Annotated in this window: 57 protein-coding genes (2 of these 57 only partly in view); 24 read left to right on the forward strand and 33 right to left on the reverse strand. The window is 65.9% G+C overall.

Annotation, left to right across the window (positions count from 1 at the left end; all coding sequences use genetic code 11):
• The 3 genes from LDO14_RS20160 to LDO14_RS20170 form a co-directional block, all read right to left on the reverse strand.
• Nucleotides 1-138 carry the beginning of a MoaD/ThiS family protein gene (locus tag LDO14_RS20160; RefSeq protein WP_026265850.1) on the reverse strand. Its footprint begins 150 nt before the window's first position, so only the first 138 of its 288 coding nucleotides appear in the window; it begins with the start codon at nt 136-138; its stop codon lies beyond the left edge, outside the window.
• On the reverse strand, nt 131-1240 hold the full coding sequence (locus LDO14_RS20165; protein ID WP_223993138.1) for a glycoside hydrolase: 1110 nt from the start codon (nt 1238-1240) through the stop codon (nt 131-133). The genes LDO14_RS20160 and LDO14_RS20165 overlap by 8 nt, the downstream gene beginning before the upstream one ends.
• Nucleotides 1241-1308: 68 nt before the next feature.
• Nucleotides 1309-1509, reverse strand: a complete 201-nt coding sequence (locus LDO14_RS20170; RefSeq protein ID WP_018769813.1) for a hypothetical protein — start codon at nt 1507-1509, stop codon at nt 1309-1311.
• 277 nt (nt 1510-1786) lie between these two features.
• On the opposite strand from LDO14_RS20170, the gene LDO14_RS20175 reads away from it, so the two are divergent.
• The 6 genes from LDO14_RS20175 to LDO14_RS20200 all read left to right on the forward strand — a co-directional run bounded on the left by LDO14_RS20175 (nt 1787) and on the right by LDO14_RS20200 (nt 7576).
• The gene (locus tag LDO14_RS20175) at nt 1787-2791 is read left to right on the forward strand and encodes a hypothetical protein (protein WP_223993142.1); all 1005 of its coding nucleotides are present in this window, start codon (nt 1787-1789) and stop codon (nt 2789-2791) included.
• 102 nt (nt 2792-2893) lie between these two features.
• Nucleotides 2894-3679 carry a class F sortase gene (locus LDO14_RS20180; protein WP_026265852.1) on the forward strand — a complete coding sequence of 262 codons (786 nt, stop codon included), beginning with the start codon at nt 2894-2896 and terminating at the stop codon, nt 3677-3679.
• Nucleotides 3680-3758: 79 nt separating this feature from the next.
• Nucleotides 3759-4271 carry a universal stress protein gene (locus LDO14_RS20185; protein ID WP_026265853.1) on the forward strand — a complete coding sequence of 171 codons (513 nt, stop codon included), beginning with the start codon at nt 3759-3761 and terminating at the stop codon, nt 4269-4271.
• Nucleotides 4272-4569: 298 nt separating this feature from the next.
• Nucleotides 4570-4953: a metal-sensitive transcriptional regulator gene (locus LDO14_RS20190; protein WP_018769816.1), complete on the forward strand. Its 384-nt coding sequence runs from the start codon at nt 4570-4572 to the stop codon at nt 4951-4953.
• Between the two features lie 56 nt (nt 4954-5009).
• The gene (locus LDO14_RS20195; protein WP_018769817.1) at nt 5010-5249 is read left to right on the forward strand and encodes a heavy metal-associated domain-containing protein; all 240 of its coding nucleotides are present in this window, start codon (nt 5010-5012) and stop codon (nt 5247-5249) included.
• Nucleotides 5250-5275: 26 nt separating this feature from the next.
• Entirely contained in the window at nt 5276-7576 is a 2301-nt protein-coding gene (locus LDO14_RS20200) for a heavy metal translocating P-type ATPase (RefSeq protein WP_223993144.1), read from the forward strand.
• Nucleotides 7577-7586: 10 nt separating this feature from the next.
• Here the strand turns inward: LDO14_RS20200 and LDO14_RS20205 are convergent, their stop codons facing one another.
• A complete protein-coding gene (locus tag LDO14_RS20205) occupies nt 7587-7859 on the reverse strand; it encodes a DUF2277 domain-containing protein (protein WP_018769819.1) in 273 nt (90 codons plus the stop codon).
• Between the two features lie 210 nt (nt 7860-8069).
• Here LDO14_RS20205 and LDO14_RS20210 point away from each other — a divergent pair, with 210 nt between their 5' ends.
• Nucleotides 8070-8333: a WXG100 family type VII secretion target gene (locus LDO14_RS20210; RefSeq protein WP_018769820.1), complete on the forward strand. Its 264-nt coding sequence runs from the start codon at nt 8070-8072 to the stop codon at nt 8331-8333.
• Nucleotides 8334-8435: 102 nt separating this feature from the next.
• On the opposite strand, the gene LDO14_RS20215 is transcribed toward LDO14_RS20210, so the two are convergent.
• The gene (locus tag LDO14_RS20215; RefSeq protein WP_043425035.1) at nt 8436-9446 is read right to left on the reverse strand and encodes an EamA family transporter; all 1011 of its coding nucleotides are present in this window, start codon (nt 9444-9446) and stop codon (nt 8436-8438) included.
• Nucleotides 9447-9553: 107 nt separating this feature from the next.
• On the opposite strand from LDO14_RS20215, the gene LDO14_RS20220 reads away from it, so the two are divergent.
• Complete coding sequence (locus tag LDO14_RS20220) at nt 9554-10099, forward strand: CGNR zinc finger domain-containing protein (protein WP_018769822.1); 546 nt, start codon at nt 9554-9556, stop codon at nt 10097-10099.
• A gap of 39 nt (nt 10100-10138) precedes the next feature.
• On the opposite strand, the gene LDO14_RS20225 is transcribed toward LDO14_RS20220, so the two are convergent.
• The 3 genes from LDO14_RS20225 to LDO14_RS20235 all read right to left on the reverse strand — a co-directional run bounded on the left by LDO14_RS20225 (nt 10139) and on the right by LDO14_RS20235 (nt 12604).
• Complete coding sequence (locus tag LDO14_RS20225; protein ID WP_018769823.1) at nt 10139-10516, reverse strand: hypothetical protein; 378 nt, start codon at nt 10514-10516, stop codon at nt 10139-10141.
• A 99-nt stretch (nt 10517-10615) separates the two neighbouring features.
• Nucleotides 10616-11206: a hypothetical protein gene (locus LDO14_RS20230; RefSeq protein WP_018769824.1), complete on the reverse strand. Its 591-nt coding sequence runs from the start codon at nt 11204-11206 to the stop codon at nt 10616-10618.
• 45 nt (nt 11207-11251) lie between these two features.
• On the reverse strand, nt 11252-12604 hold the full coding sequence (locus tag LDO14_RS20235) for an MATE family efflux transporter (RefSeq protein ID WP_223993146.1): 1353 nt from the start codon (nt 12602-12604) through the stop codon (nt 11252-11254).
• Between the two features lie 109 nt (nt 12605-12713).
• On the opposite strand from LDO14_RS20235, the gene LDO14_RS20240 reads away from it, so the two are divergent.
• Nucleotides 12714-13148, forward strand: a complete 435-nt coding sequence (locus tag LDO14_RS20240) for a DoxX family protein (RefSeq protein ID WP_026265854.1) — start codon at nt 12714-12716, stop codon at nt 13146-13148.
• Between the two features lie 142 nt (nt 13149-13290).
• The gene (locus LDO14_RS20245; protein ID WP_018769827.1) at nt 13291-14301 is read left to right on the forward strand and encodes an acyl-CoA thioesterase; all 1011 of its coding nucleotides are present in this window, start codon (nt 13291-13293) and stop codon (nt 14299-14301) included.
• Here the strand turns inward: LDO14_RS20245 and dnaB are convergent.
• On the reverse strand, nt 14298-15677 hold the full coding sequence (gene dnaB, locus LDO14_RS20250) for a replicative DNA helicase (protein ID WP_018769828.1): 1380 nt from the start codon (nt 15675-15677) through the stop codon (nt 14298-14300). The genes LDO14_RS20245 and dnaB overlap by 4 nt on opposite strands.
• A gap of 642 nt (nt 15678-16319) precedes the next feature.
• Between dnaB and LDO14_RS20255 the strand changes: the two genes are divergently transcribed.
• Both LDO14_RS20255 and LDO14_RS20260 read left to right on the forward strand, forming a co-directional pair.
• Nucleotides 16320-16625 (forward strand): hypothetical protein, encoded by a 306-nt coding sequence (locus tag LDO14_RS20255; RefSeq protein ID WP_018769829.1) that lies wholly within the window; start codon nt 16320-16322, stop codon nt 16623-16625.
• Nucleotides 16626-16639: 14 nt separating this feature from the next.
• Nucleotides 16640-17206, forward strand: a complete 567-nt coding sequence (locus LDO14_RS20260; protein ID WP_018769830.1) for a hypothetical protein — start codon at nt 16640-16642, stop codon at nt 17204-17206.
• Nucleotides 17207-17324: 118 nt separating this feature from the next.
• Here LDO14_RS20260 and LDO14_RS20265 read toward each other — a convergent pair whose 3' ends face one another.
• The 7 genes from LDO14_RS20265 to rpsF all read right to left on the reverse strand — a co-directional run bounded on the left by LDO14_RS20265 (nt 17325) and on the right by rpsF (nt 22343).
• Nucleotides 17325-18626: a hypothetical protein gene (locus tag LDO14_RS20265; protein WP_018769831.1), complete on the reverse strand. Its 1302-nt coding sequence runs from the start codon at nt 18624-18626 to the stop codon at nt 17325-17327.
• A gap of 262 nt (nt 18627-18888) precedes the next feature.
• Nucleotides 18889-19515 (reverse strand): FMN reductase, encoded by a 627-nt coding sequence (locus LDO14_RS20270; RefSeq protein ID WP_018769832.1) that lies wholly within the window; start codon nt 19513-19515, stop codon nt 18889-18891.
• A gap of 108 nt (nt 19516-19623) precedes the next feature.
• Nucleotides 19624-20472, reverse strand: a complete 849-nt coding sequence (locus LDO14_RS20275) for a PhzF family phenazine biosynthesis protein (RefSeq protein WP_026265855.1) — start codon at nt 20470-20472, stop codon at nt 19624-19626.
• A gap of 79 nt (nt 20473-20551) precedes the next feature.
• Nucleotides 20552-21004, reverse strand: coding sequence for a 50S ribosomal protein L9 (gene rplI, locus LDO14_RS20280; RefSeq protein ID WP_018769834.1), 453 nt, complete (start codon nt 21002-21004; stop codon nt 20552-20554).
• Nucleotides 21005-21021: 17 nt separating this feature from the next.
• Complete coding sequence (rpsR, locus tag LDO14_RS20285) at nt 21022-21261, reverse strand: 30S ribosomal protein S18 (RefSeq protein WP_003800144.1); 240 nt, start codon at nt 21259-21261, stop codon at nt 21022-21024.
• Between the two features lie 126 nt (nt 21262-21387).
• Nucleotides 21388-21963, reverse strand: coding sequence for a single-stranded DNA-binding protein (locus LDO14_RS20290; RefSeq protein WP_018769835.1), 576 nt, complete (start codon nt 21961-21963; stop codon nt 21388-21390).
• A gap of 74 nt (nt 21964-22037) precedes the next feature.
• On the reverse strand, nt 22038-22343 hold the full coding sequence (rpsF, locus tag LDO14_RS20295) for a 30S ribosomal protein S6 (RefSeq protein WP_013602900.1): 306 nt from the start codon (nt 22341-22343) through the stop codon (nt 22038-22040).
• A gap of 266 nt (nt 22344-22609) precedes the next feature.
• Between rpsF and LDO14_RS20300 the strand changes: the two genes are divergently transcribed.
• The 8 genes from LDO14_RS20300 to LDO14_RS20335 all read left to right on the forward strand — a co-directional run bounded on the left by LDO14_RS20300 (nt 22610) and on the right by LDO14_RS20335 (nt 30255).
• Nucleotides 22610-23356 (forward strand): glycoside hydrolase family 16 protein, encoded by a 747-nt coding sequence (locus LDO14_RS20300; protein WP_026265856.1) that lies wholly within the window; start codon nt 22610-22612, stop codon nt 23354-23356.
• A gap of 273 nt (nt 23357-23629) precedes the next feature.
• Nucleotides 23630-24724, forward strand: a complete 1095-nt coding sequence (locus tag LDO14_RS20305; protein ID WP_018769838.1) for a hypothetical protein — start codon at nt 23630-23632, stop codon at nt 24722-24724.
• Nucleotides 24725-24735: 11 nt separating this feature from the next.
• Nucleotides 24736-25554, forward strand: coding sequence for a glycosyltransferase (locus LDO14_RS20310; RefSeq protein WP_018769839.1), 819 nt, complete (start codon nt 24736-24738; stop codon nt 25552-25554).
• A complete protein-coding gene (locus LDO14_RS20315) occupies nt 25544-26833 on the forward strand; it encodes a hypothetical protein (RefSeq protein WP_018769840.1) in 1290 nt (429 codons plus the stop codon). The genes LDO14_RS20310 and LDO14_RS20315 overlap by 11 nt, the downstream gene beginning before the upstream one ends.
• A complete protein-coding gene (locus LDO14_RS20320; protein ID WP_018769841.1) occupies nt 26830-28611 on the forward strand; it encodes a hypothetical protein in 1782 nt (593 codons plus the stop codon). The genes LDO14_RS20315 and LDO14_RS20320 overlap by 4 nt, the downstream gene beginning before the upstream one ends.
• Nucleotides 28608-28949 carry a hypothetical protein gene (locus LDO14_RS20325; protein ID WP_223993147.1) on the forward strand — a complete coding sequence of 114 codons (342 nt, stop codon included), beginning with the start codon at nt 28608-28610 and terminating at the stop codon, nt 28947-28949. Before LDO14_RS20320 ends, LDO14_RS20325 begins: the two co-directional genes overlap by 4 nt.
• Nucleotides 28946-29200, forward strand: coding sequence for a hypothetical protein (locus LDO14_RS20330; protein WP_223993150.1), 255 nt, complete (start codon nt 28946-28948; stop codon nt 29198-29200). Before LDO14_RS20325 ends, LDO14_RS20330 begins: the two co-directional genes overlap by 4 nt.
• Nucleotides 29197-30255: a hypothetical protein gene (locus LDO14_RS20335; protein WP_223993152.1), complete on the forward strand. Its 1059-nt coding sequence runs from the start codon at nt 29197-29199 to the stop codon at nt 30253-30255. Before LDO14_RS20330 ends, LDO14_RS20335 begins: the two co-directional genes overlap by 4 nt.
• A gap of 160 nt (nt 30256-30415) precedes the next feature.
• On the opposite strand, the gene LDO14_RS20340 is transcribed toward LDO14_RS20335, so the two are convergent.
• Together LDO14_RS20340 and LDO14_RS20345 are read right to left on the reverse strand one after the other, a co-directional pair.
• Nucleotides 30416-31414, reverse strand: a complete 999-nt coding sequence (locus tag LDO14_RS20340) for a glycosyltransferase family 2 protein (protein WP_223993153.1) — start codon at nt 31412-31414, stop codon at nt 30416-30418.
• 1 nt (nt 31415) lies between these two features.
• Nucleotides 31416-32231, reverse strand: a complete 816-nt coding sequence (locus LDO14_RS20345; RefSeq protein ID WP_018769846.1) for a glycosyltransferase family 2 protein — start codon at nt 32229-32231, stop codon at nt 31416-31418.
• Between the two features lie 627 nt (nt 32232-32858).
• Here LDO14_RS20345 and LDO14_RS20350 point away from each other — a divergent pair.
• The gene (locus tag LDO14_RS20350) at nt 32859-35549 is read left to right on the forward strand and encodes a LuxR C-terminal-related transcriptional regulator (RefSeq protein WP_223995323.1); all 2691 of its coding nucleotides are present in this window, start codon (nt 32859-32861) and stop codon (nt 35547-35549) included.
• A 187-nt stretch (nt 35550-35736) separates the two neighbouring features.
• Nucleotides 35737-36396 carry an acetyltransferase gene (locus LDO14_RS20355; RefSeq protein WP_223993155.1) on the forward strand — a complete coding sequence of 220 codons (660 nt, stop codon included), beginning with the start codon at nt 35737-35739 and terminating at the stop codon, nt 36394-36396.
• On the opposite strand, the gene LDO14_RS20360 is transcribed toward LDO14_RS20355, so the two are convergent.
• From LDO14_RS20360 to LDO14_RS20420, 15 genes are all read right to left on the reverse strand, one after another.
• Nucleotides 36393-37715 carry a M18 family aminopeptidase gene (locus tag LDO14_RS20360; protein WP_223993157.1) on the reverse strand — a complete coding sequence of 441 codons (1323 nt, stop codon included), beginning with the start codon at nt 37713-37715 and terminating at the stop codon, nt 36393-36395. The genes LDO14_RS20355 and LDO14_RS20360 overlap by 4 nt on opposite strands.
• Before the next feature lie 22 nt (nt 37716-37737).
• Entirely contained in the window at nt 37738-39144 is a 1407-nt protein-coding gene (locus LDO14_RS20365; RefSeq protein ID WP_018769850.1) for an amino acid permease, read from the reverse strand.
• A gap of 275 nt (nt 39145-39419) precedes the next feature.
• Nucleotides 39420-40313, reverse strand: coding sequence for an ABC transporter permease (locus tag LDO14_RS20370; protein WP_200953185.1), 894 nt, complete (start codon nt 40311-40313; stop codon nt 39420-39422).
• The gene (locus LDO14_RS20375) at nt 40313-41236 is read right to left on the reverse strand and encodes an ABC transporter ATP-binding protein (protein WP_018769852.1); all 924 of its coding nucleotides are present in this window, start codon (nt 41234-41236) and stop codon (nt 40313-40315) included. Before LDO14_RS20375 ends, LDO14_RS20370 begins: the two co-directional genes overlap by 1 nt.
• 149 nt (nt 41237-41385) lie before the next feature.
• The gene (locus tag LDO14_RS20380; RefSeq protein ID WP_223993159.1) at nt 41386-42882 is read right to left on the reverse strand and encodes a bifunctional phosphatase PAP2/diacylglycerol kinase family protein; all 1497 of its coding nucleotides are present in this window, start codon (nt 42880-42882) and stop codon (nt 41386-41388) included.
• A gap of 21 nt (nt 42883-42903) precedes the next feature.
• The gene (locus LDO14_RS20385; RefSeq protein WP_051081376.1) at nt 42904-44133 is read right to left on the reverse strand and encodes an MFS transporter; all 1230 of its coding nucleotides are present in this window, start codon (nt 44131-44133) and stop codon (nt 42904-42906) included.
• A complete protein-coding gene (locus LDO14_RS20390) occupies nt 44130-44903 on the reverse strand; it encodes a DeoR/GlpR family DNA-binding transcription regulator (protein ID WP_018769855.1) in 774 nt (257 codons plus the stop codon). The genes LDO14_RS20385 and LDO14_RS20390 overlap by 4 nt, the downstream gene beginning before the upstream one ends.
• Nucleotides 44904-44955: 52 nt before the next feature.
• Entirely contained in the window at nt 44956-46638 is a 1683-nt protein-coding gene (locus LDO14_RS20395; protein ID WP_056392351.1) for an ATP-binding cassette domain-containing protein, read from the reverse strand.
• A gap of 43 nt (nt 46639-46681) precedes the next feature.
• Nucleotides 46682-48670 carry a penicillin-binding transpeptidase domain-containing protein gene (locus tag LDO14_RS20400; protein WP_018769857.1) on the reverse strand — a complete coding sequence of 663 codons (1989 nt, stop codon included), beginning with the start codon at nt 48668-48670 and terminating at the stop codon, nt 46682-46684.
• A gap of 66 nt (nt 48671-48736) precedes the next feature.
• On the reverse strand, nt 48737-50179 hold the full coding sequence (locus tag LDO14_RS20405; RefSeq protein WP_018769858.1) for an NAD(P)/FAD-dependent oxidoreductase: 1443 nt from the start codon (nt 50177-50179) through the stop codon (nt 48737-48739).
• Nucleotides 50172-51626: a glycosyltransferase 87 family protein gene (locus LDO14_RS20410; RefSeq protein ID WP_223993161.1), complete on the reverse strand. Its 1455-nt coding sequence runs from the start codon at nt 51624-51626 to the stop codon at nt 50172-50174. Before LDO14_RS20410 ends, LDO14_RS20405 begins: the two co-directional genes overlap by 8 nt.
• A gap of 50 nt (nt 51627-51676) precedes the next feature.
• Entirely contained in the window at nt 51677-51808 is a 132-nt protein-coding gene (locus tag LDO14_RS21620; protein ID WP_261377430.1) for a hypothetical protein, read from the reverse strand.
• Nucleotides 51809-52170: 362 nt separating this feature from the next.
• The gene (locus LDO14_RS21625) at nt 52171-52305 is read right to left on the reverse strand and encodes a hypothetical protein (RefSeq protein ID WP_018769862.1); all 135 of its coding nucleotides are present in this window, start codon (nt 52303-52305) and stop codon (nt 52171-52173) included.
• Between the two features lie 155 nt (nt 52306-52460).
• Entirely contained in the window at nt 52461-53045 is a 585-nt protein-coding gene (locus LDO14_RS20415; RefSeq protein WP_018769863.1) for a histidine phosphatase family protein, read from the reverse strand.
• Nucleotides 53042-54550: a CCA tRNA nucleotidyltransferase gene (locus LDO14_RS20420; protein ID WP_018769864.1), complete on the reverse strand. Its 1509-nt coding sequence runs from the start codon at nt 54548-54550 to the stop codon at nt 53042-53044. The genes LDO14_RS20415 and LDO14_RS20420 overlap by 4 nt, the downstream gene beginning before the upstream one ends.
• Before the next feature lie 207 nt (nt 54551-54757).
• Between LDO14_RS20420 and LDO14_RS20425 the strand changes: the two genes are divergently transcribed.
• A complete protein-coding gene (locus LDO14_RS20425) occupies nt 54758-55258 on the forward strand; it encodes an NUDIX hydrolase (RefSeq protein WP_018769865.1) in 501 nt (166 codons plus the stop codon).
• A 60-nt stretch (nt 55259-55318) separates the two neighbouring features.
• On the forward strand, nt 55319-56713 hold the 5' portion of the coding sequence (murJ, locus tag LDO14_RS20430) for a murein biosynthesis integral membrane protein MurJ (protein WP_223993162.1). Its footprint extends 747 nt past the window's final position; 1395 of the gene's 2142 nt are visible here — the first part of the coding sequence; its start codon is at nt 55319-55321; its stop codon lies beyond the right edge, outside the window.

Raw genomic sequence — 56713 nt, forward strand, 5'->3', positions numbered from 1 at the left:
CAGCACCGGGTAGTCGGAGGCCACCGCATCAAGCAGGCTTTCCACCGTCACCGGCCCGTCCGCGGGCGCAGTCAGTACGGACTGCCCGCCGGCCAGGGGCTGCAGGACGCTGGGCAGCAGCAAAGAAATCTCAGGCACCTGCCACCACGGCCGCCCTGACACACAGGACATCAGGCAGGTGGGAGGCCACCTCCCTGAATGTCTCCCCTTCATCCGCACTCGCATAGACCGTCCCGCCCCGCGTACCGAAGTACACGCCGGCGGGATCTGCAGTGTCCACGGACGCCGCGTCCCTGAGCACGCTGTTGTATTCGTGCTCAGGGAGCCCGGTGCTGAGCCGCTTCCAGGTGTTCCCGGCGTCGTCGGTGCGGTGGACGGCAAGCTTTCCGTCGGGCGGGATGCGTTCGCCGTCGGCCTTCAACGGAATAACCCAGGCGGTGCCCTCCCTGCGGGGATGCGTGAGCATGACGAAGCCGAAATCGGCAGGCAGGCCTTCGGCGATGGAGGTCCAGCTGTCCGCATTGTCGTCCGTCCGGTACACCCCATGGTGGTTCTGGGCATAGAGGCGCCCTTCCACGGCGGCATCGGCGGCGATCTTGTGCACGCACTGGCCGAACTCGGGATTGGGGTCCGGCATGAAGTAGGCCGAGATGCCCTTGTTGCGCGCCTCCCAGGAGGTGCCGCCGTCCAGCGAGCGGTAAACGCCGCCGGTACTCATGGCAACGTGCACCGTTTCCCCGGCCGGCTGGACCACGATCGAATGCGCAGCCGCCCCGCCATAGCCCGCTCCCCATTCGCTGCGGTGCGGGTGGTCCCACAAGCCGCGGTTCAGCTCGAAGTGCTCCCCGCCGTCCGTGGATTTCCAGACGGAGATGGGTTCGGCTCCGGCCCATACCACTCCGGGGCGGGACCCGGCGTCCGGATAGATCTGCCAGACCCGCTCCAATGCTGCCCCGGTGTCCTCTGGGAACTTGATGGCGCCCTGTTCCGGCTCGGTCCAGGTGGTGCCGAAGTCGTCGGAGTGGGCAACCGTTGGTCCCCAGTGCGGACTGCGGACACCCACCAGGATGCGCGTGCGGCCTTCCCTGGTATCGATCCCGATGCTGGGGATCTCCGCCATGAGGAAGTGCGGCCCGGTGAAGGACCACTCCTGCCGGTCCCGGCTCGTGGCAAGCCACAGCCCTTTCTTGGTCCCGATTGCCAGGACAAATGATTCTGCGGCCGTTGCCATGCGGACCATGCAACCACCGGATCAGTCACCGCGCAACGTTTCCAGGTGCGCAGGCTCCACATTCACAGAGGCAGGAGTCAGTCCACGAACTCCGACTGCGTCTGGATGAAGTCCCAGTCGGCGACGGTCAGCACGGCGGCGGGATTTCCGGGGTGCGGGCCGCCCGCCTCAGCGATGCCCTGGAGCACCGGAAGGGGCAGTTCCTCCGCATAAAGGTTTTCCCGCAGCCACTCTTTGCTGGCGAGGTCCAGGTCCAGCCACCACATAAAGATTTCCACGAAACCCCTCCTTGCGTCGCTTTAAACGTTAGGCGCGGCCCCTCCGGGGGACAAGGTGCTGCGGCCGGAAGCAGGTGTGTCCGGCCGGGTTTCAAGTACTGGCAGGTAACTTTCCCGGCCAACCCCGTTGAAAGACGAGTATCCCCTACTGGCGACTGCGCAAGGCGGCGCTCCTAGCCTGAAATCTCAAGCAAGCTGACCGTGCTGCTGGGGCATACGGCGTCACCGCTGGCCTTTCCTCGCCATGGTCCGTTTCACACATATATGGGGAGACAAAATGAAACGCACCTTAGCAACAATGGGGGTGATGGGGCTTGGCCTTATCAGCCTCACAGCGCCCGCCATCGCGGCTTCCGACCAGGTGGTGGTCGCCCGCTCAAACGGAAGCGCCCTGATACCGCTGGAGATCAATACCAACGGCGGCACTAACAACGGCGGTGGCAACAACACCGGTGACACCAACAACGGCGGCGGCAACAACATCGGTGGCGGCAACGGCGGCGGCGGCACCAACAACGGTGGCGGCAACGGCGGCGGCGGCACCAACAACGGTGGCGGCAACGGCGGCGGCGGCACCAACAACGGTGGCGGCAACGGCGGCGGCGGCACCAACAACGGTGGCGGCAACGGCGGTGGCGGCACCAACGGCGGCGGCACCGGCGGCACCAACAACGGCGGCGGCAACGGCGGTGGCGGCACCAACGGCGGCGGCACCGGCGGCACCAACAACGGCGGCGGCGGCAACAACGGCGGTGGCGGCACCAACAACGGTGGCGGCAACGGTGGCGGCAACGGCAACGGTGGCGGCAACGGCAACGGCGGCGGCAACAACGGTGGCGGCAACGGCAACGGCGGCGGCAACAACGGTGGCGGCAACGGCGGCGGTGGCGACAATACCGGCGGCGACAATACCGGCGGCAACACCGGCGGCGACAATACCGGCGGCGGCGATACCGGCGGCGACAATACCGGCGGCGACAATACCGGCGGCAACACCGGCGGCGACACAACCGGTGGAACTGCTCCGGCCGCTGTGGCGGCTGTGGCCCCTGCTGCCGCACCCGCGCAGCCGGCGCCCGCCAAGCAGGCTGTTGCCACACCCAAGGCCGCCCCTGCCGCGGCACCCGTCAGCGTTGGCACGAACCAGGGCTACAACGCACAGACGGCTGTGGGAGCACCGGATGGCTTGCCAGGCTGGCTGGTAGGCCTGGGAGCGCTTGCTGCCGCGGGCACCGTGGTGGCAGTACGGCGCCAGTCGCGTCCGCTGCACACTGCCGGCTAGCCGGAACACCGCCACCACCAGTGGCCCCCTGACAAGGAAGGCGTCCTGCCAGTGCCCGGCAGGACGCCTTCCTTCCACCCCCGCCAACCCGTGAGGAGCGCCATGCGGCAGGATCGAAGCCGGCACGCAGCCCCCAGCCGCGGGATGTGGCGGCGCATATGGCGCCGGTGGAACGCCGGTGACCTGGCAATCCTGTGCTGTGGCGTCCTCGCCTTCGTGTCATTCACCCTCGGCGCTCCCCTGTTCCACCCGGCACCGCCACTGGCAATCGGAAATGCCCCCGCTTCGGTTGCCCTCGTTCGTGGCGGCATTCCATCCGCCGCTGGGGCGGCTCCCATTGCGGAGACCGGCCTGCCGGACGCCGCAGCGGCACCCGACCAGGCAGCGGCAGCCCAGGCTCCTGGCGAAACAGCAACGGAAGCGCCTGCGGGACCGGAGCTTCCGGCGGCGTCCCAGCCGGTCCGCATCCGCTACCCGTCGGCCGCCTTCGATGTGCCCGTCCACCCGCTGGACCTGGACAGTGGGGCCCAATACAGCCGGACCATTGAACCTCCCGCCACCAAGGACGGCTACTGGCTCACGCCCTTCGGGGTTCCGGGCAAGGGCTCCGGCAACACCACCTACGTGATTGGCCACAGTTGGGACGGCGCGGATGCTCCCTTCAACCACCTCAGTTCGGCGGCGGCCGTTGGCGACCGCCTGGAGGTGGAAACAGTGGCGGGAACCATCAGCTACCGGGTGGACAGCGTCACGACCTACCTGAAGTCCAGCCTCAAGGACAGCCCCGTCTGGGACATGGTGCCCAACCGGCTGGTCCTCATCAGCTGCTACACCGAGGATCCGTGGGGCAAGAACGTGGTGGTCACGGCATATCCCAGCCTTCCCTAGGCCTCCGGGCCCGCACTCCGGAAGTTTGACGGGCCGAACGAACCTGTTCATGCAGCCGGTGCGGGCGGACAATTGCAGCATGACATGGGAAAACTTCGACGGCGCTCCGCTGCTGACGGGAATCATGCCCAAACAGCACCCGGAGGTACTCCAGACCGCAGCCTCCCTGGCAGCCCGGTTGTCGGCGCCATTGGTCTGCGCGTACGTGGACGAAGCCAGCTACCTGGTGGAATGGGACCCGGCCCGCTCCGCCCACCGGCTTTCCCTGCACCCGGACGCAGATGACGACATGCTGGCGCTGACAACGGAGTTGAAGGCACAGGTCCAGGCTGCGGCGGACAAGGTGCCTTCCGACGGCGGGCCCCTGCAGTGGTCCTTCCGCACCCTTTCAGGCGATCCCGCACGGGCGCTGGCGCAACTGGCCGCCGAACTGGATGCCCCGGTCATCATCGTGGGCACCTCCGAGCGCGGCTTCACGCACCGGCTCTCGGAGGCACTCAACGGATCGGTCGGGCAGTGGCTAAGCCACCACCAAAGCCGCCCCGTGCTTGTGGTTCCATACCGGATGCCGGCCCATGAGGACAGGCCCTGAGCGGCGGATACCGGGGAAAATACGCCTGGAAATGGCGGGCTTAAAGTAAAGCGAAAGTACTTATTCGTGGTGCTGGCGCGCTGCCCGTACCTGCCAGTAAGCTGATTCAAGCAAGGCCGATCCACACGAGTGGAAGCCGGATTTGCCCAAAAGCTGCTCCGGAGTGCGTATCCCCCAATAACGCACTCCGGAGCTTTTTTTGTGCCCGGGATAATGTCCCACGGACGGGTGGGAAGAGTTCCCGGATACCCCTAGGGGGTACTTGCGCTCATACCCCCAAGGGGTATAGGTTGGCTTCATGAACGCTATCGAAGAAGCCGTTGCGGCGGTAGCAGCCGCACCACCGGCCGCGGAGTCCGGCGTTGCAGCCCAACACGGTTACGCAGCCCAGCACGGTTACACGGAAAACAAGGACGCGTACCTTCGCCGCCTGAAGCGCATTGAGGGGCAGGTCCGGGGCATTGCCCGGATGGTGGATGAGGACAAGTACTGCATCGATATCCTCACGCAGGTTGCCGCCGTCACCAAGGCCCTGCACGCCGTCAGCCTGGGGCTGGTTGAGGAACACATCGGCCACTGCGTGGTGGGTGCAGCCTCCGAGCCGGACCCGGCAGCACGCGCTGAAGCCATCGATGCCAAAGTCAAGGAAGCCGCCGACGCCATCGGCCGACTGCTTCGCTGACACCCACCAACACACCCGGAACCCGGCCACCGCCGGCCCAACTGAAGGAGCAAGCCATGAGCACCACCTCCCCCACCACCACGACCATCAGCGTCTCCGGCATGACCTGCGGGCACTGCGTGTCGGCCGTCAGTGAAGAACTTGAAGCCCTCGAAGGCGTTGAAGAGGTCACCGTCGACCTGAACGCCGGCGGGGTCTCCACCGTGACCATCACCTCAAGCAAGGAACTCCCACCCTCCGACATCGGGGAGGCCGTCGCTGAGGCGGGCTACCTGGTAGTCGCCAACGAGGCCTAGAAACCCCTACACCGCGGAAAGCCGACATGAGCCACCAGGAACTGCTCCACCCACCGGGTACCCGGATCGTCGAACTGGACATCGAGGGGATGACCTGCGCGTCCTGCGTCAACCGGGTGGAGAAGAAGCTCGGCAAGCTCGACGGTGTGGCGGCCACCGTCAACCTGCCGCTGGAGTCGGCCTACGTGACGGTCCCCGAGGGCATCACCGACGAACAGCTCACGTCAACGGTCGAGGCAGCCGGGTACAAGGCGAGGGTCCGCCACCGCAGCACTACTGGTGCGGGGGCGCGGCCGGTGGACCCGTCTGCTGAGGTCCACGCTTCGAGTCTCCGCCCGCGCCTGGCCGCCGCTGCGGTGCTGACAGTCCCGGTGTTTTTGGTCAGCATGGTTCCGGCGTTCCAGTTCCCGCACTGGGGCTGGGTGGCAGCGGTCCTGGCGCTGCCGGTGGTCACGTGGGCGGCGTGGCCCTTCCACCAGGCCGCAGCAGTCAATGCCCGCCATCTCGCCTCCACCATGGACACCCTGGTGTCGCTCGGCGTGGCCGCCGCCTACTCCTTCTCCGCCTGGCAGCTGCTGGCGGACCCGCGCATGACGGAGCATCCCAGCATGGAAGGCATGTCCGGCGGCCTGTACTTCGAGGTGGCCGCGGTGGTCACCACCTTCCTTCTCCTGGGCCGGTACCTGGAGGCCAATGCCAAGCAAAAGGCCGGCGACGCCCTCCAGGCCCTGCTGAACCTGGGCGCCAAGGACGCCACCGTCCTGCGCGGCGGCCGGGAAGAGAAAATTCCCGCGGACGGTCTGCAGGTGGGCGACGTCCTGGTGGTAAGGCCGGGTGAAAAGATCGCCACCGACGGTGTGGTGGTGGACGGCGCCTCCGCGGTGGACGCCTCCCTGGTCACGGGTGAGTCCGTCCCCGTCGAGGTGGGGCCGGACAGCCGCGTTACGGGTGCCACCATCAACACCTCCGGCCGCCTGCTGGTCAGGGCAACCCGGGTCGGCTCCGAAACCACACTGGCCCAGATGGCGCGCCTGGTGTCGCAGGCCCAGACCGGCAAGGCCCCCATCGCGCGGCTCGCCGACCGCATCAGCGCCGTCTTCGTACCGGTGGTCCTGGCCATCGCCGCCCTGACGTTCGTGCTCTGGCTCCTCGTCGCAGGCCCGGGCGCCGACGGCAGCCACCTGCGGCAGGCGTTCACGGCCGCCGTCGCAGTGCTGGTGATCGCCTGCCCCTGCGCGCTGGGCCTGGCCACTCCGGTGGGCCTGCTGACCGGAACCGGACGCGGCGCACAGCTGGGCATCCTGATCAAGGGCCCCCAGGTCCTGGAGGACACCCGCACCGTGGACACCATCCTGCTGGACAAGACGGGGACGGTCACCACCGGCGCCCTGGCCGTGGATGCCACGGCCGCGTTCCCCGGCTTCCAGGACCGGGATGTCCTCCGGCTGGCCGGAGCCGTTGAGGCCGCCAGCGAGCACCCGGTTGCGCACGCCATTGCGGCAGCAGCAGTTTCCGCCGCACGCCTGGCGCCCGCAGGGGACGACGGCGGCACCTCGCCTTCAGTGCACCTGCCGCCAGTCCAGGGGTTCAGTTCCGCCCCGGGTGGCGGAGTGTCGGGCACCGTCGAAGGCAGCCACGTGATGGCCGGGCGGAGCAGCTGGCTGCAGCAGAACGGCATTGCCCTGGACGGCGGCCAGCAGGCGCAGTTGGCTGCTGCAGAGGAAGGCGGCGCCACGGCCATCTGCGTGGCAGTGGATGGCACGCCCGCCGGCATCATCAGCCTCAGGGACAGCGTCAAGGAAGGGTCCGCCGCAGCGGTCGCCCGGCTTAAGGCGCTGGGCCTGCGGCCCATCCTGCTGACCGGCGACAATGCCGCCGTCGCCGCCCAGGTGGCTGCCGCCGTCGGCATCGCCGCGGATGACGTCCATGCAGGCGTCCTGCCGGAAGGGAAGGTGGCAGCAGTCCGGGAGCTCCAGGCGGACGGGGCCACGGTGGCCATGGCCGGGGACGGCGTCAATGATGCCGCGGCGCTTGCGCAGGCGGATCTCGGGATTGCGATGGGCTCAGGGACCGATGTGGCCATCGAAGCCGCGGACCTGACGGTGATGGGGAACGACCTCGCCCAGGTGGCCCAGGCCATCGAACTGTCCCGGAAGACCCTGGGCACCATCAAGACCAACCTGTTCTGGGCGTTCTTCTACAACGCCGTGGGGATCCCGGTGGCCGCCCTGGGGCTGCTCAACCCCATGATCGCAGGAGCTGCCATGGCTGCCAGCTCGGTGCTGGTGGTGGCCAACTCTCTGCGGCTGCGCAGCTTCGGCAAGTAGCAGCGCAGGCTCAGGCCGCGCCGTAACGGACCGCGGCGCGCGCCCTGGCCTTGGCCGCTTCGGCCTCCCGGTCCTTCGGCGGCGCCTGCGTCACCAGGGAATCCAGCAGGTGCTGCGTGATGTGGGCTATCTGGTGCACGGCCTCATCAAAGGCCTCCTGGTTGGCCTTGGACGGTTTGGTGCTGCCGCTGACTTTGCGGACATACTGCAGCGCCGCCGCGTGCACTTCCTCGGAGGTGGCGTGCGGCTCAAAGTTGTGAAGGGTTCGGATATTCCGGCACATACCGCCATGCTAGGCTCTTCCAACGCCTGGGATCGACCCCTTTTCATGGTCCCTACCCGGCGTCCATGGGGAGCCCGGCATGGGCAGGGCTGCCCATCGACACTGTTTTGGGGGCCGGGATAGGTTTGAGGCAATGGATCTTCCGGATGAGCCGGGGGGCCACTGGGGAGCCGATCTGGTTCGGATCCACGACCTAACAAGGAGAAACTGATGGCTATTTGGGGTGCAGACGTTGAGCAGCTTCGCCAGCTCGGCAGCAAGCTTCAGGCAGGGGCGTCCGAGATCGAGACGCAGAAGTCCACTCTCACCAAGGTCCTGAGCGGCACTGACTGGAAGGGCCCGGACGCTGATAAGTTCCGCCAGGAGTGGTCCGGAACCCACACCACCATGCTTACCAAGGTTGCCGAGGCGCTGAAGGAAGCCGGCGCGCAGGCCAAGCGCAACGCCGAGCAGCAGAGCCAGGCATCGAACTAGGCTTATCGCCGCATTCCGGCAAGGGGCAGGGACACCAGGTGGTGTCCCTGCCCTTTTGTGTTGGCGTGCGACGCCGGTGCCCGGCTTACGGGACCTGCGCTCCTAAGGGACAGGCTCGACGTCGTTCGCGTGCTCAAGCGGTGACGCCGGCACCTGGGTGCCCTTTCCGCCGTCGTAAGGAGCAATGGTGGCGGGGGAACGCAGCTCGTCGAGCCTTACCAGGATGACCCCGCCGACGATCAGCACCCCGCCCAGGAGTTGGATGGTGCCCGGCAGTTCCCCAAGCAGCAGCCACGCCCAGACCACGGCGAAGAGGACCTCGGTGAGCGACACGAAGGACGCCACCTTGGAACCGAGGGCCCGGGCCGCCATGACGCCCGAGACGTACGCCAACACGGTGGCCAGCACCACCAGCCCGGCAAGCGGCACCCACCACGGCGTAAGCCATGGGCCCAGGGTGGTGTCCGCAGTGCTGAAGGCCATGGGCAGCAGGCCCGTGGCGGCAGCGAGCCACATGGCGGCCGCACCCACCAGCAGGCCGCCGGCAGCCAGCACGATGGGCGGCAGCGTGTCATTTTCCTTTGCCGTGATGAAGAAGTAGATGGCCAGGCAGACCGCGGCAGCCATGCCCCACAGCACCCCCACCAGGTCAACCTTCACGGCTCCGGTGAGGTCAAGGACCAGTACCAGCCCGGCCAGCGACAGCAGCGTCCCGCCGGCCGTGAGGACGCGCGGGCGGCGTCGGCTGGCGGCCCAGAGCCACAGGACGATGATCACCGGGGCCAGGTACTCCAGCAGGAGCGCGACGCCCACGGAGAGCAGGGCCACTGCGTTGAAGTAGAACAACTGGCATGCCGCCACCCCGATGAGTCCGAACAGCATGATGGTGAGCCAGTTGTCCTTCAACTGGCTCCAGCGGCCCCTAAGCGCCCACGCCGCGGGCAGGGCAAGGATCAGGGCAGCTCCCGTCAGGCGGGCAGTCACGGCCGCCCCCGGGGACCAGCCGGTTTCCAGCAGCGACTTGGCGAAGGATCCGGACAGGCCAAAGACGGCGGAGGAGAACAGCGCGACGCCGAGCCCGGAGGCCTGGAAGCCGGGACGCCTGGGGGACAGTTCCGGGGTGGGGGTGTGGTTTTGGGCGGCAGGCACCGTTGCCTCCTGTCAGGAGTAAAGTGGGGTAATGCTCATGACACTACGCTCAGGCGCTGTAAGGAGTCAACATGGTTTTCGCCCCTGACACTGAAGTGGCGCTGCGGACGGTGGTGAACCTCATCAACACGGCCGCGAACGGCAGGGAAGGCCTGGCCTCCGTTGCGGACCTGGACAGCTTCCTGGCCGCGGAGGGTTTTTCCGGCTCCCGGAACCGGGACGCTGCGGAATTGGAAAGCGTGCGGCAGTTGCGCCGTGAACTGTCCGCGGTATGGACGGCCGGTGAGGACGCCGCCGTGGAAACCGTCAACCGGCTGCTGCGGGACGCCAACGCGCTGCCGCAGCTGATGAAGCACGACGGATGGGACTGGCACCTTCATGCCACGGCGCCCGAGGCACCCCTTGCCGACCGGATGAGCACCGAAGCGGCCATGGCCCTGGCTGATGTGATCCGCAGCAAGGAGATGGACAGGCTGCGGATGTGTGAGTCAGAGGACTGCGATGCCGCCGTGCTGGACCTGAGCCGCAACCGGTCCAAGAGGTACTGCGATACCGGCAACTGTGCCAACCGTGCGCATGTTGCTGCTTACCGGGCCCGCCAGGCTGCTGCGGGGTAGGGATTTTCCCGCGCTTTGTCCGGCTGCCGCCGGTAACGGCTAGCGCTGGGGAGTTTCGTCAGTGCCATCGCCGGATGCCGGCGGGTTCTGGTTGCCGGGAGCTCCGAAGCCATGGCTTGGCCCTGCGTGCGGGGATCCTTTGGGCGCCGAACTCAGGTTCACCCCTGATCCCTTGCCCAGGTGTTCGGCGTTCTCCTTGTAGCTCATGGACAGCATTGCGGCGATCACCAGGGTGGCGATGAAGGCGATGCCGGCTGCGGTGAACGCGAGGTCGAACCGGGGTGCACGTGCGCTTCCACCGGAGGCGAAGATCAACACTGCCACGAAGGCGACGACGGCCCAGAATGCCGAAAACATCAGCGGCCCCTTCACCGAGGTCCGCAGCTTGCGCGGTTTTCCTTGATGCTGGTCAGCCACGGTGGTTCCTCCCTGCGGGCGGCGCACGGCCGGCCCGGTTTACGAATTGCGGTGTCGCACCGAATTTTCTACAGAAAGTAGAAGGGCGCTCCCCCTAGTTTACGGCTTCCCTGCGCCGGCACGGGCATCGTGCCGCAGCGTCAGGCCGGAAAGCACCCACAGGACGCCGGAAATAATGGCGCCTCCACCGGCCACGCCCAGCAGGGCATGGGCACCGAGACTGATGAAGAACGGCAGGAGCACCGCGGTTCCAATCCCGATGACGCCGGAAGCAATCCAGTCGCGGGCAAGAACATGGCGGCCCCTGTGCTGCAGGCCGCAGGCAAGCTCCAGGATGCCGGCTGCGCCCAGGCCCAGGGCTGCGATCACCCCGAACAACAGGTCACTGTGCAGGAGGAGCACGGCAAAGCCTGCGCCGGCCAGGACCGCGCCGGCGGCGGACAGCAGCTTTCCGGCCGCCGAGTTCTGCGCGAATCCGGCTGCGGGGACGGTCCGCAGGGAAACCACACCGGCGGCCAGGAGGTAGAGTCCCCCGGCCCAGCCCATGACCTCCACAGACGGTGACGTCCAGAAGACCGTCACGGCGCCAAACACCAGGGCAGCGGCCGCACGGAGCAGGACCGGCTTCCAGAGGTCGTGGCGGGCGGTGGTTCCGGGAGCAGCACCGGCGGGGGTGGATGGTTGTGTCACCGGTCCAGTTTAGTGGGGGCAGCTGGAAGGTCTAACCGGGCCGCGTCAGGCAGAGCCCAGCACCATCCAGCGGTCGGACCGGGCACGCAGGCCCAGCGTCACGGCGCGCGCCGCCATATACCCCAGCGCGAAGGCAACCCAAAGCCATGCGAGCCCGGTGGTGCCGGTGGCACCGGACCAGGCAACCGCTGCCAGCAGCGGCACGTAGACGGCAAGGTTCACCAGCCCCGCCAGCGCGAGGTACCGCGCGTCCCCTGCGCCGATCAGCACACCGTCCAGGACAAAGACATAGCCGGCGATCGGCTGCCCGGCCGCCAGGATCCAGAGGGCAGCGGTGAGTGCCTGCTGCACTTGGGGGTCCGTGGTGAACAGAGCCCCGGCCGAGGGTGCTGCCGCTGCCAGCAGCAGGCCCGTCACCACGCCGAACCCCGCGCCCCAGCGGATCATCGTTCCGGTCAGCAGCCGGGCCCTGGCGGCATGGGACGCGCCGAGCTCCTTGCCAATGAGCGCCTGCGCCGCGATCGCCAGGGCATCCAGCGCGAACGCCAGGAAGGAAAAAATGGTCATGGCCAGCTGGTGGGCGGCAAGGTTGACCTCCCCCTGGGCCGTCACCACCAGCACCGTGGCCAGGATTGCGGCCCGGAGGCTGAGCGTGCGCAGCATCAGCCAGGATCCAACCCGCGTCATGCTGCGGATGCCGCGCCAGCTGGGGAGCAGGCTCACGCCCTGCCGCACTGCGCTGCGCCGCACCATCACCACATAGACAGCCGCCATGGCCCACTGGGCCAGGCTGGTGCCCACCGCGGAACCAGCCACAGACATGCCCAGCCCGTACACAAGCCACAGGTTCAGGACAATATTGACCCCGAAACCGGCCGTGGCCACCACCAGCGGGGTGCGGGTGTCCTGCAGTCCGCGGAGAACACCGGTGCCGGCGAAGATCAAGAGCATTGCCACCAGGCCCGGCATGGACCAGCGGAAGTAATCGACCGCAAAGGTCCGGACGCTGCCCTGGGCCCCCATCAGGTCAATCAGCGGTTCGGCCGCCGCGAAGCCTGCCACGGCGAGGACCACGCCGAGGAGCAATGCCAGCCACACGCCGTCGCGCCCTGCCGCAAGGGCCTTGCCCAACTGCCCGTCACCAATGGCGCGGGCCACGGCGGGCGTGGTGGAGTAGGCCAGGAAGACCATGAGTCCGACGGCGGTCTGGAGCACCGCAGATGCCAGCCCCACTCCCGCGAGCTGCGCAACACCAAGATGTCCCACAATGGCGGAGTCCGCCAGCAGGAAGAGGGGCTCAGCCACCAGCGCGCCAAAGGCAGGGACAGCAAGGCGGAGTATCTCCCGGGCATGGCCTTGGCGGCCGGCCACGGCGGAGGGGGCGGGTTGTTGGGGCACGCTGCCAGCTTAACCGCGGCCGCCGACAACACGCTCCGGAGATGAGAAAGCCCACAGTCCCCCAAAGAATAGTTGACACTTCAACCATTGGTCGGCAAGAGTGGTATCCATGAACCAGTTACGACTCACCACCACCGCCCTCACCGCCCTGCGCATCGTCCTTGGCTTCCTCTTCGCAGCCCACGGATGGCAGAAGTTCAACGAATGGACCATCGCCGGCACCCAGGCATCCTTCGCCAAAATGGGGGTTCCGGCAGCCGGGCTCGTGGCACCCGCCGTCGCCGTCCTGGAACTGGCGGGCGGCGTTGCCCTGATCCTGGGGATCCTCACCCGAGTGGTGGCCGCCCTCCTCGCCCTGGACATGCTGGGCGCCCTTTTCCTGGTGCACGCTCCCGCCGGCATCTTTGCCGCAAACGGCGGCTACGAACTCGTCCTGCTCCTGGCCGCCGCGGCATTCGCGCTGGCGCTCACGGGCGCCGGCCGGCTTTCCCTGGACCGCGCGCTCTTCGGGCGCAGCAACTCGCGGCTGGCCGCCCTCGCCTAGGATCACTTGTCCCACCGGGTGCGACGGCGGCAGGTCACCCAAGGTGGCCGGCCGCCGTCGGGCTTTAATCGCGGCACTCCCGCCGGGAAGTTTGTTTCAGGCCCAACCGGCCAGTAACCGTGGCCCTCAGTAAGATCGCAGCATGACTGAGACCGGCCGCGCCAACTCCGTGACCCTCCGCTTCCTCGCTGCCCCCACCGACGTGGGGCACAGCGGCTCCGTGGACGCAGGCACGGTGCTTGAGTGGGTGGACAAAGCCGCCTATGCCGCGGCAGTGGGATGGGCCAAGTCCTACTGCGTCACCGCGTACGTGGGAAACATCCACTTCGCCGATCCCGTCAACAGCGGCGACATGGTGGAGGTGGAAGCGACCATCGTCTACACCGGCCGGTCCTCAATGCACATCCATACCGTGGTTTCCTCGGGTGACCCCAAAGGCGGCCCTGCCACCATGCGCAGCCAGTGCATGGTGATCTTCGTTGCTGTCGGCCCGGACGGCAGGCCCATCCCGGTGCAGCAGTTCGAACCCCAAACCCCGGCCGAGATCGAGCAACGGGACCACGCGCTGGCCAGGATCAAGGTCCGCGAGCAGATCGTGGAAGCCATGAACCGGCAGGAATATACCGACGCCGGTACGGCCGAGCGGGTGACGCTGCGGTTCATGGCCGCCCCCACGGACGTGAACTGGGGCGGCAAGGTCCACGGCGGCATTGTCATGAAGTGGATCGACGAGGCCGCTTACGTGTGCGCTTCCCGTTACTGCGGCAGGGATACCGTGGCTGTCTTCTCCGGCGGCGTGCGCTTCTACCGGCCGCTGCTGATTGGCCATGTTGTGGAGGTTGAGGCCCGGCTGGTTTACACCGGGACCAAGGGAATGCACATCGCCGTCCATGTCCGTTCGGGCGATCCGAAAGGCCGTGAACTGGCCCTCACCACATACTGCCTCACCGTGATGGTGGCGCGCGACGACGAGGGCAACTCCGTGCCCGTCCCCGCCTGGGTGCCGGTCAGCGAGGAGGACAAGCGGCTCCACGCCCACGCCCGCGAACTCCTGGAGATCCGGGGAACAGCGCCCGGCAACCGCCTGCCGAACCACCTGCTGGCCGCCGCAGGGCCTGCCGGCGGGGGAACCGGCGCCCGCCGGGATACTTAGAAGCCGCCGCCGGTATCGCCGGCCATGTTGGCGAAGCGGGAGTAGTGGCCCTGGAAGGCCACCACAATGTCCTTGGTGGGACCGTTACGGTGTTTGGCCACAAGGATGTCCGCTTCTCCGGCACGGGGTGATTCCTTGTCGTAGACGTCCTCGCGGTGAAGCAGGATCACCATGTCCGCGTCCTGCTCGATGGAGCCGGACTCGCGGAGGTCGGACACCATGGGCCGCTTGTCCTGCCGCTGTTCCGATCCACGGTTCAGCTGGGACAGCGCGATCACGGGGACCTGGAGTTCCTTGGCCAGGAGCTTGAGCGCACGCGAAAACTCGGAGACTTCCTGCTGGCGGGACTCCACCTTCTTTCCCGAGCTCATGAGCTGCAGGTAGTCCAGGATGACCAGCTTGAGGTCGTGCTGCTGCTTCAGGCGGCGGCATTTGGCCCGGATTTCCATCAGGGACATGTTGGGGCTGTCATCAATGAACAGCGGTGCATCATTCATCCGGCCCATGGTGGTGGCGATCTTGGACCACTGTTCGTCCTTGATGGTGCCCTTGCGGAGGTCCTGGAGACCAATGGTGGCCTCGGCAGACAGCAGGCGCATGGCGATCTCATTCCGGCCCATTTCCAGCGAAAACATGACGGTGGCGAGGTTGTTCTTGATGGCTGCGGAACGGGCGAAGTCCAGTGCGAACGTCGACTTACCGACGGCCGGGCGGGCGGCGATGACGATCATCTGCCCCGGGTGGAGCCCGTGGGTCAGCTCGTCGAGCTCATAGAACCCGGTGGGCACACCCGTCATGCCCTCTCCACGGTGGCCGGACGCCTCGATTTCGTCCACCGTGGACTCCATCACGTCCTTCAGTACCACGTAGTCCTCCGCGGTGCGGCGCTCCGCTACCGCGTAAACCTCCGCCTGCGCCTGGTTGACCAGGTCCTCCACCTCGCCGTCCGACCCGTACCCCAGCTGGACGATCTTGGTTCCGGCGTTCACCAGCCGGCGGAGCACTGCCCGTTCGGCCACGATCTCGGCGTAGTAGCCCGCGTTGGCTGCCGTGGGAACGGTCTGGATCAGTTCGTGCAGGTAGGCAGGGCCGCCGATCCTGTTGATCTCGGCGCGCTTGGTCAGCTCATCGGAGACGGTGACGGCATCGGCGGGCTCCCCCCGGCCGTAGAGGTCAATGATGGCCTCGTAGATGGTCTCGTGCGCGGGACGGTAGAAATCCTGCCCGCGGAGGATCTCAACGACATCTGCGATGGCATCCTTGGACAGCATCATGCCGCCCAGGACCGACTGTTCGGCCGCGATGTCCTGGGGAGGTTTCCGGCTGGCGTCCGATCCACGGGTTGTCTCGACAGGGTCCAGATGCGCGATTGACAAAGCTGCCGTCCTCAATTTATGCCCGGCCTGGCGGCCCGGCGATCCATCCTGTTCGCGGCACCCGGTAACCGGCTCCGCCACCTGCCCAGGTCTACCCGCTGGCCCTGACAATCAAGCGCCGGCGGCTCCGGATGCCCGGCTCCGCAGGAGTTATCCCCACTATCCACAGCTTTTCCACAGAGACCTGCAGGAGGCCGTCCGCCGGGCTGAAAACCGGTGCAGGCATACCCTGTTTTGACCGCGGAGAACAGGTACCCCGCTACGCTAACCGCCCTGGCGCCAGCCGCAAAGCCAGCATGCCGCAGGGGCTGTGGATAACCTGTGCAGTACCGGGCATACCTTGTGCACAGTCTGTGGGGAACACTGTGGATATCAAAGTTTTTTGTCGCCGCTTCCGCCTCTGACCTGCGGAAACACTTGGGACAGCATGTGGAGTAAATATTTCTTCCAAGGAATTTCATCCACAGGCCATTGTTGGCACCACTCGCGGAAAGCGGAGGTAAGGCCGGGCCGGGAGCACTTCGATCGGCGCTGTGGCACTACTCATATTCCCGTCAGGGAGTTTGACCCACACCAGCGGGGCGCTGTATGCGAAGCAGTGAATATGCTGTGGATAACCACGATCTGGATTAAGCTCTAGGTATGGGCGATCTACTGCTGGTGCTGTTGCCTGCGATAGTTTTGGTGGCGCTCATCTGGGGCATTGCCACAGCCCTGCGGCCGCGTGGTGCGGGCACCTCTGAAGCCGAAAAATACCAGCACGAACTTGCCGTGCGGTCTGCCCGGCATTACGCAGCCCAGGTCGAGGCGGCCACCGCCGCCCGCGCCCGGCTGGAGGCGGCTACCCACCCAAGCCAAAACAGGCAGCAGCACATCCAACAGCAGGAACACGGCTGGGCGGATGACCAGCAAAGCAATCGCACCTGGCGAGGGCCAGGAAGTACATAGAACGGCTCGTGAAAATGGAATCGCTTGTGGTCCCGGTCCTTATCCTGCTCGCCGTGGTTGCGGGAGTCACCGTGGCCTACCGCGCGGCCACCAGGCGGAGGGCCGCACATACTGCCTCCCAGTCCCAGCCCGCTGCCACCCCACAGGAGCTGGCCCGGGCTGCGGCAGACCGGCTGTCGGAAGACGAACACCGGCGGCTTTATGCCCTGATTGCCCAGGGCCAGGCCATGGCTGCCATCAAGCTCTACTACGAAATCACGGGCGACGGGCTTCGGGCCTCCCGTGACGCCGTCGGGGCCCTGGCGGCCCATCCCCAGCCCTACCGGAGCCCCGAGTCGGCGCAGGCACCCGAGGCCGACGACGACGAGCCCCAGCGGTTTCCTTACCGCTACCGGGCGATCGCCAGCAAGGGCGACGTCACCCGCGAAGTGAGCAGCAACATGCTCAACGACGAGATCTATGGCAGGATCCGCACCCTTGCCCGCAGTGGCGACACCGAAGCGGCAGCCACTGCACTGTCCAAGCATTCTGATATCTCCATGAAGCAGGCCCGCGAGTTCATTGCGCTGCTGGACGACTGACACCTGCCAATTGAAACGGCTGTACGGCCGGGCTCCCATTCCTGCGAATGGGTCCCGGCCGTACTTGTCCTGTATGCCTTGCCTGGCTCAGGATGAAGATGGGCTGGCTGCCGCCCGCCTACCCGGCACCGCCGGTGGAATCGTAGTAGTGCCAGTACCGGCTTGTGGCATTCACGTCAGCGAGCACCAGCAGGCCGCTGTTGGCCGTGCCCCGCGCAACACTGTTGACGTTCTGCTTGGTCGACGTGACGTTATGGACGTACTGGTCGGCGTCAACGATGCGGGCCGTCTTGGTGGTGCTGAAGCTGATGTTGTCCAGGGACGTGGATTTCTCGTAGATGGCCCCGCCGGAACTCGTGCATACCCCGGCATTCGTTGTGCCACCCGGCTTCGGATAGGTAGCGAAGGTACGCAGCTTGCGCGCTGCCTCGTCGATCATGACGATCACCCTGTTCGGGCACTCAGACACTGTCGCAATCGTGTGTGCAGACCATGTCGACGTAGACGTATTCAGTGCCAGCAACTGGATCAGCGGCTGGGACGCCGAGGTGTACGAGGTTTTGATTGCGGCAAAAACCTTGTCTGTTGAGGCATCCAGCCACTTCAGGTTCATGTGGTCGTCGCCGCTCCGCTGCCCCTTCACCGCCGCCACAGGAGTGGTCCAGGTGGTCTTCGACGCTCCGTCGACGTGGTAGCTCCAGTACATGCCGTCAGTGGAGTCCCCCACCTGCCTGCTCCACATCACACCGATCTTGTTCCCGCTGAACGCGATGACCGCTGAGTTATCGTCCACGGACACATTGCTCAACGACGCCGGATGGGCAAACGGGGTGCCCCACGTGGCGCCGTCCGTGCCGGTGACGTTCATATAGATCCGATTGCCCTGCTGCCACGTGGCCCACACCCGGCCGGTTGAGTCCTTATCAATGGAGATGGTTTCAGTTTTTTGGTTGTTGATTTGGCTGGATCCCAGGCTCGTGTACGACTTGGTGCTCGAGTTGTAGCTGTACCGCCGCATAGTCGTGGGGAAGTTCGGTTCGGACGGCAGGCCGTCATTGACGAACCGGAAGCTCGCGACATACAGGGTCTTCCCGTCCCACAACACGTCATGGTGGGTGTTCGCCCGGGACTCCGTCACCACACCTGTACTCGTCCACGAACTTGTCGAGGCATTAAACCGGAAGATGCGGAAAGTGGAACTGCCGGCGTCCCAAAGGTTCCCCCACCAGGTCCCGTCGTTGAACCACAGCGAATTCGTCTGCCGTTTGGTCCCGGTGGGCGTTGCCGTCCCGGAGTGGGACGGGCCCTGGACGCCTACATCACCGGTAGCGGCGGAGGCGGCCAACGGCGCCACCAGACCACCAAGCACAAGCAGCAGCGCCGTCAGCAGTGCGGGAAACGCCAGTCGGCGTTGACGCATGCGGCGGCCCTCGGGACCGGCAGGTCCCCATCTAAGAAAGGGCCGGGAAGCCCCGGCACCCCGATCATGCTCGTCCACGTTGGATATTGGATGGTCTCTCAACTTCACTCCCCGGTGTTGAATTATCAGTCAACCCCCAGATTGCTCAGTGTTGGCGGTGGAAGGATCAATAGCAATCCCCGGACCGCCCCCTAAAACCCGCGGCCCGGGTCCCCTAACCCCGAAACCACGGGGTCCGGCACCGGGGGCGGCCGCCCGTGTGTCAGCGGTTCCCGGAAATCCCGGCCAGCAGCTGCTCGAAGGGAAGGGACTCCAGCGGGGCGGGCTTCCGGCCCGGTTGGGGCCCCTGCAGCAGAGTGGTGAATTCACCGGCTGCGCGGTCGATGCGGTCCGCCAGTGACCCCCCGCCCTCTTCAGCTGTTCCCCAGTCCTGGGGTCCGGCAAAGACGCCGGTTGCAGCCATGCGCGTGCGGAGGTAGCTGAACAGTGGCCGCAGCGCGTAGTCCAAGACCATCTGGTGCCGGTCCGTGCCGCCGGTGGCGCCCAGCAGGACCGCCTTGCCGTCCAGCGACTTCGGGTCGAGAACATCGATAAAGGATTTGAAAAGGCCGCTGAAGGAGGCGCTGAAGACCGGTGTCACGGCGATGATGCCGTCCGAGGCCTCCACCCCGGCTATGACCTCGGCCAGGCGTGGTGCGGCATAGCCGGTGACGAAGTTGTTGGCGATGTCCACGGCAAGGTCGCGGAGTTCGACGACGTCCACCTCCACCTCGTAGCCGCCGGCCCTGAGCTGGCGCTCGGCGGCAGCAGCCAGCTGGTCAGCCAGCAGCCGGCTGGACGAAGGTACGCCAAGCCCTGCGGAAAGGACGGTGATACGGCGGGTTTCCATGGCATTTCTCCTGGTAATCGTTCACTTCAGCATACATGCGTTTGCATCTATACCTGTGAACTGCCGCCGGCAGCGAAGTATTCCCGGACGTGAACCCGGGCCGCTGCGTCAGAGCAGGACGCTTCCCTGGATGCAGGTGGCGGAGTCCCCGCCCACCCAGATGTCCCCCCCATCGGCAGTGATGTGGATGCGTCCGGCGCGCCCCAGGACGGTCCCCTGCGAAGCCACATATTCCTCCGGCGCCCTGCCGCTTCCAATGAGCCATTGGGCGGCGCCTGCATTGAAGCTGCCGGTGACCGGGTCTTCGGCCATGGCGTCGCCGGGCAGGAATGTGCGGACCTCAAAGTCGGCGTCTGCACCCGGCTCGTGCGGCCCGATAACGCCGATCTTCAGGTTGCCCATCGCCGCCTGGTCCGGATTCAGGGCCAGCACCTGGGCCGCAGAAGGCAGCAGGACACCGATCCATTCCGGACCATTCACCAGCCAGGACGCGTCAACGATGTCGGCAGCGGACACCCGCAACGCCGCGGCCAGTTGACGGAGGATACCCGCATCCACAGGCCCGAAGCGTGTCAGGGGCGGTGCCGCGAAAGCCAGCCTCCCGCCGTCGCGCTTTATCCGGACCAGGCCCGCAGCGCACTCCTGCACCACGTGGCCGTCAGACCGCGGCACTCCCCCGGCCTGCAGCCACGTATGGGCCGAGCCAAGGGTCGGGTGGCCTGCGAACGGAAACTCTTCGCTGCCGGTAAAGATCCGGACCCGGTAATCGGCGCGGGGATCTTCGGGAGGCAGGAGAAACGTGGTTTCCGAGAGATTGGTCCAGTTGGCGAAGTGTTGCATTGTTGCCGTGTCCAGCCCTTGGGCATCAAGTACGACGGCGAGCGGGTTGCCGCGGTAGGCCTGGCTGGCGAAAACATCCACCTGATGGAAGGGGCGGCTGCGTGGTGTCGGGTTCACCGGAGCAGGCTACCACCGGAAAACGAAAGACCCCCGCCGCCGGAGTCCGGCGACGGGGGTCTTCCGATGCAGTTGAGGACTACTTTCCTGCAACCACGTCGAGTTCGATCACAGCAGCAACGTCAGCGTGGAGGCGGACGTTGGCCTGGTAGGAACCAACCGACTTGATGTGGGCAGGCAGTTCAACCTTGCGCTTGTCGATCTTGCCGAGGCCGGCGGCCTCAACAGCGTCGGCGACGTCGCCCTGCTTGACGGTGCCGAACAGGCGGCCGGACTCGCCGGCCTTGACGACCAGCTTGACCGGCTTCGCGGACAGTGCAGCGGCCTGCTTCTGAGCATCTTCCAGGGAAGCGTGCTCGCGGGCAGCGCGGGCAGCCTTGATGGACTCAACCTGCTTCTCGCCACCCTTCGACCAGGTCAGGGCAAAGTTGCGGGGCAGGAGGTAGTTACGTGCGTAACCGTCCTTGACCTCGACAACATCGCCAGCAGCACCGAGACCGGTTACTTCGTGGGTCAGAATGAGCTTTGCCATGTTAGTTAATCCCTTCCTTAGCCGCGGCCAGCGCCGGAGTAAGGCAGCAGAGCAACTTCGCGGGCGTTCTTGATTGCCTGGGCGATCTTGCGCTGTTCCTGCACCGTAACGCCAGTGACGCGACGGGCGCGGATCTTTCCGCGGTCGGAGATGAACTTGCGCAGCAATGCTACGTCCTTGTAGTCGATGACAGTGATGTCAGCGGCCTTCAAGGGGTTGGACTTTGGTTTGGGCTTACGGAGTTCAGCCTTAGCCATCGTGGAGCTCCTATTCTAGGGAGCCCGTGGATATTGATCCACGGGATGGTGGTGGTCCGACGGCGGCAGTTCCCTGGGTGCCTTTCGGCTCCCTGGGAGGCCCCGCGCCGGACCGTTGTTTGGGTTTTAGAAGGGAGGTTCGGAATCGGGGCCGTTGCCCCAGCCGCCTGCGTTGGACACGCCGGGCGTAGCCCAGGGATCGTCCTGTGCAGCCTGCTGGTTCCCGCCGCCCCAGCCTCCGCCGGCGTTGGCGCCCTGGCTTCCACCAGAGTTGCCGCCGCCGAAGCCACCGCCGCTGTTGCCGCCGCCAAAGCCGCCGCCACCCTGTCCGCCGGAGCGCTGGGTACGGTTAACCTTGGCGTTGGCGTAGCGCAGGCTCGGGCCGATCTCGTCGACCTCAAGCTCGATAACGGTGCGCTTTTCGCCTTCCTTTGTTTCGTAGGAACGGCTCTTCAGGCGGCCGGTCACGATGACGCGCATCCCCTTGGTCAGGGATTCGGCAACGTTCTCGGCTGCTTCACGCCAGACAGCGGCGCGGAGGAACAGGGTTTCCCCGTCCTTCCACTCGTTGGACTGGCGATCAAAGGTGCGGGGGGTGGAAGCGATGGTGAAGTTCGCTACTGCCGAACCGGACGGTGTGAACCGCAATTCCGGGTCATTGGTGAGATTACCGATGACCGTAATGGTGGTCTCGCCTGCCATCTACTGCCTCCTTGTTCGATCCTGGGTGAAGAGTGCGTGTCCTGCGGGGTAAAGAATGAAGACGTGGTGCTGAATTACTCAGCAACAACCTTCTGCTCTTCGGGGCGGGTGATCTTGGTGCGCATGATGGTCTCGTTAAGAGACAGCTGGCGGTCAAGTTCCTTGGCGGTTTCCGGCTTGGCGGTGAAGTTCACCACGGCGTAGATACCTTCGGACTTCTTCTTGATTTCGTAAGCCAGACGGCGACGGCCCCAGATGTCAACCTTTTCGATGGTTCCACCATCGTTGGTGATGACGTTCAGGAACTTCTGAAGCGACGGCTCAACGGTACGCTCTTCGACCTCGGGGTCGATGATTACCATCAATTCGTAAGGACGCATATGTGAACCCACCTCCTTTGGGCTAAGCGGTTACGGCATTTCCGTAACAGGAGGTTCATTTGCGATTCCGTGCAATGCCTTGCCCCGGAACGGAGGCAGGACGCAGCACAGACTTCAATATCCTAGTGCATTTGGACCCGATAGGCGATTCGCGCTTGACTCAAGGCTAGTGCCGTGGTGCGCAGCCCAGGCAGCGGCGCGGCACGCTATGTGGAAAAACCGGGGCTGCTATCCACCCCGCCGCTGAAGCCCCTATTATCTGACACATGCGTCGACCCGCGATGGCCCTGGGGATGGCGGCACTGTTCCTGTCCGGCTGCTCGGCCAGCTCAGCCCAACCCATGACAGACTCTGCCATGAGCTCTGCCGCGGCAAGGCTGGGCTGGGGCACGCCGATCGCCGGCGACGAGTTCAATTACGCCGGGGCACCGGACGCCGCGAAGTGGTCCGTGTACGACAGTGACGGGCACGCAGGGAACGGCATACGCAGTCCCCGGCAGGTCACGGTGGATGGTTCCAGGATGGTCATTACCGGAACATCGGATGGCACGACCGCGGGAATGAGTGCCAAGTTTGGCCTCCAGAGGTATGGCCGCTGGGAAGTCCGGGCAGCGGGCTCCGGGGACGATGAATACCATATGGTGTCGATCCTCTGGCCGGACAGCGGGCACTGGCCCTGTGACGGTGAAGTGGACTATGCGGAGACTACCGGTGACTGGAACCGCACCAATTTCTTCCACCACTTCGGATGCTCGAACTCTAAGACCTCTGTTTCCAAGCCCCTGGACGTCACGCAGTTCCACAACTACGCAGTTGACTGGTCCCCCGGCGGCATCATCGGCTACGTCGATGGCGTGAAGTGGTTTGAGGACAGCGACCCCACGCATCAGCCACCGGGTTCGATGCACCAGACGTTGCAACTGGACTGGTTTCCGGACGGCACTCCCAACGGTCACGGCGAGATGCGGGTGGACTGGGTTCGCGTCTACGCCCAAGGTACCCCCTCTACCTGACGCACCGAACGGGACAAACCCCCAACGTACTTAACGCCACGCCCGGACGTGCCCCTCCACCCCCAGCCCTGCGAAAAGCGCGCCATTCCCCACGTAGCAGGCGATGCAAAAGGCGAGTACTCACTACCGGTGTTTACCCGGGCGGCCTACCCTACGCTCGATTCTGCCGGCGGAGTTTTAAGGCCGGGGGTTTCGAATCCGTCTACGGGCACTGGGTGGATTGGCCCGGGCCGGAGCTGTATTCGGCCGACACCAATCAGACAGGGGAGGACTATGAGCACCAGGCGGGCGAAGGCACTGCACTTCGACATTCACGGCCGCGTCACGATCAGCGTCGACGCAATGGCCCCCACGGCAAGGCAGCTTCAAAGCATGTTGGCGTGTTTCGCCTCCGACACGGAGGATCGGCAGCCCGACATTATTGTTGATGACCGCCCCGAGCCTATGCCGAATGCCGGCTTCGTCGAGCATGAGCTGGCGTACACGGACAACAGTGTGCGCTTCCAGGCTGACCGGGTCCAAGTTGTCAGGGGTGCAGAGCAATGGCGTATTCACGGACCCGGAGAGCTCTTGACCTCCGTGGTACCGGTTCTCGATGCCGCCATGATCTCCCGCGGGGCGGCCATGATCCACGCGGCAACGATGGCCTACCGGGGCCACGCCATCGCGCTGCCCGCGGCCGGCGGGACCGGTAAGACCAGCACCGCCGCCAAGCTGATGCGGCGTGAGGGCTGGTCGTTCATGGGTGACGACTGGGCATTCCTCGCCGAGGACGCAACGCTGCTTGGATACGCGAAGCCCATGTTCATTAAGCCGCATCACCGCGCAATCTACCCGCACCTGTTTGAAGGTGCGCGCAAGCCCCTCGTCCCCTCCCGGTTCTCCGGGAGCATCGGACGCCTCACCACTGTGGTGCACCCGTTCGTTATCCGTTATCCACGCCTGGCCGACTTCTCCCGACGGTGGTCGCCGGAGCACCGCATGGTCACCCCGGAGGCAGCGTTTCCCGGTCGGAAGGTGACCACCTCAGCACCGCTTGCGGCCGCCATATATGTGGAGCGCTACGAGGGCGCACGGTCACGGGTTGTTGAACGGACCACCGACTGGATGGTGGACCGCATGATCGGCAACTTCCATATCGAGATGGCGAGCTTCTCGCAGCGGGTCGTTACCGGCCTCGCAGCAAGCTCCGTGGTCCCGTGGCGCGAACACTTCGCGGCGAAAGGACTCGTTCTCAGCAAAGCCCTGGACGGACGCCCCTGCCACCTGTTCCAAGTCCCGGCCGCTTACTCCGCGGACGAGGCATCGGACGATATTGTCCGGCACCTGGACGAGCTGCTGCCGTCGATCCTCGACGAGCAGGCCTAAGGGGGATCACGGTGGGCTACAGCACAGCAGACGTCACCGCGGTCGTTCCGGCCCGCAACGCGGAGCAGCTGCTTCCGCGCTGTCTGGAAGCCTTGCGTCAGTCCGGTGTCGCGGAAATCATCGTGGTGGACGGGTTGTCCACCGACCGCACGGTCGAAATTGCCCGCGCTGCCGGCGCCCGGATCCTTAGTGACGAGGGCCGCGGCCTGCCCTGGGCCCGCACGCTTGGCGTCCAGAACAGCACCACCCGGTGGGTCCTGCTGGTGGATGCCGACGTCGTGTTCGGAGCCACCGGCGTCGCAGACCTGCTCATTGAGTTGGTGGAGGACGGATATGACGCCCTCCAGGCAGGCCTTGAAAGCGTCGCAGGACCCGGCTACTGGGGCCAGGCGCTGGCACATCACCATCGCACCGGACGCAGCCGCAACTGGTTCGGACTCGTCGCCACGCTCGTAGACCGGGACCTGATGTTGGGCCTCGGTTTCGACGACGCATTCAAGTCGGGCGAGGACATCGAACTGCGGTGGCGGATGCGGCAGTCAGGGATGAAGACCGGGGTGTCGCAGCGGGTCATGGTCGAACACCGGTTTGCCGCCGACGACTTCGACTTCGCGCTTGACCAGTTCCTCATGGATGGTACGGGACTGGGCCGGATGGTCCGGAAGCACGGCTGGGGCGGCGCACGATTGGCGCTCCTGCCCGCCGCCGCCGCCGTTCGGGGAAGCGCTTTGAGCCTCGCCTCCGGCCAGCCTAAATGGCTTCGCTATTACATCGCCTTCTGCTGGTACAACTACGCGGGTATGGCGAGGGGTTTAGGTCGTGACGGCTGAACGGGAGATCGCTCCAACGGAGGCCCCACCCGTCGTCCGGCATTCCCCCCTGCGCAGCTCGCTTGGACTCGTCCTGGCCAAGGCTGCGCAGACGGGCACGGGTTTCGCATTCTGGGTCGTCGCCGCGCACGCGGCGATAGACCGTGAGGTTGGGTTGACCACTGCTGCGGTTTCGGCGGTGATGATCTGCACCCAGCTTGCGGTGCTGGGCACCGGTTCGGCCGTCATCGTCTCGGTGGGGCGGGGGGAGCCGCCGGCCCGGGTGCTGGACGCGGCGTTTGGCATCGTGGGGGTGGCAGGGACCGTGCTGGCCCTGGGCTACCTCGTGCTGGAGTTGTTCGTGGCGCCGAACACGGCCCCGATGTCGGTTCTCTTCTGGTTGACGTTCGTGGTGGCTGCCGTCACGGGAACCATGTGCACGGTGCTGGACCAGGCGCTCGTCGCGTTGGGACGCGGCAGCAGCGCAACACTGAGGTACACACTGGGCGGCATGGTCTCCCTTGGGGCCACGGCGTTGGTGGCGTTGCAGGCGGCCCACGCGGCTACGGCCGATGTGCTGATGGCCTGCTGGACCCTCGGTTCGGCCGTCTCGTGCATCATCGGTGGCGTCCAGCTGCGGAGATTGGTGGGCTATCGGCCACGGCCGTCCCTGCATCCCGGGCGCGGACGTTCATTGCTGAAAATGGGCATTCCAAACCAGCTCCTCACCCTCACCGAACGCGCCCCGGGACTGGTGCTGCCGCTCCTGCTTGCGCACTTGGTATCGCCGGAGGTGGCGGCCTACTGGTATCCCGCATGGATGATGGCCTGGGCTGCCTACACAGCTCCGATGCTTATAGGCATTGTCCAATTCTCCGAGGGAGTCCGTGAACCGGGCCGCCTGGCGGCCACCACCTGGGCAAGTTTCCGCTGGTCCCTCATAGTCGGTGGCCTCGCTGCGATGGTCCTCATCGTCTTTGCCCACCCGCTGCTCCATCTGCTCGGCGACAGGTACGCCAATGCATCCACCGGCACCCTGCGGTTGTTGGCCGCGGGAGTGGTGGCCTATGCAGTGCTGCAGGCCTACAACTCCGTCTGCCGGGTGCTCGGCCGCTATACAGAGTCGATCATCGTCGGGGTGACACTTGGCGCCGCGCTCTGCGTCTCGGCGCTCCTGGGCGCCGACAGTGGCTCCAGCGCCATGGCCCTTGCGTGGCTGGTAGTGCTCTCCGCCGGGGCCCTGGTCATCGGACTGCGGCTCATCGCAATTCTCCACCGCACCAAAAAGGAGGCATCATGACCAGCACGCTCAAGGAGGCCATCCACCGTCCCCAGGCGCGCTGGAAAACCAGGGATGTCTGGTGCGCCGCAGCGGGGGCGGTGTCGCTCGCACTTGCAGCGTGGGCCGCCTCCACCGTGGCACTTCCTGTGAACAGCGACCTTGGACTGGTCGGTGTGCTGCCCTACCCGTTCTGGGTGGGGGTCCTGATTCTCAACATCGCCTTCGTCGTGGCACTGCGCGGGGATGCCGCGGGCCCTGCACGCAGCCCGGTGATGCTGTGGCTCCTCGTGGTACTGGTGCTCATACTCTTCGGCGCCGCTGTCTTCGTGACGGACGTACCGCGCGGTGAAGTGGCGTTCCGCCACCTGGGCATCGCCGACGCCATGTCGCGCAATGTGGCCATCGATCCCAACATCGATGCATACTTCAACTGGCCGGGATTCTTTGCCCTCCTGGCGACCGTGCTCGGAACGGCCGGCCTCGACCCCGTGAGCGTTGCCCTGTGGGCACCGGTGTTCAACGTGGGCCTGTGGCTCGTCGCCGTGGCCGTGGTGACACGGTACCTGATCAGCGATCCGCGCCGGCGCTGGCTGGTGCTCTGGCTCTTCTGCCTCGGCAACTGGCAGGACCAGGACTACCTCTCCCCCCAGGCCTTCGGCTTCTTCCTCTACCTGGTTGTGGTGGCCCTGGCACTGGGGCCGCTGGCAACGGAGCCTTCCCACTTCCGCGGGTTCCGGCGCGCCGACCTGGCAGCATGGTGGCGGGGCCGGTCCCCGGCCGAACCCCAGCCGGGGCGCCGGATTGGCGCCCTGGCGGTAACCCTCCTGCTGATCGTGGTCATTTGCGCGAGCCACCAGCTCACGCCGTTCATGGTGCTGATCGCGCTCACCGCCCTTACCCTGAGCGGACGTCTCTGGCCCAGCAGGCTGCCCCTGATCGCCGGCGTCGTACTGGTGCTCTGGCTTGTTTTTCCTGCAAGCACGTACCTCGCAGGCCATCCGCCGCTGGCGGACGCGGGCCTGCAGACCGCCATCGAAGCAAATGTCGTCGACCGCACCAACGGGACCCCTGGACATCTGCTCGTGGTGCAGGTCCGAATGGGCCTCACCCTCCTGCTCTGGGCCCTCGCCGCCGTTGGAACGTTCCGCGACTGGCGCAGGGGGCGCCTTGACATCCGCGTGCTCCTCCTGGCCGTCGCCCCGTTCCTGCTCTTTCCCGCGCAGTCCTACGGCGGGGAAATGCTCATCCGCGTATCACTGTTCGCGCTCCCCTTCGTTGCGATGCAGGCGTCATCGGTCCTGCTTCCCGGAAACGTGGGATACCGGCCTTCCTTCCGTGCTGCGGGAGCCCTTGTCCTCACCTGCATCCTGTTCGCCGTCATGACCGTGACAGGCCGTTTTGGCAACGCGCAATATGACGTCTTTACCGATGACGAGATGGCCGCCATCGCCGCCGTGGACCACATGGCGCCGCCCGGCTCTTCGATTATCTCGGCTGACCATCCCACACCGTGGCGCAACCAGGACTACCTGGAGCACCGATACCGGACCATTGAGGACCTCTGTCCCGCCGACCTGTCGGCCGAAACCTGCGGCCCCCTCATCTACGGTTACGCCAGGCACAATGCCGCCGGCGCCTACCTGCTGCTCCTGCGCTCATCGGAGTCGAGCCTGATCATCCAGGGCCAGACCACCGCCACGGGCCTCGGGGAGCTCGAGGACTGGCTTGATACGCAGGTCGGCGTGGAGCTCGCGTACAGCAATGCCGACGCACGCGTATACCGGGTGGGGCCATGACCGGCCGCGGAGTGAGCCGGCCCACCCTGGCGCTGGGGGTTGCCGCGGTGGTACTGGCCCTGGTCACGCTGGTCGGGTTGCCGACACCGCTGCAGACGGTCGCCGCCATAGCCATCCTTATCCTGCTCCCGGGCCAGGCACTGGCCCGGCTTATCCCGATTACCGACGTCCCGCTTGGCGTGCTGCTCGTCCTGGGACTGGGCCTGGCCACACTCACCGCAGTGTCCACGGCCATGTTCTACCTCACGCTGTGGTCGTGGCAGGCATGCGTCGTGACAATGGCCGTCATTACTGTCCTCGCATGCTTGGCGCGGGCACGTCAGGAGATCGCATCATGATGGATCTGGCAGGAGTGCTGGCAGCTGCCGTGCTGCTCATCACCCTCGTAACCCTCGAGGTCCGGCGGCTTGGACCCGGCAGGTCAACCACCGCACCAAGCACTGGATCAAGCACTGGATCAAGCACTGGGCAACCGGCAGCAGCGCCGGTGCTCCACAGCCAGTCCAGGAACAGCAGGATCGTAGTCGGCGTCATGTGGGCAGCCTTCCTGCTCCTTCTCTTCCCCCGCGTCCTTGGACTGCTTACGTGAACCTGGGGCGCGGGACGCGATGGTTGCTCGTCAGCGACCTCCATCTGGACGTCACTGACGACGATCCCCGGAACCCCGGCAGGGTACTGCCGGGGTTCCTCCACCGCGAGGTGCCCGCCGCCCCGGGCATGCAGCAACACCTTGTCTTCGTTGGTGACACTTTTGAACTCACAGGCCTGTCCGAGAACGAGAGCCTGGCCCGGCTTGACTCCATCTTCGAACGGCACCCGGCCACTCTCCGGGCCCTGGAGGCGTGCGTGGCGCGCGGGGTGCAGCTGCACTTCGTATGCGGGAACCATGATGTGGAGTTGGCCCGCCCATCGGTGGCCGCACGGCTGGCGGCGCTGCTGGCACCCGATGATCCCACGCGGGTCCGGGTGCACCCGTGGCTCCTCTATGTCCCCTCCGTGCTGATGGCCGAGCATGGACACCTGCATCACGCGCTGCACCGGATACCCGAGGTGCTGCGCACCGCCGTCAACGGCACTGACGGGCTGGATCTGCCGCCCCTCGCCGCCTGGCATGCCCATCCCACTCGGTCGCGCCTCAGTCGTGCCGGAGCTGTTGCCCAGGCCTGTTTGGCCTCGGAACGGGCGGAACGGCGCGTCCGCGGCCCGGCCTATGACGAGCTGCTCCAGACCGAGTCGCAGCGGCTCGCGCTCAACGGGACGGCAGTGCGGGAACTTGCACGCCTGTCCCGGTTCCGCACGGTGTCAGCGCTCCCCCTTACCGCGACCCGCATGGTGCTTGCTGCCACTGGACGCAATATCAGTGGCGGGCAAGCTCCTGCGGCGGCAGCCCGGGTGGCGGGCATTCTTGAAGCGCACGGTTCCGAAGTGGCCTGGTACATCTCGGCCCACACGCACCGCGCCCTTGAATCACGGCTGGAAGGTTCTCCAACCCGGTACATCAACACCGGCACCTGGTCGTCGGACGTCCGCGGCCAAGGTCCGGATCAGTTGGACCGCCAGGTCTTTCCCTACGCGCTGATCGATGTCGCCGACGACGGGGGCACCAGCGGCGGATTGCGGTACTGGCACCCGGACGCCGGCTGACCCCACTGCCGCAGCCCCTGAACGCAGCGCTTGTGCCGGGTTTGATTCAACCTCCACATTGGGAAAGACCTCTTAGTCGTTGGCTCTGTTTGGTTGCCACCAACGTTAAGAGGTCTTTCCCATGGACGGGAGGGGCAGCGTCCTGGCTAGGTGTTCACCCTCACTGGACTTCCCGCCAGACTGCGCCTTGGGGAATTTCACTGCCCAACTGGGTTGTGGAGCTGTGCGCCAGCCGGCGGCCGCGGAGGTAGCCGGCGGAGGTGAAGGCCAATACCGCAAGGACGGATCCTGCCCGTCCCAGTCCCATGGGATTGTCGCCCCGGCTCCAATCGCGGATTCCCGAGAACACGGCGCGCGGCAGTGTGCTGCGGACATACCGCCGTTCGGGACCGAGGGCCCGTTTGTGCCCCACGACGTGGCTGACCTGTGCCTTGGAGAGGCCCTCCGACCAGGACCTGGAAAGCATGTAGCGCACAGTCCCACGTTCCTGCGGGACGTGATGCCGGACCAAGGCAGCAGGTTCGTAAACGATCCGGGAACCGGGTGCGCCCATGGTGGAGCGGATGCAGATCTCGGTCTCCTCGCAGCCAAGCGGCAAATTGCCTTGCCTGCCCAGCGCGATGTTGAAGCCACCAACCTGCCGGAGGACGTCGAGCCTGAAGGACATGTTTGCCCCAATGAGGTTCCGGACTTCGGAGGCAACCGTCGGCATTCCGCGGTGGCTGCATCCAACGATCCAGTCGAGTTCTTCACCGAAGTAGCCTGGGCGGCCCTGGTCCCATACAGGTTCGACGCGGCCGCCGACGGCCAGCACGTCGGGATCGTCGTAGAGGACAAGCAGGCGTTCCAGCCAGTTTGGCATCGCCACCGCATCATCATCCAGGAAGGCCACGATGTCCCCCTCTGCGAGTCCGACGCCCGTGTTGCGTGCCCCTGAAAGCCCAGGAGGGCCTTCGCTCTCCACCACTGTCACGTCGTCGACAATTTCGAGGAGCCGACCGTAGAGGTCCTCGTTATGGTCCACGACCACCAGGATCTCCTGGGGGGCGACAGTTTGGGCGCGGACAGACTCGATCACGTCCAGCAAAAGCTCCCAACGGCGTTCGGTGTAGGCACAAATCACGATCGACACACTTGGACGGACAATTCGATCCAGCATGCTAAGCCCCCTGAACCAATGCAAGGATGCTCTGCGGGTCGGTTGGCGTCCGCGGAACGCTGACGTTGGCGTAGGCGTACTTGACCCGGCGCAGGGCTTCGGGCCGGGCGCCGGCCGTGGGTGCCTCCCACATGGTGCATTCGTGGGCCAGCTTCCGCAGGACCCGCCACCCATCACGGAAGGTCTGCAGGTTGGAGGCTCCCGAAATCCGGTCAAGCTCAATGCTGGGGACTTCCGCAATCCGGAGGCCGGCCCGTGCTGCCCGGACGATCAGTTCAGTTTCGATTTCGAATCCATCTGATTCGAGTTGCAGGATCTCAAGGCATTCACGCCGAAACGCAATATATCCGTAGCAAAGATCGGAGTAATTGCTGTGCAGCACCGCGTTGGCCAACTTGGTCAGCGCCTGGTTGCCGGCTTTCCGCAGGCGCGTGAGGTCCTCGGAGCCCCCACCGGTGACATGCCGCGAGCCCTTGACGAAGTCGTAGTCATGTTGCAGCGGGGAAACGAACCACCCGATCTCCTGCGGGTCCATGCTGCCGTCCGCGTCAAGCATGACAATAATGTCGCCTGAGGCGGCAGCGAACCCTGAGCGTAGGGCCACACCTTTCCCCTTGCGGGGCTCATTGACGATGACGAGATTGTCGCGGACCGCCTGGGCTACTCCCACAGTGTTGTCGGTGGACCGGCCGTCCACGATGATGACCTCATCAACGTAGGACGGCATCCTGCGCAGGACCCACGGAATGTTCCTGGCTTCGTTCAGTGTTGGAATGACGACGCTGACGGAGGCCTTACCGGGCTCCGTGCCCTGCATCGCAAGAGTAATTGGGAGCTGGATGGAAATGGACAAATACCTCACCACTTCATGACGTTTGCGGATAGTTAACAACGAACCCGCCCGCTTGGAAGCCGAGCGCGTCTTTGACGCTTTATCCGGTCATGGGTCTGGTCTCGGGCCCCAGCTCTCGTTAGCCTTTGACTCTGGCCGTGGAGAAAGCCTATTTCCACCCCTTTCGAGTGTCACCAGTAGCGAGTACTCAGTTTCTGCAGTCATATTTACTGCGATAAGGCAAGTACGGGGATTACGGGTGCAGGGTGATATTAGGTATAGGGGTTATTGTCTGCCGCGCGTTTTTAAGTACGGGGGTTATCATGCCGCCCTTCGTGGTTCATGCGATGGGGTGGCGCCGGTACTGCCGCCAATACTGCAATCGCCAGGCCCTGCAAGGCCCCAGCGTTCGCCGGGCCGGCCTTCAGCCACGCGGCCGGGACCTTGAGCAATTGTGGATCTAATCTTGATGCAATCCAGCGCAAATTTGTATGGTGCCATGTTTAGTGGCGCGTTATATTCGCTTGTAGCGGCCTACGCGTTGGGGAGCGCGGCCACCATTTGAACCGGCAGTACAAAATGCGGTCTCCTTCTTCGATGATTGGGGACCCCATGCCGCTTGTGGGCCGAAACAAAGAAATTGACCGGATTCTTTCTGCGATCCGTGGCCCCAAGGAAACAGCCTTGGCCATCGTCGGCGGCCGGGGCATAGGCAAGTCAGCCCTGTTGTCCGAAATTTCCTCTCTCTGCGAATACCGGTCCGTGTTCCTGGCCGCCAGCGCCGCTGAATCGGGCTGGCCCTTTTCCGGGCTGACCGCGCTGCTGAATGAGATGGATGACCCGGTCCTGAACGGGTCCGTCGACGCCCTCGGGGGTGGCAACGCCGGTGCCCTGACCGTTCCCGCTGTGTCCGGCATGCTGCTCAGCGGACTGCAGCGCCGGTCGTCAACGCGGACCATCATTGCGATTGACGACGCCGACAGCCTGGATCCGGCCAGTCAATCAGTCATTGGATTCCTGGCACGGCGACTGGCCGGCACGGAAATTGTCCTGTTTGCGGGCATGCGGGACGAGGTCCCGGGAAGCCCCTTCACCGGCCTCCCCGCCCTGCGCCTGGGTGCGCTGAGCCAGGGTGACACCGTGCGGATGCTGGAAAGCATGCCAACCAAACAGACCACGACGGCGGTGGCCCACGCGGTTGCCGCAGCCACCGGCGGCAACCCGCTTGCCGCCGTCGAACTGTACAGCGGGCTGGTGGAGAGGCACGCCGGCGGCAAGTGCGCACTGCCCATCCCGCTGTCCTCCACGAGCAGCCTTGACGCTGGACACACATCAGCGGTGGCCGCTCTGACTCCCGGCGCGAGCATGGTCCTGGACCTGCTTGCGCTCTCGTTCCGCAGTGACATCACCACTATCGGGAAAATCGACCATGAAGCGTGGCTTCACGCAGATGAATTGGTGGCTGCCGGACTGGTGCAGCGATCCGGACAACACCTGTGGATAGCGGACCAGATGCTGCGGGGCCATGTGCACGCGGCCATGCCACCTGACGTCCGCACCGCAACCCACCGCGCCCTGGCTGAAGCAGCACGGGGTACCGATCGACATGCCCGCGGCTGGCACTTGAGCTTCGCGGTGGTCTTGGAGCACGAAACTCCCTTCCACCTTCTCCGTCACGCGGTGCACCTGGTCCGGAGGGGCGAGGTGTCCTTCGCGGTGGAATGCATCGAGCGGGCCCTCGCCATCAACCCGGGCGAAGCGGAAACGGCGGCACGCCTCACCGGGCTGGCCGAGCTGCTCTTCACCCGCGGTGATCTGGTGCATGCGCGCCGGTACCTGGAGTGGGCGCAAGGGGTCACCCGCGACCCCAACTTGATTCTGCGGTTGACCGGCCTCTCCTTCGAGATCGATTTCGTCCAGGGCGTTGCGGTGCGCTGCAGCATGCTGCAGCGGCTGGTAAAGGAGTTTGGCCAGCACGATCCGGGGTATTCCGCTGGCCTGCTGGCCATCGCCGCCGTCTATTATGCCGAGCGGTGGGAACTGAAAGAGGCAGTTGAGCTGCTGCGCCAGGGCGGCGCGTTCCGCGGCTCCGCGTCCTTGCAGTGCCTGGCCATCGCCGACCATGCCGAACTGCTGGTCGAATCGATCAGCGGCGGAAGGGCAAACCCCTCCCGCCGCCCCGGGCAGGTCCGCAGCGCCCGGCCGGCCCGCCTCCTGCTGCGCGGCCGGGCGCTCACCTATGCGGAACAGTACGAAAGCGCCCGTGAAGCCTTCGCGATGCTCCGCAGCTCCACAGAACCGGACCACGCCAATTGGCGGGAAACAGCAGCCCTCATGGCAGTAGACAATGAGATCCGCGCCGGGAATGTGGCAGCGGCGGTCAGGCTGATCGACGAACTCGAGCTCTGCCAACCTGACCTGGAGTACCACCGGGGAGCCCGGCACCTGTTCCGGGTTTGGCGTGCCTACTCGTTGGGCGATGACGAACTCGCGCGTAACCAGGCCGCCAATGCCCTGGACTATCTGCGATCGGGAAACCACCCTGGGCTCACGGCACAGCTGGCGGCCTGCCATGGCCACTTCGCACTCCTGCGGGGTGACCTGGCGGAGTCCGTTGTCCAGTTGTCCAGGGCCACGGAAATCGGTCTGGGGCTGGGCAACCCCACCCTGCTGCGCTGTGAGGCCGACCTGGTGGAGGTACTGGTCCGTCTTGGCCGGCACCGTGAAGCCACCCAGGCTCTTCAACGCCTGGAAAGCCGTTCGGCGGGGTTGCGCTCTCCGTGGCTGGTCATGGTGGTTGCCCGGAGCCGCGCCATGCTTGCGGACGGCGAGCAGTCCCTGCAGCTCTTCAAGCAGGCGCTTGAAGACAGGAACGGTCACAGGCTTGAGCGGGGCAGGACCCTGATGTGCTATGCGGAACGTTTGCATGGCTTCGGCAGGCTGCGCCACGCGCGGGAGGCTTTGCTCCGGGCCAAGGTGATGTTTGACGAGGCCGGGGCTGATGCCTGGACGCAGCACGTGGACGCCCTCCTGCTGGACGAACGGTGGGAGGCCGCCCGCCCGCAGGGCAACCCGTCAATGCTCTTGCTCACGGACCATGAGAGGGCGCTGGCGATGATGGTGGCCCGGGGGATGCGCAACAAGGAAATAGCCGGCACATTGTATGTTTCGGTCCGCACCGTCGAAGTACGCCTCACGGCCATCTACCGCAAGCTCGGCGTTGAGTCCCGCGCACAGCTGACTGCCCTGTCCGCCGGCAAGGCAACTCCGGCTGCGGAGCCGTACGTCCTGCCCGTCCTGTGATCCACAGGTCCCCGCAGTTTCCACATAGTCCCTGTTCCGAACCACATAGCTTTCGGTGTCCAGCCGGAAAGTGTGCCCCTGGCGAATAGCCTTGTCCCACGTTCAGAGGACGTCACGCGCCGGAAAGGTACAGCATGGACCGGATTCCAGTAACGACACCCCGGCAGGCTGCTGCCGGCGCCGTCACGTGAGCGAACTGATCCTGATAGGTGCCAGCGGCCTGGCGCGTGAAGTCCTGGCCATGGTCCGCGGCAGCGGCCAGTATGACGTGGTTGGGCTGCTCGATGATGACAGGGAGATGGCCGGCGTCACCGTCGATGGTGCCCCCGTCCTTGGCAGCATTGATGATGCAGTCAACTACATGCACGCCTTCCTCCTGGTGTGCATTGCGTCCAGCAGGGAACGCGAAGCGGTGGTGTCGCATCTGGGCACCCTGGGGATCGGCGAATCGAGGTACGCCAGTGCGGTGGATCCTTCCGTCCAGTACCCGGCAGGCTGCCGTGTGGGCCGCGGCAGCATCCTGCTGCGCAACGTAACCCTCACTGCCGCCGTGAGCCTGGGAACCCACGTGGTTGCCATGCCCTCCGTCACGTTCTCGTACGACGACGATGTCTCCGACTTTGCGACCTTCGCCGCGGGCGTCTCACTGGGCGGCGGCGCCAGGATAGGCAAGGGCGCCTACCTCGGATTGAATTCGAGCGTCCGGGAGAGGACATCCGTGGGAGACTACGCGACCATCGGCATGGGCGCGGCCGTTCTCAGCAATGTTCCCGACGGCGAAACGTGGGTAGGGGTGCCTGCCCACCAAATTGACCATGGTGGGTTCAACTACGGCTGGATCCGTTAGGGGTGTGCCCCCGCCGGCAAGGCCGCCGTCCGGAAGAACAGCTCCGTCACCGCGGCCAGGCGGCGTGGATCCTCAATCCCGCACAGCTCCCGGGCCGAGTGCATGGACAGCAGCGGCACGCCCACGTCCACGGTCCGGATGCCCAGTCGGGTCGCGGTGAGGGGCCCGATGGTGGAACCGCAGGGCACCACGTTGTTGGACACGAATTCCTGGTAGGGAACGCCTGCTTCGCCGCAGAGCCGCGCCCAGAATGCGGCGCCGAACGCGTCCGTGGCGTAGCGCTGGTTGGCATTGATCTTCAGCAGCGGCCCGCCGTTCAGCACGGGATGGTTGGCGGGGTCGTGCCGCTCGGGATAGTTGGGGTGCACGGCGTGGCCGGCATCGGCAGAGAGGCAGAACGACGCCGACAAGGCCTGCCGCCGTTGGCTCACCGTCGCGCCCAGGCCGTCGGAGATGCGCACCAGCACGTCCTCGAGGATGGGCCCGCAGGCCCCTGAGCGGGAGTTGGAGCCGATTTCCTCGTGGTCGAAGGCGGCAAGGACCGCAATCGGGCCGGCGGCGGCTGCGGACTCCGCATGGGCGGTAAGCGCTGCCAGTCCGGCATGCGTGGCGGAAAGGTTGTCCAGCCGCCCTGATGCGAAGAACTCCCCCTTGCCCCCGAAAACCGCAGGCGCCTGCGTGTCCGCAATGACGACGTCGTACCCGCCAATCTGCCCCGGATCGACGGATGCGCCGGCAACCGACGCCGCCAGCACGCCCAGCAGGTCGGAGTCTGAAGGACTTCCCAGCCCCCAGACGGGGTTCATGTGGCGCTGTTTGTCCAGGGTGAGGCCATCGTTCACGGCCCGGTCCAGGTGGATGGCCAGCTGCGGAAAGCGGAGCAGCGGCCCGGTGGCCGTGAGGTGCTCGGTGCCATCAAGCATCACCAGCCTGCCCGCCAGCCGCAGCTCCCGGTCCAGCCAGGAATTCAGCAGGGGGCCGCCGTAGATTTCCACCCCGGCCTGGAGCCAGCCGTGCGCACCCGTGGTGGGCTTGGGCTTGAGCTTGAACGACGGCGAATCGGTGTGCGCGCCCAGGATGTTGAAACCCGTGGCGGGTCCCGCGTCTTCGGGGACCACCCAGGCGATCAGGGCGCCGTCGCGGATGATGAAGAAGGAACCGGGCCCGGCCTCCCACGGCTGCACCTCATCCAGGCGGGTGAACCCGGCTTCCTCCAGGCGCCGGCCCCCCTCATGCGCAGCGTGGAAGCTCGACGGCGATGCGCTGACATAGGCGCCAAGGTCCTGGATGTGGTCTGCAGCAGAGGGAGGCAAAGGCATGGTCCCGAGTCTAGTGCCGCGCCTACTCGACAGGTGCCGGCGCAGCCTCGGTTGCCACGTCCGGCTGGCCCGCGGCGGCCACGCCCTTCCGCCGGTAGCGCAGCACGCCCACCGCCACCACAACGGCTGCCAGTGCAATCGAAAGCAGCAGGGACTCCCGGGTGGACTCCACGATCACCATGCCGATCAGCAGGGCCACGATGCTGATGATCGCTGCCCACGTGAGGTAGGGGAAAAGCCACATCTTCAGCTGCAGGTCCTTTGCTGCGGCTCCCATGCGCTTGCGGAGGACCAGCTGCGAGGCGGAGATGACCAGCCAGACGAACAATGCGATGGCTCCGGAGGTGTTGACCAGGAAGAGGAACACCGTGTCCGGGGCAATGTAGTTCAGGCCCACCGTGACGAAGCCGACCACGGTGGAGGCGAGGACCGCGGCAGCGGGTACGCCGCGGCGGGAGATGCGGGTCCATGCCCGCGGTGCGTCACCGCGGGTGGAGAGTGAGAACAGCATGCGGCTGGCGGTGTAGAGGCCGGAGTTCAGGCAGGACAGCACAGAGGTCAGCACCACCACGTCCATGATGGTTCCGGCGCCCGGGATGCCGAACAGTTCGATGACCGCTACGTAGGGGCTCTTGGCCACCGAGGCCGAGTTCCACGGAAGCAGGGTGACCACCACGGCGATGGAGCCGATGTAGAAGACCAGGATGCGCCATACGGTGGACTTCACGGCCTTCTTCACGGCATCCACGGGGTTTTCTGATTCGCCGGCGGCGATGGTGGCGATTTCGGCGCCGAAGAAGGAGAAGACCACCACGAGGATTCCGGCCAGGACAGCGCCCGGACCGTTGGGCATGAAGCCGCCGTTGTTGATCAGGTTGCTCAGGCCGGGGGCTGGGACACCGGGGATGAGCCCCAGGATGGCGGCTGCACCGAAGACCAGGAAGAGGACGATCGCCGCCACCTTGATGGACGCGAACCAGAACTCGAACTCGCCGTAGGACTTCACCGAGCCGAGGTTGGTGAGCGTCAGCAGCACCATGAGGACAAGGGCCCAGACCCACTGGTCAATGCCCGGCACCCACCGGTGCATGATGGCCGCGCCTGCAGTGGCCTCGATGCCCAGGACGATGATCCAGAACCACGCGTAGAGCCAGCCGATGCTGAACCCTGCCCAACGGCCCAGTGCCTTGTCCGCATAGGTCGAGAATGAGCCCGTTTCCGGGTTTGCCGCGGCCATCTCCCCCAGCATGCGCATGACCAGGATGACCACCAGGCCCGCGGCAGCATAGGCGACGAGGATACCCGGGCCGGCCTGCTGGATGGCGGCGCCCGAGCCGACAAAGAGGCCTGCACCAATGACGCCGGCGATGGCGATCATGGACAGGTGCCTGGGTTTCAGGGACTTTGAGAGTTGCTGGTCAGCATGCATGGAAGCGCCGTCCTGTTGGGAAAATAGCATGGGTTGAGCGACGTGCCTTGGTGGACCACCGGGGGACCGTGTGATGCACCACATCGTCGTTTCACCCTAGGTCGGCCATTATGCACCTTGCTTTGTGCACTCCAACAGACCTGGTTGCTCCCAACAGGACGTGCCTCCAAGCAGGAACCACCACGGGCAAAGAAAGTTTCCCGCCATGCACTTTTGTAATGTGCCGGAAACCACGCGCCGTCCCTCTCGCCGGGGGCGTCAGCAGTGGTTGGCCGCTAAACGTCCCGCCGCTTCAACAGGACTGCCGCGAGCAGGACGGGGATAATGACCCAGGCGCCAAGGACGAGTGCCGCCTGCCAGGCTTCCAGGGTGTCCGGAACATGCTGGGCCGCCGTCAGCGGATCAACGGTATTGCCTGGCAGGTACTTGCGGGCCTCCTTGAAGAAGTCCCCGGGAATGAGCTGGAAGGCGATGGGTGCCACGAAGAAGATGCCCACCAGGCTCATGATGCCGCCGGCGGAATTCCTGATGAGAGTGCCCAGGGCCATGCCGATGGCGGCGACGGCGGCCACATAGAGGCTGTTGACCAGAAGGAGCTTCACCGACTGGGAACTGCCAAGGTCCAGCGTGAGGCCATAGTTGTCCAGGATGGGCACGGCCACCAGTCCTGCCACCCAGGTGGAGACGGCGGTAACCACGAATGACGTCACCATGACCACCACGAGCTTTGCAGCGAATGCGGGAACGCGCCTGGGCACGGCCGCGAAGGTGGACCGGGCCATTCCGGTGGTGAATTCCGAACTCATCAGGAGCACACCAAGGGACCCCAGGATCAGCTGGGCGAAGGCGATGCCGGAGGTGGGCACGCTGACGGCAAGATCGCCGCCCTGCGATGCCATCCGCGCCGCGGCCTGCGGATCCCTTGTGGCCGCGTCGGCGAACTGGCCCGTCCCCCACGCGGACAGCGCGCCGAACCCGACCATGACCACCGCCGTGGAAGCGAGCAGGATCAGCGTGGAAAGGAGGCTGCGGAACTTGATGACTTCCGAGTTGAGCACCCGGAGGAACGTGGGGCCGGGCAGGGCCCGTCCACCGGCACGGGGGCTGCGGCCCCCGGCGGAGGATGCGGGGTCAGGCGAAGACGTGGGTTCGGTGGTGGTTACGCTCATTACTTGCTTACCTCCGCGGCGGGCAGGGAGTGGTATTCGACGTCGTCCTTGGTCAGTTCCATGTACGCCTCCTCGAGGCTGGCGACGAGCGGCGTCAGTTCGTAGACCATGACGTGGTTTTCCAGGGCGGCCGCCGCGATGGTCCTGGGCTCCAGGCCCGTTACTTCGAGCAGTTCCCGCTCCGGGACGTCGATGGACGCGCCCCGTCCGGCGAGCAGCTGGTAGAGACGGTCGGGTTCGTCGGTACGCACCCGGACCCGTGCCTGCCCCTTGCCGGTGATGATGTCACGGATGGGTGCGTCGGCAATCACGCGGCCGCGCCCAATGACGATCAGGTGGTCGGCGGTCTGGGCCATCTCGCTCATCAGGTGGCTGGAAAGGAAAACCGTGCGTCCCTGCCCTGCGAGGTAGCGGACCAGGTTCCGCACCCAGACCACACCTTCCGGGTCCAGGCCGTTGACGGGTTCATCCAGGATGAGGGTCTGCGGGTCCCCCAGCAAGGCTGCCGCTATGCCCAGCCGCTGGCCCATCCCCAGGGAGAAGCCGCCGGCCTTCTTGCGTGCCACAGCCTCCAGCCCCGTCATTTCAATCACCTCGTGCACCCGGGATTTGGGGATGCTGTGCGTGGCCGCCATGGCCAGCAGGTGGTTGTAGGCACTGCGGCTGGTGTGGACCGCCTTGGCATCGAGAAGGGCACCCACTTCGCGCAGGGGTGCCTTGTGCCGGACGTACGGCAGGCCGTTCACGGTGACCGAGCCCGACGTCGGCCGGTCCAGTCCCATGATCATCCGCATGGTGGTGGATTTTCCTGCCCCGTTGGGGCCCAGGAAGCCGGTCACTTGCCCTGCCCTGACGGTAAAGCTGACGCCGGCCACGGCGGTTTTGGCGCCGTAGACCTTGGTCAGCCCGTTTGCCTCGATCATGAAGAATCCTTTGCACGGCAGCGCGCGGCTGCAGACGACTTTCGGTGGGTGTTCATGCCTTACGCTACCGATGCCCGGGCAGCTTTTTCCCGGAATCAGGGTTGATTCAGGGGAGAATCAGGGTAGTTACTTCCCCCACGTCCACGTGGTCAGCGGCGCGGGGAGTAATACGTCAGTGCCTTCGGCTGGATCCGGTACGCGACTCTGCGCACGCCGGCCAGCGCTTCGCCATCCACCGCCAGCGCCATGGGTGCGCCTCCGGCGTCGATCCTTACCTCGGTGGCCTCCCGCAGGTGGGTGATGCGGGAGCTTGCCACTGTTCCCGTCAGCACGGACCACAGCAGCCGCAGCCGGGCAAAGGATTCGTCAGCCGTGATCATCCGGACGTCCAGCACGCCGTCATCCATCACCGGCCGGAACAAGGGCGCATGGTCCCGGGGGTAATAACGCCCCCTGCCCAGATAGGCAATCCACACCTTGCGCACAACGCCGTCCACGGACAGGGTGGTTGGGGTGCCCGCCGCAAAGGTCCTGAACATGGCCACCACCCCTGCCAGCGGCTTCCCGAGCGCCGGTTGCAGGTGTTCCCGGCGGCGGACAAAGTTCGGATAAAGGCCGACGCTGGAGGTGTTCAGCATGACCATTTCGGAGACCTCCGGGCTTCCCGCCAGGCCCCGTTCCGCCGTCACCACCCCGATGTCCGCCAGGGCCGCTTCACCTTTGCTGGCCGCATCCACTGCATCCTTCAGGCTTCCCGTCCCCGCGTCGCGCGCAAAGTGGTTCAGGGTGCCGCCGGGCAGGACCAGCAGGGGAATCGAACGTGCGACGGCGGCGGCGGCCGCTGCGCCGACCGTTCCGTCACCGCCCCACACGCCCAGGGCGCGGGTGCCAGGGAAGTCGGCGGTGGCGGCGATCCGTTGCACCAGGTCCTCGTCCGGCTGCACGGTGTTTATATGCGCTTTGGGAAATACTTCCTTGAGTGCTGACGCCGTCTCCTCCTTGAAGGATCCGCCCAAGGTGTTGACCACAATGCTCAGACCCTCGCCGCCCGGCAACTCAGGCGCACTGGTCCATGCCCTGGTCGTCTGCGGAATCGGCGGACGAACCGGCCACCAATGGCGGGTCACCAGCGCAGCACCGGCACCAAGGGCCGAACCGAAGAGGACGTCCGACGGCCAGTGGGCGCCGGTGTGAACCCGCGAATAGGCGACTCCCACGGCTGCGGGAGCCAGGGCAGCACCTACGGCCGGGCGGACCAGGCCTGCCCCGACTGCGAACGCTATCGCAGACGCCGAATGCCCCGATGGCATGGAGGAGCTGGTGGGCTGTGGATGCACGAAGCGGAACACCGGAAGATGTTCGGGGAGCGGGCGGGTCCGGGGGAGCAGCGTCTTGAACACCACGTTGGTCACGGCGGAGGCCACCCCCTGGGCGATCAGCCCATGCAGTGCTGCCCTCCGCGTCTTGCCGGGAAACAACGCCAGGACGGCCGCCGCTCCCATCCAGAGCTTTCCGTGGTTGGCCGAGGCGGAAAGCCGGCGGAAGAACACATCGTGGTTGCCGCCGGGCAGGTTGGATACATGCTTGAGAAGGTATCTATCGAGGCGGCTGATCCAGCTTCGCCCCCGCGGCCTGGCGCTTTGCATGTGATCACCCTAACCCAAGGTCTAGTCCCGCTTGGCGGCTTCCTGCCCGGCGGCTTCCTCGACCGCGCTAAGGGGCCTCGCGGCACCGGCAAGAAGCAGCGCCACCAGGATGGGTGCCATGATGGCCAGCAGCGCGGTGTGGATACCGGTGAGGTCACCGAGGTAGCCCAGCAGCGGCGGTCCAGCAAGGAATGATATATACCCCAAAGTGGATACAACGGAAACGCGTGCGGCGGAGTGCCGTGGGTCATCGGACGCAGCGGACATGCCCATGGGGAAAGCCAGGGCGGCGCCGACGCCCCACAGGGCAGCACCGATGCCGGCCAGCCAGATATTGGGCGCCAGCACAAAAAGGCCCAGGCCCGCGGCCGCTGCGGCCATGCTGGCCCGCAGGACTGCCACCCGTCCGTATGCGTCGATGACTCGGCCGCCCAGGAACCGCATGGCGGTCATGGCCAGGACGAAGAGGGCGAACATGAGGGCGCCGGTGGATTCGGAGGCCGCGAGCCCGTCCACTGAGGCCTTGGCGATCCAGTCGTTGCCCGCTCCCTCGGTGAGGGTGGCGCCCAGGACCACGACGCCGATGAGCAGTGTCCTGCTGTCCCGCCACGCGGACGGTCCCTTGGCGGGTTTCGGCTCCCCCTCCACGGGGGCGGTGGAGATGTGGGGAAGGAAGTAGCGTGGCACGGTCAATGCCACCAGCACCACCACGGCTGCAATCGCCATGAGATGCAGCGGCAGGTCCACACCCAGGGTGGAAAGCCCTGCACCCACCAGGGCGCCAACGAATGCGCCGCCGCTGAAGGCCGCGTGGAACTGGGGCATGATGGTGCGACGGAGCTTGTGCTCCACGTCGGCCCCTTCGATGTTCTGTGCCACATCCCAAAGGCCAATGCCAATGCCAAAGAAGAACAGCGAAACCGCTGTTCCGGGAATGGACGTGGCCGAAAGCGACAGGGCGATTCCCACACCTGCGGCCGCCGCCAGCAAGCCCGCAAAGCGGACCGTGTTGGCGGTGCCAATCCTGCCGACCACCAGGCCGGCGGTGGGAAGTGCCAGCAGTGAGCCTACGGCCGTGCACAGCAGCAGCGTGCCCATTTGCCCCGACGTGATGTGCAGCGTCTGCGTAACGGCAGGGATCCTGGCCGCCCAGCTTGCGAACACGAGTCCGTTGATCCCGAAGACCACGAACGTGGCTGCGGCGGCGGCCCTCAAGCCTGCCTGCTGTTCCTTACCTGTACTGGAGCTCATACGTACACTACTTCCACAGAGTATTTTTTAAGGTCGGCATGGTCCTGGGCGCTGAATTGCCGGTCCGTCACGATGACATCCACTTTTTCCAGGCCGGCGACGAGCACCCGGGCGCTGGCCTGCCACTTTCCCGCGGAGGCGGCCACCACCACTCGTGCCGCAGCTTCCAGGCCGGCCTTCTTCACCGCGGCATCGTCGAGGTCGTGGGCCAGCAGGCCGTCGCGGAAGTCCACTGCGCAGGGCGTGACCACCGCGGTGTCAAAACGCAGGGACCTGATGTTGGACTCGGCCAGCGGTCCGCGGAAACAGAGTTCACCGGGCACCACGCTTCCACCCGGCAGCAGCAGGGCGGGGCGGGAGCCTGCGGCACCGTCACCGCCTGCAGCCGCATTGAGGGCCTGCAGGGACATGGGCATCAGGGTCACCTGCCGGCCGGCCGCTGCCCGCGCCACTTCGGTTGCCGTGCTGCCGCTGTCCAGCCAGACGTGTTCGCCGTCGGCCAGCAGGCCGGCCACGGCAGCTGCGATGCGCTTCTTGGCATCCCGGTCCTCCAGCTCCCGCTGTCCGTAGCCCGGGTTGCGGCCGTGGCCTATCAGGCTCCTGGCGCCGCCGTGGACCCTGCGGAGCACACCGTGGCCGGCCAGTACTTCAAGGTCCCGGCGGATGGTTGCGCCGGAGGCGGCGCAGGCCTGCATCAGGTCCTCGACGCTCACCTCCGGCTGCCGCCGGAGGATTTCGGCAATGGTCCTGTGCCGCTCGTCCGTTTTCATGAGCAAATGATATCAACTCATGATCATTTGCTCATGTGGTGGCCGGGACAGCTCAGCGGCTGCGCGCCACCCTCTGTTCGTCCCACACCGGCTCCGCCGACTCGTACACCTTCCCGTCGGAGCCGAATACCAGGAACCGGTCGAAGGTCCGGGCAAACCAGCGGTCGTGGGTGACCGCCAGGACAGTTCCCTCGAAGTGGTCAATGGCCCGCTCCAGCGCTTCAGCGGAGTGCAGGTCCAGGTTGTCCGTGGGCTCGTCCAGCAGCAGCAGGGTGGCACCACTGAGCTGAAGCAGGAGGATCTGGAACCGCGCCTGCTGGCCGCCGGAGAGTGACTCATACTTCTGTTCCGACTGTCCCGCCAGGCCGTAGCCGTCCAGGGCACCCGCGGCGGCCTCCCGGCCCAGCCCGGAACGGTGTTCATCGCCGCGGTGCAGGATTTCCAGCAGGGTCTTTCCCAGCAGGTCGGGACGGACATGGGTCTGGGCAAAGAATCCCGGCCGGATCCTGGCACCGAGCTTGACGGTGCCTTCGTGCGGTACCTCGGCGATGTCAACATCGGACACGGGCAGGTGTTCGCGTTCGGGGTCAGTGCCGCCAGTGGCCAGCAGCCGCAGGAAGTGCGACTTGCCGGAACCATTGGAGCCCAGCACGCCCACGCGGTCGCCGAACCACACTTCCGTGGAAAAGGGCTTCATGAGCCCGGTGAGTTCCAGCTTCTCCGCCACAATGGCGCGCTTGGCGGTCCGTCCGCCTTTGAGCCTCATTTGCACGTTCTGCTCGATGGGCAGCGCCTCGGGCGGCCCCACTTCAAGGAACTTTGCCAGCCGGGTCTGGGCGGCATGGTAGCGGTTGGCCATGTCGGAGCGGAACGCGGCCTTGTTCTTGTACATGTTGACGAGCTCCTTGAGCTTGATGTGCTCCTCGTCCCAGCGCTTGCGCAATTCCTCGAACCGGGCGTTCCGGTCCGCCCGGGCCTCCACGTACGATTCGAACCCGCCCCCGTGGATCCACGCGGCGGCCCCGTTGATCCCCGGCTCAAGGGTGACAATGCGCCCGGCGGCGTTGTTCAGCAGCTCGCGGTCGTGGCTGATGAAGAAGACGGTTTTCCTGGAGTCATTGAGCTTCTCCTCGAGCCAGCGCTTGCCCGGCACGTCAAGGTAGTTGTCCGGCTCGTCCAAAAGGAGGAGATCGTCCGGGCCGGCGAACAGTGCTTCCAGCACCAGGCGCTTCTGCTCGCCGCCGGAAAGGGTCGACGCCGGGCGGTGCTGTGCGCGGTCAAAGGGCAGCCCCAGCGCGGCCATGCAGACCTCGTCCCAGACGGTCTCGACGTCGTAGCCGCCGGCGTCCCCCCAGTCCACGATGGCCTGGGCGTACCGCATCTGGGTGGGCTCGTCGTCGTCCTCCATCATGGCCAGCTCGGCGTCATCCACCTCGCGGGCAGCGGCTGCCAGGGCCGGGGGAGCGGCGGACACCAGGAGGTCGCGGACGGTGGATCCGTCCCGCACCTGCCCCACGAACTGGCGCATGATGCCCATGTTTCCGGACCGCCCAATGACGCCCTCGTCCGGGACCAGGTCTCCGGCGATGATCCGGAACAGCGTGGTCTTCCCAGTGCCGTTGGGCCCGATGAGGGCGGTCTTGGTGCCGTCAGGGACCTTGAAGGTCACTCCGTTCAGGAGCTGGGTGCCGTCGGAGAGGAAGTAGTCGATGCCGGAAACGTCAATATGGGCCACACCGTCAATCCTCCCACGCCGGTCCCTTGCCTGGCGGGGTCCCCTAGCCGGCGGCGGTGAGGAACTGCTTCAGCAGCGGGCCGGAGGTGGTGGCGCCCAGGCCGCCGTCCTCCACGAAGACGGCTACGGCCAGGTCCCCGTGGACGGCCACGATCCAGGCGTGCGTCTTTGGCGGAGTCTCGGTGCCGAATTCGGCGGTTCCGGTCTTCGCCCCTACCGGTGCCCCGGGGACGCTGGACAGGAACCCTGCGTGGCCGGACGTGACGACGGCGCGCATCATGTCTGCCAGCGACGCCGCCTCCGCAGCCGTGATCGGCTTGTCCGAGGCGGTGGAGGGTGCCTCGGCAGCGGCGGTTGCGGACCGGTCGGCCGCGGGGGCAGTGGAACCTGCCGTTGTTCCGGCAGCGGGCGCACCGGCGTCGGGGTTGAGGACCAGCTGCGCGGCGACGGGGGCGCCCTTGGCCACGGAGCCGGCCATGATTGCTGCGGCCAACGGGGAGAGCAATACCTTGCCCTGGCCAATCATGGACGCTGCGTGTTCGGTGCCCTGCGCCTGCCCTGGAACGGAGCCCAGGAAGGCTTCGGCGCCAAGTTTCGGCGCCTCCACCGCCACTCCCATGGACGTGGCAGCGGCTTCAAGCTGGCCCTGCGACACCGAGTCGCGCTGGGAGATGAAGGCAGTGTTGCAGGAGTGGGCAAAGGCGTCCCGCAGGGTCACCGCGCCCAAAGAGGTCTCGGGGTAGCCTTCCGAGTTTTTGAAGGTCCGCCCGTCCACCGTGAGCGTGGGGGTGCACTGGATGGTGGAGTCGGGCGTCATCCCGTTCCGGAACATGGCCAGGGAATCCACCATCTTGAAGATCGATCCCGGGGCGTACTGTCCCAGCATTGCCGTGTTATAGCCGTTGCTGCCCGGCCCGGAAGCCGCTGCCAGCACGGCTCCGGTGGAGGGTCGGAGGGCCACGATGGCTGACGCCGGCCCCACCGGCTCCAGGATGCCCTCAGCCAGCGTCTGCAGCCGCGGATCGAGGGTGGTCTTCAGCGGCGTCCCGGGCTTGGGCTCCACCTGGAAGAGGACGCGGCGGGGGTCGGTGCCGGCGGATTGGATCTGTTCGCGCGTGAGGTCGGCCCGTTGCGCGCGGATGACGACGGCGTCCGATCCGCGGAGCTGTTCGTCATACTGCTGCTGGAGCCCTCCAATGCCCGTGACGTCCCCGGGGGCCAGGGCGCCATCGGACGCCTCGATTTGTTCCGCCGTCGCTTCCCCTACCGACCCGAGCACGGCCCGGGCAAACGTCCTGCTCGGGGCCAGGGGGATGGATGCCGGGATGCCGCGGGCGCCGGGAATGGCCTGGATCTGTGCATCGGTGATGGTCCGGCCCTCTTCGCGGAGGGTGATGGCGGAAACAAAGGCCTGGGCCCCTGCTGCCTTGACCTGCTGCACGTAGGCGGCAGGGTCCACTCCCACCAGGGCAGCCAGTTTGCCGGCGGAATCGGCGGGGTCTGCGCTGCCCAACTGGGGCTTGTCGATGCCCACATTCACCACGGGGCGGTAGGTCACCAGCGGGACGTCTCCGGCGCCCAGGATGTCTGCGCGCTGGGGGGTCTGGGATCCTTTGGTCACGATTTCGCTGTCCCCGAGGCCCGGTGCCAGGATGGCCGGATCCCAGACGGTGAGCCATTTATCGCCGGACTTCCTGAAGTTCGCTGCGATGGTGTACTTCCATTCCGCGTCGCCGAACTTCCAGGTGTAGTTCAGGGGTGCGGAGGCCTTGTCCCCGTCCAGCGTGAGTCCGCCTGCCTGGACCTCGGGCTTTTGCGGGTCCAGGGCTGCGAAGACCTGGTGCAGCTGGTCGTTCGCTGCGGCGGCGTCCTTGCCGTCGAAAGCCACGGACCCTACATCGAGCGCCGAGACTGCGCCGGCCAGCTGCCGTGCCGCGGCTTCGGCGCCGGACTTTCCGTCATCGCAGGCCACCAGCGAGGTTCCGATAATGAGCGCAGTTATGGCAAGCGAAAGTTTTGTTGTTTTCCCCATCGCGCCATTATCCCCCGGGCCGGCTGACATCAGCGCCACGCGTGTTCAGTCCCGGGTCATGGAGCGTTATGAGAGCCCCAGGTCCGGCACCGGCAGTTTGAAGACGTCCTTCAGGGCGGACGTTGCGGCATGCAGCCCGGGCATGCCCGTCACCCCGGGACCCGGCGGTGTCGACGACGAACACAGGTAGACGCCCAGCAGCGGCGTCCGCCACGGGATGGGGGACACCACCGGCTTCTGGACCAGACCCCGGACGTCCATAATGCCGGCGCTGAAATCGCCCCCAATGTAGTTCCGGTTGTATTCAGCCAACTCCGCTGCGGTGATGACGTGTGATTCCACCACAAGATCGCGGAATCCCGGGGCGAACCGTTCCAGCTGCGCGGCAACCTGGCTGGTCATGTCCTTCGTCGAGCCGGAGGGAACATGGCAGTACGTCCACAGTGTGTGCCGGCCTGCAGGGGCGCGGCCTGCGTCGAAGCGGGACGGCTGGGCCACGAGCACATATGGCCGTTCAGGATGGCGTCCGGCACTGACTTCGTTTTCCGAGCGTGCCAGCTCGGCCCGCGTGCCGCCCACGTGCACGGTGCCGGCGTCGGAAAGTCCGCTGGCCTGCCACGGCACCGGCCCGGACAGGATGAAGTCCACCTTGCACGAGCCATTGCCGTAACGGAAGCGTTCCAGGGCCCGCCGGTAATGTCCGGGAAGTGATTCCCCTGCCATGTCCAGCAACCCCCGGGGTGCCACGTCCAGCAGCGTGGCGCGGGTGGCAGGAAGCTGTTCCAACCGGTCAATCGGGGTTCCGGTGTGGATGACTCCTCCGTGGGCGCGGATGTCGTCCGCGAGGGCTGCCGCGATGGATGCGGAACCGCCGCGGGGGATGGGCCATCCCACGGCGTGTCCCAGGGCACCAAGCATCAGCCCGGCTCCGGAGGCGGCGAGGGAGGGCAGGTGGGAGATGGCATGGGCGGCCACACCGCTGAGGAGGGCCGGCGCCAGTTCCTCCCGGAACCGAAGGTTCCACAGCCCGGTCCCTTGTTCCAGGGTCCGCAGGCCGTAGACGCCGGCCACCAGGGGGTTCCGGGGGATCCGGAGGAGTTGGTTTTGGGTGAAGTCCATGACGTCGTCAATGTGGCGGACCAGTGGCTCCATGAGCCGGCGGTACGCGGGTCCGTCCCGGCCCAGTCCTTCAACGGTCCTGTCCATCGATTGATAGGCCAGGGCTGCCCGGCCACCTTCCAGCGGGGAACCGAAGGACACGTCCGGGGTGATGAGGTCCACCCTTCGGGGCAACTCGAAAGCGCGGAAGAAAGGGGACGCCACAGCCATTGGGTGCACGGCGGAGCAGACATCATGGAAGTGCCCGGGCTGCATCAACTCCGTGGTCCGGGTTCCGCCGCCAATCGTCGCTGCGGCCTCGAAGACCTCCACTGACAGGCCGGCCCGCGCCATCACCGCGGCCGCGGAGAGTCCGTTGGGGCCGGACCCTACTACTGCCACATCAGGCACGGGACCCCGCCTTCGCCGCGCGGAATGAAGCCGGCAGCTTGAGCCGGATCCGGTCCGGCGCGTTGGAGAAGGGGCCGCCGTGGGGGTCGTCCAGGTGGTGGCGGCGGATGGGATCATAGGCGGGATCGTAAATATCCCAGACGACGCGTGCCATGAGATAGGCCACCGCGGCCATATGCGCGGCCACCGCCAGGACGTAGTAGGGCATGTCCAGGTTGTGCTGGGAGGAACCTGCGCTGGTCACCTGTCCAAGGTACATCCATATCGCAGCCCAATGCAGGGCTTCGATGCCCTGCCAGACCAGGAAGTCGCGCCACCGCGGCCGGGCCAGGGCCAGCAGCGGAATGAGCCACACCACGTATTGGGGCGAATACACCTTGCTGGTAAGGATGAAGGCCGCCACGATCAGGAAGGCGAGCTGCGCCATGCGGGGACGGCGGGGGGCCGTCAACGCAACAGCGGCAATGCCTGCACAGGCCACGGCAAAGAACCCGGTGGAAAACATGCTGACGGCACCGGCGCCAAGCCCGGACCAGCCCAGCCTGTCCGCCACCAGGTTGTAGGCAAACCAGGCTGAGCTGTACCCGGCGCCCCGCTCAGCGCTGTACTGGAAGAAGAAGGCCCACCCGGAAGGGTTGGCAGCCGCGAACGGCAGGTTCACTGCCAGCCAGGCGGCGGCCGCGCTGCCGCCGGCCACCAGCAGCGGGCGCCATCTTCCCGTGCGTACTGCAAGCAGCAGGATGGCGCCCAGCACCAGCAGCGGATACAGCTTGGTGGCCGTGGCGAGGCCAATCATGACCCCGGCGGGCACAAGCCGTTGCCGGGCAAAGAAGTACATCCCCAGGGCAAGCAGGCATGCGGCCCAAAGGTCCCAGTTGATGGTTCCGGCCAGCACGATCCCCGGGGCCACCGCCACCATGGCCGCATCCCACGGACGGCGGCCGGGCATGCGTGCTGTCACCAGCACGGTGGCCATGGCCACCGCCGCCAGCAGCACCGCGTTGATGTCAAAGTAGGCCAGGGCGCGGGCACCGGCCTCTCCGCCGGGTACCAGCCAGGCCGTCACACCCGCGATCAGCCCAAGGAGCACCGGGTATTCGAACTGGCTGCCGCTGCCCAGGATGGGAAAGATTCCCGCGGCCATGCCGCGGTTGCGGAACAATTCGGGGAAATCCGAGTAACACGTGGCATAGAACTGCGTGGGCGTCTCCCAGCCGTTGGCCCTGCAATAGCCCTTCAGCAGGACCCCCACCAGGGCTGCCAGGGCCGTGAGGACAATGAGCACCCGTTCCACCGAGTAGATACCGGGGGAGACCACGCCGGGATCTGTCCTGGATCCCAGCGGGCCGCCGATCACCTCGGTGAAATTCCGCAGCAGGGCATCGCTGCGGCTGGGCACTACGATTCGGGGCCGTCGTCCGCTGTCCGGCGACTGGGTCTCGTGCATGGCTTCGAGCTTACAGCCGGCCCCCTCCCGGGGGCTTGGGGGCCGGCCCGTCAGCGCAGGCCACCTATTTGCTGGTGCATGAGCACGAAAACGTCGTTCCGGTGCTGCTCCAGCAGGGCGCTGTTAAAGGAACTGCGGCGCTGCAGGGGCCGGGACAGGAGTCCCATGATTTTTTGCATCAAGGGAGCCACCTCCTTTCTTCGGTTACAAGGCACAAAAGTGCATGGCGAATTAGCACCCCTTTTCAGTGCGCAAAAGCGCGGAAATTTGGGCGCAAGGAATTCACCGAGGGAATTAGTGGAATTGCGCAGGAGCGCCGTGGCAGCGCGGACTACCGGGAGCCGGAAGTGAACCGCAATGCCGGTGGGAGAGCTGTGGCAAATGCGGGACTATGCGGCTGCGAAGGGGAGGCCTGGGCAGCAGCAGTTCCCGGAAGTCAGCGGAGAAGCACGGTGGTCCGGCCTGGACGGCCCGTCTTGGACATGGAGTCCCGCCTGGGCCTTGACGGTACTGGCACCGTGGCCCGCGGCCAGGTGGCTGGCGCCTAGCGGCGTCGCAGCAGGCCCGGGAGGTCCGCCGGCCGGCGGTAACCCGAGTTGACCGAAGCCACGCGCACAGGATCAGCAAAGGCCGGGAATGCATTGATGGAGGCATTCCATTCGCCAGTCAAAGTCATCATTATCCCAACCTCCTTTTCTACTGTCCGCTGCGTGGATTGCAATGCGGTCTTTGACCCCGGCAGATTGCCGTGGGGTCAGGAATAAAGGTACCCCAGGAATTCGCGGAAGACCAGCAATTTCCGGAGAAAAGAAGAAAACTTTTGAATAGGGGTATTTAGAGGCCCCAGCGGACAATGGCGGGGGTCTTCTTATCCCATCCAAGCGTGCAGACCTTCGCCGTGCCCAGGATGAAATGCCGGCCTTCCGTGGGCGGCAATTCCAGCCAGCGCGCGGTGAGGATCCGGGAGAAGTGCCCGTGCGCCACGATCAGCACATTGTCCATCCCGGATTCCAGGATCCGGCCGATGATCTTGTCCGCCCTGGCGGCAACCTCGTCGAGTGTCTCCCCGTTGGGCACGCCGTGGGTCCAGATCAGGTAGTCGGGGTTGTCCTTGCGGATCAGGTCCGAACTGATGCCCTCGTAGTCGCCATAGTTCCATTCGACCGCGAGCGGTTCATGCCGGGCATCGGGGAAGCCGGCGAGTTCGGCTGTCCGCCGTGCCCGCCGCAGCGGGGACGTGAGCACCAGGTCGAAGTCGACGCCGTCCAGCACCTTGCGGGCCTCCACGGCCTGCTGCTCGCCTTCCACCGTGAGGGGGAGATCGGTGAGGCCGGTGTACTGCCCGCTCTTTGACCATTCGGTTTCGCCGTGGCGGAGGATCCAGAGCTGGGGGCGCGGGGCAAAGGCGGGGTTGGTCACTTGGACTCCTCAACGGGTGAAGGTTCGACGGCGGCGGAAGAGACTCCAGGGCCGGGTCCGGCAGGTGCTGATTCAGGCTGTTCGGCCCACCACCGGAGCAGGCGCGCCTCAGCTTCCGCGGTGGGCAGTGGTCCGTGTTCCATCCGTTCATTCAGGAGGAACTTGTAGGCGCGGCCCACCACAGGCCCCGGTTTGAGTCCCAGCACGGCCATGATCCTGGCCCCGTCCAGGTCCGGGCGCACTGCGTCCAGGGACTCCTGTTCCCGGAGTGCGGCGATGCGGGCTTCGAGGTCGTCGTAGGCGAAGGCCAGGCGCTCGGCCTTGCGCTGGTTCCGGGTGGTGACGTCGGAGCGGGTCAGGCGGTGCAGGCGCTCCAGCAGCGGACCAGCATCGGTCACGTACCGGCGGACGGCCGAGTCGCTCCAGCCGGCGTCGCCGTAGCCGTAGAAGCGCATGTGGAGCTCCACCAGGCGTGCCACGGCCTTGATGGTGTCATTGTCGAACCGCAGCGCCTTCATCCTCTTGGAGGTGAGCTTGGCACCCACCATGTCGTGGTGCCGGAAGCTCACCGCGCCGCCCGGTTCGAAGCGGCGCGTAGCCGGCTTCCCGACGTCGTGCATCAATGCAGCGAAGCGCAGCACGAAGTCCGGTCCGGGCACCGGACCCTCCGCGTCGGTTTCGAGCTCGGCTGCCTGCTCCAGGACCTGGAGCGAGTGCTGGTAGACGTCTTTATGCCGGTGGTGCTCGTCGGATTCGAGGCGGAGGGCGGAAACCTCGGGCAGTACATGCTCGGCCAGCCCGGTTTCCACCAGGAGGTCGATTCCCGTCCGTGGCCGGGCACCGCAAATCAGCTTGACCAGTTCATCCCGCACGCGCTCGGCGGAGATGATTTTGATCCGTTCCGCCATGCCTGTCATTGCGTCCCGCACGTCATCGTGGACCGAGACGCCCAGCTGCGCGGCGAACCTGGCGGCCCGCATCATCCGCAGGGGGTCGTCGGAGAAGGACGCTTCCGGCGCGCCGGGGGTGGCCAGCACGGAGGCGTGGAGGTCGCGGACGCCGCCGAAGGGGTCCACCAGCTCCATGGAGGGCAGCTTCAACGCCATGGCGTTAATGGTGAAGTCGCGGCGCAGCAGGTCATCAGTCAGCGAGGAACCGAACGCCACCACGGGCTTGCGCGAATCGGGATCGTACGCCTCGGCCCGGTACGTGGTGATCTCAATCTGGAAGCCGGCCTTGCGCATGCCAATGGTGCCGAAGGCGCGCCCGATTTCCCAGAAGTTGTCCGCCCACTTTTTGATCAGGGCCACGGTCTGGTCCGGCGTGGCGTCGGTGGTGAAGTCAAGGTCGGGGGAGGTCCGCCCAAGGAACAGGTCACGCACCGGACCGCCCACCAGGGACAGCTCGTGGCCGGCGTCCACGAAGCGCCGGCCGAGCTCCAGGACCACCGGGTCCACCTTGAAGTCGACAGTGTGGGAATCAATCTTGTGATGTGCGTGCGACATAGTTCCTTAAGCTTGGCAGAAACCAGCGCCGCGGCAGTCCAAAAAGCGTCACGATCCGGGCCAATTGACCTTCGCCGCCGGAAAGTGCGTCATATCCTGTCCATGTTGGTGTCATGTTCCGGTCATCACGGAAGGGCAACAGTCGTTAGAGTGGACTCCATGGCCCATCCAGTACCGAGCGCTCCAGGCAGGAGGACGAACGCACCATTGCCGTCGGCAATCGGGGCGCACGTTGCCCCTGCCCAGCAATCGGCACCGGCGTCGCTGCCTACGGTCGAGGAAGTCTCGGCCGGCGGTGTCGTGGTGGATACGTCCGACGCCGGGTTGAGGGTTGCGATCATCGCCCGCCTTAATAGGGGTGGCCGCCTCGAGTGGTGCCTGCCCAAGGGCCATCCGGAGGGCAAGGAAAACAACGAAGAGGCCGCGGTCCGTGAGATTGCCGAGGAAACCGGCATCGAGGGCACCATCCTGGCGCCGCTTGGCAGCATCGACTACTGGTTCACCGTCAGCGGCCACCGGGTCCACAAGACCGTGCACCACTACCTCCTGCGGGCCACCGGCGGCGAACTCACCATCGAGAACGATCCCGACCAGGAAGCCGTGGACGTGGCGTGGGTCCCCATCCAGGAACTTGCCCGGAAGCTGTCATTCCCCAACGAACGCCGCATCGCCGACCTCGCCCGTGACGTCCTGCCCGGACACCTCTAAGCCCGGACGCCGCCGTCGCCATTGCGGTGTTAAGTGCCGGTGGGTGAGACGATGAAGTCGATGTCAGCTACCAACTTTCCTTCCGACCGGTCCGGCCGGCCCGATGACGCGGCACCCGACGGCGTGCCCCCGGAGCCGGCCGCTCCGGACCTGGCCCAGCCCGTGGCCGCTGGCCCCAGCGAAACCCGTTCCAGCGCCATCATGGCCGCCGGAACGCTGGTTTCGCGTTTCCTGGGCTTCGGCAAGACCTGGATGCTCGGTACCGCCCTGGGCCTGGGCTCAACGGTCAATGACACGTTCATCAACGCCAACAACCTGCCCAACCTGATCTTCCTCCTGGTGGCCGGCGGCGTGTTCAACGCGGTCCTGGTCCCACAGATCATCAAGGCCAGCAAGGCTCCGGACAGGGGAGCGGACTACATCAGCCGGCTGCTGACGCTGGCTGTCCTGCTCCTGTTCGGCCTGACGGCCCTGGTCACCCTGGCAGCTCCCGGCGTGATCGAACTGACCACCCAGGGCTATTCACCCCAGCAAAAGGCCCTGGCGGTCACCTTCGCGTTCTGGTGCCTGCCGCAGATCTTCTTCTACGGCCTTTACGCCCTGCTCACCCAGGTCCTGAACGCCAACGGCGCCTTTGGCCCTGCCATGTGGGCGCCCATCATGAACAACCTGGTGGCCATCGCCGGCCTGGGCATGTTCATCTGGATTTTCGGCAGCAACGAGGTCAACCCGCACAACCTGGACAACTGGGGATCAACGCAAACGCTCCTGGTGGCAGGATTCTCCACCATCGGCGTGCTGTCCCAGACAGCCATCCTGCTGGTCCCGGTCTTCCGGCTGAAGCTCGGCCTCCGGCCACGGTTTGGCTGGCGCGGCGTGGGGCTGGGCCACGCAGCCAGGCTGAGCGTATGGACGCTCCTGACGGCCGCCGTCGGGCAGCTCGCCTTCCTGTACGTTATGCGCATCGCCACCATTCCCGGCGCCGAACGCATCCGCCTGCAGCAGGCGGGGGACCCGTCGGCATACACGCTGCCCGGCAACGCGGTCCTTGAAGTGGCCAGCCAGCTGTACCTGCTGCCGCACTCGATCATTGCCCTGTCGCTGGCCACCGTGCTCTTCAACCGGATGACGCGGGCATCGCAGGACGGCAACCGGGCTGAACTGCGCGATGCCCTCTCCCACGGCCTGCGGACCATGGCCGTGGCCACTGTGTTCGGGGCGCTGGCACTGTTTGCCCTGGCCGGTCCGCTGGGCATGTTCTTCTCCGGCGGACTGCGGCAGGACGGCGTCATGCTGGCCCAGACGCTCACCATCCTGGCCCTCAGCACTCCGTTCATGAGTGCCAACTTCATGATGTCCCGCGTGTTCTACGCCAACGAGGACGCCCGCACGCCGTTCTATGTCCAGCTGCTGCTCGCCGTGGTGTACGTGGCGGGGGCGTTTGCCATCCAGTTC

The organism is Arthrobacter sp. NicSoilB11 (assembly GCF_019977375.1).
Lineage (GTDB): Bacteria > Actinomycetota > Actinomycetes > Actinomycetales > Micrococcaceae > Arthrobacter.

Coding starts and splice junctions, on each gene's coding strand:
- LDO14_RS20165 (WP_223993138.1), bottom strand. CDS start 1,240: ATGGTCCGCATGGCAACGGCCGCAGAATCATTTGTCCTGGCAATCGGG.
- LDO14_RS20175 (WP_223993142.1), top strand. CDS start 1,787: ATGAAACGCACCTTAGCAACAATGGGGGTGATGGGGCTTGGCCTTATC.
- LDO14_RS20180 (WP_026265852.1), top strand. CDS start 2,894: ATGCGGCAGGATCGAAGCCGGCACGCAGCCCCCAGCCGCGGGATGTGG.
- LDO14_RS20185 (WP_026265853.1), top strand. CDS start 3,759: ATGACATGGGAAAACTTCGACGGCGCTCCGCTGCTGACGGGAATCATG.
- LDO14_RS20190 (WP_018769816.1), top strand. CDS start 4,570: ATGAACGCTATCGAAGAAGCCGTTGCGGCGGTAGCAGCCGCACCACCG.
- LDO14_RS20195 (WP_018769817.1), top strand. CDS start 5,010: ATGAGCACCACCTCCCCCACCACCACGACCATCAGCGTCTCCGGCATG.
- LDO14_RS20200 (WP_223993144.1), top strand. CDS start 5,276: ATGAGCCACCAGGAACTGCTCCACCCACCGGGTACCCGGATCGTCGAA.
- LDO14_RS20205 (WP_018769819.1), bottom strand. CDS start 7,859: ATGTGCCGGAATATCCGAACCCTTCACAACTTTGAGCCGCACGCCACC.
- LDO14_RS20210 (WP_018769820.1), top strand. CDS start 8,070: ATGGCTATTTGGGGTGCAGACGTTGAGCAGCTTCGCCAGCTCGGCAGC.
- LDO14_RS20220 (WP_018769822.1), top strand. CDS start 9,554: ATGGTTTTCGCCCCTGACACTGAAGTGGCGCTGCGGACGGTGGTGAAC.
- LDO14_RS20240 (WP_026265854.1), top strand. CDS start 12,714: ATGAACCAGTTACGACTCACCACCACCGCCCTCACCGCCCTGCGCATC.
- LDO14_RS20245 (WP_018769827.1), top strand. CDS start 13,291: ATGACTGAGACCGGCCGCGCCAACTCCGTGACCCTCCGCTTCCTCGCT.
- LDO14_RS20255 (WP_018769829.1), top strand. CDS start 16,320: ATGGGCGATCTACTGCTGGTGCTGTTGCCTGCGATAGTTTTGGTGGCG.
- LDO14_RS20260 (WP_018769830.1), top strand. CDS start 16,640: ATGGAATCGCTTGTGGTCCCGGTCCTTATCCTGCTCGCCGTGGTTGCG.
- LDO14_RS20265 (WP_018769831.1), bottom strand. CDS start 18,626: ATGCGTCAACGCCGACTGGCGTTTCCCGCACTGCTGACGGCGCTGCTG.
- LDO14_RS20270 (WP_018769832.1), bottom strand. CDS start 19,515: ATGGAAACCCGCCGTATCACCGTCCTTTCCGCAGGGCTTGGCGTACCT.
- rplI (WP_018769834.1), bottom strand. CDS start 21,004: ATGGCAAAGCTCATTCTGACCCACGAAGTAACCGGTCTCGGTGCTGCT.
- rpsR (WP_003800144.1), bottom strand. CDS start 21,261: ATGGCTAAGGCTGAACTCCGTAAGCCCAAACCAAAGTCCAACCCCTTG.
- LDO14_RS20290 (WP_018769835.1), bottom strand. CDS start 21,963: ATGGCAGGCGAGACCACCATTACGGTCATCGGTAATCTCACCAATGAC.
- rpsF (WP_013602900.1), bottom strand. CDS start 22,343: ATGCGTCCTTACGAATTGATGGTAATCATCGACCCCGAGGTCGAAGAG.
- LDO14_RS20300 (WP_026265856.1), top strand. CDS start 22,610: ATGCGTCGACCCGCGATGGCCCTGGGGATGGCGGCACTGTTCCTGTCC.
- LDO14_RS20305 (WP_018769838.1), top strand. CDS start 23,630: ATGAGCACCAGGCGGGCGAAGGCACTGCACTTCGACATTCACGGCCGC.
- LDO14_RS20320 (WP_018769841.1), top strand. CDS start 26,830: ATGACCAGCACGCTCAAGGAGGCCATCCACCGTCCCCAGGCGCGCTGG.
- LDO14_RS20325 (WP_223993147.1), top strand. CDS start 28,608: ATGACCGGCCGCGGAGTGAGCCGGCCCACCCTGGCGCTGGGGGTTGCC.
- LDO14_RS20330 (WP_223993150.1), top strand. CDS start 28,946: ATGATGGATCTGGCAGGAGTGCTGGCAGCTGCCGTGCTGCTCATCACC.
- LDO14_RS20340 (WP_223993153.1), bottom strand. CDS start 31,414: ATGCTGGATCGAATTGTCCGTCCAAGTGTGTCGATCGTGATTTGTGCC.
- LDO14_RS20345 (WP_018769846.1), bottom strand. CDS start 32,231: ATGCAGGGCACGGAGCCCGGTAAGGCCTCCGTCAGCGTCGTCATTCCA.
- LDO14_RS20350 (WP_223995323.1), top strand. CDS start 32,859: ATGCCGCTTGTGGGCCGAAACAAAGAAATTGACCGGATTCTTTCTGCG.
- LDO14_RS20360 (WP_223993157.1), bottom strand. CDS start 37,715: ATGCCTTTGCCTCCCTCTGCTGCAGACCACATCCAGGACCTTGGCGCC.
- LDO14_RS20365 (WP_018769850.1), bottom strand. CDS start 39,144: ATGCATGCTGACCAGCAACTCTCAAAGTCCCTGAAACCCAGGCACCTG.
- LDO14_RS20370 (WP_200953185.1), bottom strand. CDS start 40,313: ATGAGCGTAACCACCACCGAACCCACGTCTTCGCCTGACCCCGCATCC.
- LDO14_RS20375 (WP_018769852.1), bottom strand. CDS start 41,236: ATGATCGAGGCAAACGGGCTGACCAAGGTCTACGGCGCCAAAACCGCC.
- LDO14_RS20380 (WP_223993159.1), bottom strand. CDS start 42,882: ATGCAAAGCGCCAGGCCGCGGGGGCGAAGCTGGATCAGCCGCCTCGAT.
- LDO14_RS20385 (WP_051081376.1), bottom strand. CDS start 44,133: ATGAGCTCCAGTACAGGTAAGGAACAGCAGGCAGGCTTGAGGGCCGCC.
- LDO14_RS20390 (WP_018769855.1), bottom strand. CDS start 44,903: ATGAAAACGGACGAGCGGCACAGGACCATTGCCGAAATCCTCCGGCGG.
- LDO14_RS20400 (WP_018769857.1), bottom strand. CDS start 48,670: ATGGGGAAAACAACAAAACTTTCGCTTGCCATAACTGCGCTCATTATC.
- LDO14_RS20410 (WP_223993161.1), bottom strand. CDS start 51,626: ATGCACGAGACCCAGTCGCCGGACAGCGGACGACGGCCCCGAATCGTA.
- LDO14_RS21625 (WP_018769862.1), bottom strand. CDS start 52,305: ATGATGACTTTGACTGGCGAATGGAATGCCTCCATCAATGCATTCCCG.
- LDO14_RS20420 (WP_018769864.1), bottom strand. CDS start 54,550: ATGTCGCACGCACATCACAAGATTGATTCCCACACTGTCGACTTCAAG.